Source organism: Dinghuibacter sp., from assembly GCF_035492835.1.
Taxonomy (GTDB): domain Bacteria; phylum Bacteroidota; class Bacteroidia; order Chitinophagales; family Chitinophagaceae; genus Dinghuibacter.
Window position 1 is genome coordinate 1 of record NZ_DATJIY010000003.1, and the last position, 43,907, is coordinate 43,907.

46 protein-coding genes and 1 pseudogene are annotated in these 43,907 nt (G+C 58.8%); 20 read left to right on the forward strand and 27 right to left on the reverse strand.

Annotated elements, in window-relative coordinates; genetic code table 11:
* The 3 genes from VL547_RS00130 to VL547_RS00140 form a co-directional block, all read left to right on the forward strand.
* The coding region (locus VL547_RS00130) for an MFS transporter (protein WP_325573871.1) at window positions 1-903 on the forward strand (903 nt) is incomplete at its 5' end.
* 94 nt (window positions 904-997) lie between these two features.
* Complete coding sequence (locus VL547_RS00135) at window positions 998-1,306, forward strand: hypothetical protein (protein ID WP_325573873.1); 309 nt, start codon at window positions 998-1,000, stop codon at window positions 1,304-1,306.
* 78 nt (window positions 1,307-1,384) lie between these two features.
* Complete coding sequence (locus tag VL547_RS00140) at window positions 1,385-3,841, forward strand: TonB-dependent receptor (RefSeq protein ID WP_325573875.1); 2,457 nt, start codon at window positions 1,385-1,387, stop codon at window positions 3,839-3,841.
* Window positions 3,842-3,854: 13 nt separating this feature from the next.
* On the opposite strand, the gene VL547_RS00145 is transcribed toward VL547_RS00140, so the two are convergent.
* Window positions 3,855-4,760, reverse strand: coding sequence for an alpha/beta hydrolase (locus tag VL547_RS00145; protein ID WP_325573877.1), 906 nt, complete (start codon window positions 4,758-4,760; stop codon window positions 3,855-3,857).
* A 41-nt stretch (window positions 4,761-4,801) separates the two neighbouring features.
* On the opposite strand from VL547_RS00145, the gene VL547_RS00150 reads away from it, so the two are divergent.
* Entirely contained in the window at window positions 4,802-6,457 is a 1,656-nt protein-coding gene (locus tag VL547_RS00150; RefSeq protein WP_325573879.1) for a glycosyltransferase family 39 protein, read from the forward strand.
* On the opposite strand, the gene VL547_RS00155 is transcribed toward VL547_RS00150, so the two are convergent.
* A complete protein-coding gene (locus tag VL547_RS00155) occupies window positions 6,414-7,070 on the reverse strand; it encodes a phosphatase PAP2 family protein (RefSeq protein WP_325573881.1) in 657 nt (218 codons plus the stop codon). The genes VL547_RS00150 and VL547_RS00155 overlap by 44 nt on opposite strands.
* Window positions 7,071-7,205: 135 nt before the next feature.
* Between VL547_RS00155 and VL547_RS00160 the strand changes: the two genes are divergently transcribed.
* The 4 genes from VL547_RS00160 (at window position 7,206) to VL547_RS00175 (ending at window position 9,741) form a co-directional block, all read left to right on the forward strand.
* The gene (locus tag VL547_RS00160; protein ID WP_325573883.1) at window positions 7,206-7,646 is read left to right on the forward strand and encodes a hypothetical protein; all 441 of its coding nucleotides are present in this window, start codon (window positions 7,206-7,208) and stop codon (window positions 7,644-7,646) included.
* 95 nt (window positions 7,647-7,741) lie between these two features.
* Window positions 7,742-8,296 (forward strand): hypothetical protein, encoded by a 555-nt coding sequence (locus tag VL547_RS00165; protein WP_325573885.1) that lies wholly within the window; start codon window positions 7,742-7,744, stop codon window positions 8,294-8,296.
* Window positions 8,281-9,057, forward strand: a complete 777-nt coding sequence (locus tag VL547_RS00170) for a sensor histidine kinase (RefSeq protein WP_325573887.1) — start codon at window positions 8,281-8,283, stop codon at window positions 9,055-9,057. Before VL547_RS00165 ends, VL547_RS00170 begins: the two co-directional genes overlap by 16 nt.
* 15 nt (window positions 9,058-9,072) lie before the next feature.
* Window positions 9,073-9,741, forward strand: coding sequence for a response regulator transcription factor (locus tag VL547_RS00175; protein WP_325573889.1), 669 nt, complete (start codon window positions 9,073-9,075; stop codon window positions 9,739-9,741).
* A 275-nt stretch (window positions 9,742-10,016) separates the two neighbouring features.
* On the opposite strand, the gene VL547_RS00180 is transcribed toward VL547_RS00175, so the two are convergent.
* The 10 genes from VL547_RS00180 to eat form a co-directional block, all read right to left on the reverse strand.
* Window positions 10,017-10,442, reverse strand: a complete 426-nt coding sequence (locus tag VL547_RS00180) for a hypothetical protein (protein WP_325573891.1) — start codon at window positions 10,440-10,442, stop codon at window positions 10,017-10,019.
* A 169-nt stretch (window positions 10,443-10,611) separates the two neighbouring features.
* Complete coding sequence (locus VL547_RS00185) at window positions 10,612-11,619, reverse strand: acetamidase/formamidase family protein (protein WP_325573893.1); 1,008 nt, start codon at window positions 11,617-11,619, stop codon at window positions 10,612-10,614.
* Window positions 11,620-11,663: 44 nt separating this feature from the next.
* Window positions 11,664-14,717 carry an efflux RND transporter permease subunit gene (locus VL547_RS00190; protein ID WP_325573895.1) on the reverse strand — a complete coding sequence of 1,018 codons (3,054 nt, stop codon included), beginning with the start codon at window positions 14,715-14,717 and terminating at the stop codon, window positions 11,664-11,666.
* Entirely contained in the window at window positions 14,714-15,784 is a 1,071-nt protein-coding gene (locus tag VL547_RS00195; RefSeq protein ID WP_325573897.1) for an efflux RND transporter periplasmic adaptor subunit, read from the reverse strand. Before VL547_RS00195 ends, VL547_RS00190 begins: the two co-directional genes overlap by 4 nt.
* 4 nt (window positions 15,785-15,788) lie before the next feature.
* The gene (locus VL547_RS00200) at window positions 15,789-17,117 is read right to left on the reverse strand and encodes a TolC family protein (protein WP_325573899.1); all 1,329 of its coding nucleotides are present in this window, start codon (window positions 17,115-17,117) and stop codon (window positions 15,789-15,791) included.
* Window positions 17,118-17,183: 66 nt separating this feature from the next.
* A complete protein-coding gene (locus VL547_RS00205; RefSeq protein ID WP_325573901.1) occupies window positions 17,184-17,795 on the reverse strand; it encodes a TetR/AcrR family transcriptional regulator in 612 nt (203 codons plus the stop codon).
* 56 nt (window positions 17,796-17,851) lie between these two features.
* Window positions 17,852-18,151, reverse strand: a complete 300-nt coding sequence (locus VL547_RS00210) for a hypothetical protein (protein ID WP_325573903.1) — start codon at window positions 18,149-18,151, stop codon at window positions 17,852-17,854.
* 106 nt (window positions 18,152-18,257) lie between these two features.
* On the reverse strand, window positions 18,258-18,989 hold the full coding sequence (eutC, locus tag VL547_RS00215; RefSeq protein ID WP_325573905.1) for an ethanolamine ammonia-lyase subunit EutC: 732 nt from the start codon (window positions 18,987-18,989) through the stop codon (window positions 18,258-18,260).
* Window positions 18,986-20,362, reverse strand: coding sequence for an ethanolamine ammonia-lyase subunit EutB (locus tag VL547_RS00220; protein WP_325573907.1), 1,377 nt, complete (start codon window positions 20,360-20,362; stop codon window positions 18,986-18,988). Before VL547_RS00220 ends, eutC begins: the two co-directional genes overlap by 4 nt.
* The gene (gene eat, locus VL547_RS00225; protein ID WP_325573909.1) at window positions 20,359-21,645 is read right to left on the reverse strand and encodes an ethanolamine permease; all 1,287 of its coding nucleotides are present in this window, start codon (window positions 21,643-21,645) and stop codon (window positions 20,359-20,361) included. The genes VL547_RS00220 and eat overlap by 4 nt, the downstream gene beginning before the upstream one ends.
* A gap of 75 nt (window positions 21,646-21,720) precedes the next feature.
* Here eat and VL547_RS00230 point away from each other — a divergent pair, with 75 nt between their 5' ends.
* Window positions 21,721-21,924 (forward strand): cold shock domain-containing protein, encoded by a 204-nt coding sequence (locus tag VL547_RS00230; protein WP_325573910.1) that lies wholly within the window; start codon window positions 21,721-21,723, stop codon window positions 21,922-21,924.
* A 75-nt stretch (window positions 21,925-21,999) separates the two neighbouring features.
* On the opposite strand, the gene VL547_RS00235 is transcribed toward VL547_RS00230, so the two are convergent.
* A complete protein-coding gene (locus VL547_RS00235) occupies window positions 22,000-22,515 on the reverse strand; it encodes a hypothetical protein (protein WP_325573912.1) in 516 nt (171 codons plus the stop codon).
* Window positions 22,516-22,525: 10 nt separating this feature from the next.
* On the reverse strand, window positions 22,526-24,460 hold the full coding sequence (locus VL547_RS00240; RefSeq protein ID WP_325573914.1) for an amidohydrolase family protein: 1,935 nt from the start codon (window positions 24,458-24,460) through the stop codon (window positions 22,526-22,528).
* Between the two features lie 26 nt (window positions 24,461-24,486).
* Between VL547_RS00240 and yiaK the strand changes: the two genes are divergently transcribed.
* Both yiaK and VL547_RS00250 read left to right on the forward strand, forming a co-directional pair.
* Window positions 24,487-25,449 (forward strand): 3-dehydro-L-gulonate 2-dehydrogenase, encoded by a 963-nt coding sequence (gene yiaK, locus VL547_RS00245; RefSeq protein ID WP_325573916.1) that lies wholly within the window; start codon window positions 24,487-24,489, stop codon window positions 25,447-25,449.
* A 38-nt stretch (window positions 25,450-25,487) separates the two neighbouring features.
* Window positions 25,488-26,327 carry a CvfB family protein gene (locus VL547_RS00250; protein ID WP_325573918.1) on the forward strand — a complete coding sequence of 280 codons (840 nt, stop codon included), beginning with the start codon at window positions 25,488-25,490 and terminating at the stop codon, window positions 26,325-26,327.
* On the opposite strand, the gene VL547_RS00255 is transcribed toward VL547_RS00250, so the two are convergent.
* The 9 genes from VL547_RS00255 to VL547_RS00295 form a co-directional block, all read right to left on the reverse strand.
* Window positions 26,324-26,725 (reverse strand): hypothetical protein, encoded by a 402-nt coding sequence (locus VL547_RS00255; protein ID WP_325573920.1) that lies wholly within the window; start codon window positions 26,723-26,725, stop codon window positions 26,324-26,326. The genes VL547_RS00250 and VL547_RS00255 overlap by 4 nt on opposite strands.
* Before the next feature lie 220 nt (window positions 26,726-26,945).
* On the reverse strand, window positions 26,946-28,289 hold the full coding sequence (locus VL547_RS00260; protein ID WP_325573922.1) for an APC family permease: 1,344 nt from the start codon (window positions 28,287-28,289) through the stop codon (window positions 26,946-26,948).
* A 28-nt stretch (window positions 28,290-28,317) separates the two neighbouring features.
* Window positions 28,318-29,472, reverse strand: a complete 1,155-nt coding sequence (locus VL547_RS00265; RefSeq protein ID WP_325573924.1) for an ABC transporter permease — start codon at window positions 29,470-29,472, stop codon at window positions 28,318-28,320.
* On the reverse strand, window positions 29,469-30,575 hold the full coding sequence (locus tag VL547_RS00270) for an ABC transporter permease (protein ID WP_325573926.1): 1,107 nt from the start codon (window positions 30,573-30,575) through the stop codon (window positions 29,469-29,471). Before VL547_RS00270 ends, VL547_RS00265 begins: the two co-directional genes overlap by 4 nt.
* A gap of 1 nt (window position 30,576) precedes the next feature.
* Window positions 30,577-31,317, reverse strand: a complete 741-nt coding sequence (locus tag VL547_RS00275) for an ABC transporter ATP-binding protein (protein ID WP_325573928.1) — start codon at window positions 31,315-31,317, stop codon at window positions 30,577-30,579.
* A 4-nt stretch (window positions 31,318-31,321) separates the two neighbouring features.
* Window positions 31,322-32,224 (reverse strand): ABC transporter ATP-binding protein, encoded by a 903-nt coding sequence (locus VL547_RS00280; RefSeq protein WP_325573930.1) that lies wholly within the window; start codon window positions 32,222-32,224, stop codon window positions 31,322-31,324.
* 4 nt (window positions 32,225-32,228) lie between these two features.
* Window positions 32,229-33,161, reverse strand: a complete 933-nt coding sequence (locus tag VL547_RS00285) for an HlyD family secretion protein (RefSeq protein ID WP_325573932.1) — start codon at window positions 33,159-33,161, stop codon at window positions 32,229-32,231.
* Between the two features lie 10 nt (window positions 33,162-33,171).
* Window positions 33,172-34,446: a TolC family protein gene (locus VL547_RS00290; protein WP_325573935.1), complete on the reverse strand. Its 1,275-nt coding sequence runs from the start codon at window positions 34,444-34,446 to the stop codon at window positions 33,172-33,174.
* Between the two features lie 110 nt (window positions 34,447-34,556).
* Window positions 34,557-35,285, reverse strand: coding sequence for a TetR/AcrR family transcriptional regulator (locus VL547_RS00295; RefSeq protein WP_325573937.1), 729 nt, complete (start codon window positions 35,283-35,285; stop codon window positions 34,557-34,559).
* 166 nt (window positions 35,286-35,451) lie between these two features.
* Here VL547_RS00295 and VL547_RS00300 point away from each other — a divergent pair, with 166 nt between their 5' ends.
* The gene (locus VL547_RS00300; RefSeq protein ID WP_325573939.1) at window positions 35,452-35,877 is read left to right on the forward strand and encodes a hypothetical protein; all 426 of its coding nucleotides are present in this window, start codon (window positions 35,452-35,454) and stop codon (window positions 35,875-35,877) included.
* Between the two features lie 22 nt (window positions 35,878-35,899).
* Here the strand turns inward: VL547_RS00300 and VL547_RS00305 are convergent, their stop codons facing one another.
* Complete coding sequence (locus VL547_RS00305) at window positions 35,900-36,133, reverse strand: CBU_0592 family membrane protein (RefSeq protein ID WP_325573941.1); 234 nt, start codon at window positions 36,131-36,133, stop codon at window positions 35,900-35,902.
* A gap of 6 nt (window positions 36,134-36,139) precedes the next feature.
* Window positions 36,140-36,577, reverse strand: coding sequence for a VOC family protein (locus tag VL547_RS00310; protein ID WP_325573943.1), 438 nt, complete (start codon window positions 36,575-36,577; stop codon window positions 36,140-36,142).
* 36 nt (window positions 36,578-36,613) lie between these two features.
* On the opposite strand from VL547_RS00310, the gene VL547_RS00315 reads away from it, so the two are divergent.
* On the forward strand, window positions 36,614-37,510 hold the full coding sequence (locus tag VL547_RS00315; protein WP_325573945.1) for a helix-turn-helix transcriptional regulator: 897 nt from the start codon (window positions 36,614-36,616) through the stop codon (window positions 37,508-37,510).
* Between the two features lie 149 nt (window positions 37,511-37,659).
* The gene (locus VL547_RS00320; RefSeq protein WP_325573947.1) at window positions 37,660-38,502 is read left to right on the forward strand and encodes an oxidoreductase; all 843 of its coding nucleotides are present in this window, start codon (window positions 37,660-37,662) and stop codon (window positions 38,500-38,502) included.
* Here the strand turns inward: VL547_RS00320 and VL547_RS00325 are convergent.
* Entirely contained in the window at window positions 38,499-39,683 is a 1,185-nt protein-coding gene (locus VL547_RS00325) for an MFS transporter (protein ID WP_325573949.1), read from the reverse strand. The two genes, VL547_RS00320 and VL547_RS00325, sit on opposite strands and share 4 nt — an antisense overlap.
* A 60-nt stretch (window positions 39,684-39,743) precedes the next feature.
* On the opposite strand from VL547_RS00325, the gene VL547_RS00330 reads away from it, so the two are divergent.
* From VL547_RS00330 to VL547_RS24085, 3 genes and pseudogenes are all read left to right on the forward strand, one after another.
* The gene (locus VL547_RS00330; protein ID WP_325573951.1) at window positions 39,744-40,532 is read left to right on the forward strand and encodes a hypothetical protein; all 789 of its coding nucleotides are present in this window, start codon (window positions 39,744-39,746) and stop codon (window positions 40,530-40,532) included.
* Window positions 40,533-40,563: 31 nt separating this feature from the next.
* On the forward strand, window positions 40,564-41,349 hold the full coding sequence (locus tag VL547_RS00335) for an outer membrane beta-barrel protein (protein ID WP_325573953.1): 786 nt from the start codon (window positions 40,564-40,566) through the stop codon (window positions 41,347-41,349).
* A gap of 95 nt (window positions 41,350-41,444) precedes the next feature.
* Window positions 41,445-41,705, forward strand: a pseudogene (locus VL547_RS24085) (class I SAM-dependent methyltransferase); the annotation flags it as partial.
* On the opposite strand, the gene VL547_RS00345 reads toward VL547_RS24085, so the two are convergent.
* Window positions 41,667-41,840: a hypothetical protein gene (locus VL547_RS00345; protein WP_325573957.1), complete on the reverse strand. Its 174-nt coding sequence runs from the start codon at window positions 41,838-41,840 to the stop codon at window positions 41,667-41,669. The pseudogene VL547_RS24085 and the gene VL547_RS00345 overlap by 39 nt on opposite strands.
* A gap of 4 nt (window positions 41,841-41,844) precedes the next feature.
* Between VL547_RS00345 and VL547_RS00350 the strand changes: the two genes are divergently transcribed.
* The 3 genes from VL547_RS00350 to VL547_RS00360 all read left to right on the forward strand — a co-directional run.
* Entirely contained in the window at window positions 41,845-42,066 is a 222-nt protein-coding gene (locus tag VL547_RS00350; protein ID WP_325573959.1) for a hypothetical protein, read from the forward strand.
* A 4-nt stretch (window positions 42,067-42,070) separates the two neighbouring features.
* On the forward strand, window positions 42,071-43,456 hold the full coding sequence (locus tag VL547_RS00355; RefSeq protein WP_325573961.1) for a glycoside hydrolase family 30 protein: 1,386 nt from the start codon (window positions 42,071-42,073) through the stop codon (window positions 43,454-43,456).
* On the forward strand, window positions 43,453-43,907 hold a 455-nt coding region (locus tag VL547_RS00360; protein WP_325573963.1), incomplete at its 3' end, for a TMEM175 family protein. The genes VL547_RS00355 and VL547_RS00360, both read left to right, overlap by 4 nt.

Below are 43,907 nucleotides of genomic sequence, written 5' to 3' on the forward strand. Positions count from 1 at the left end.
CCGGATAACAAGACGACCAAGCTCAACCACTTCCATTTGTGGTTTCCGGCGGGCATCGTGATTGGTACGCTGGTGGTCTTCCTCCTGAACAAGGTAGGCGTCAACTGGCAGGTCGAGGTGGGTGTGATGCTGATCCCGACCCTGATCTACGGTTACCTGTTCTCCAGGTTGGAGTTCCCCGTGACCGAACGGGTGGCGGCGGGCGTGTCGACCGGCGATATGTACGCCGCGTTGTTCAACCCGTTGTTCCTTTTCATGATCATCTGTATGTTCGCCACGGGTATCACGGAGCTGTATACCAACCAGTGGATGGACGTAATTTTCCGTACGGTCACGGACAACGCGTTGCTCATCCTGACCTTTGTCGCGTCGGTCCAGGTTCTGGGCCGCGCGTTTGCCGGTCCGATCGTGCACCGGCTGGCGCCCCAGGGTGTCCTGCTGATCTCCGCCATCCTCTCCGCCGTAGGCATCTACCTGCTGATCCATTTACAGGGCGCGGGCATCTTTGCCGGGGCGATCATCTTTGGTTTGGGGGTTGCCTTCTTCTGGCCGTGTATGATCGGCTTTGTATCGGAGAACCTTCCCAAGACGGGCGCAGTCGGGCTCAACCTCATGGGTGGGGCGGGCATGTTCGGGGTATCGATCTATATGATGTTCATGGGTGGCTATTATGACCGGATCGTGGCCAGCAACCTGCCGGCGGGCGCCAACATCGACCTGTACCGGTCGGCCCCGGCGGGATCCGATATGGCCAGGGCGTTGACCGCCGCGCAGTCGGCGGCGGGCCCTGAGATGCTGCACGTCACCATGTTCCTGCCGATGGCCCTAATTGTGGCTTTTGGCGGTTTGGTCATTTATATGCGGGGCAGAAAAAAGGAGGGCGCTTTAAAGCCGGCCTTGTAAGATATTCACCGATTTGGACCGGCGGCGCCCTCCGTACAGGAGCGGCGCCGCCGGCTTTTGATATAGAGTTGCAAATAGCCTAGCTTTGTGGATTATGCGTCGGCGCAGGCACCCCACCAGGATACTGGCTTTTTTGCTCCTACTGGCCTTTTGTCAAAGGCTGGGGGCGAGCCTTTGGGTGCACCATTTCTACCACGAGGCCCGGACGCATGAAGCGGGCGCCACGTGGGAAACGCACTGTGATTGTTTCGACGACGCCTTTATGCCTATGGACGCGGCTACGCCGATCGTATTCGACAGTCCCGTCAGCGCCGAACGGTTGCTGGCGGAGCCCGCGCTCCCGCCCATCCCCGCACAACCGGCCATCCATTCCAGCCTGAGAGGACCTCCCGCCCTGGCGTAAGCGGTCCGCGTGCCGCTGGATTCCGCCATGCGCTCGCCGACCCGGCGAGCCGCCGTAGTCATTTGAACCAATCCGGACATGAAGTATTTCGTTTTCTCCTTTCTCATAATTTGTTCTGTTGCCGCCGAAGCCCAGCGCTCCCCCGGGAGCTCGCTCACCGGCGTGATCACCGATAAAAAAACGGGCAAGCCCCTGCCCAACGCCACCATTTCTATTCCCGACCTGAAGCTGGGGACGGTGGCGGATTCCCTGGGGCACTACGCTTTCCTCAACCTGCCCAACGGGTCTTTCCTGGTGGAAGCCCACGTGGTGGGATATACGAGCACCACCCGGACGATCCGGTTCGCGCCGGGCGCATCGGCGGATTTTCAACTCGCCGATGAGACCATCGAGGAAAGCCCGATCGTGATCACGGGTACCTCCAAGGCCATCCAGATCGTGCGGAACCCCGTGCCCATCGTGGCGATCAGTCATGACTTCCTGACCAATAACCTGAGCACGAACGTGATCGATGCGATCGCCAAGGTGCCGGGGGTCAACGCGCTGACCACGGGCCCCAACGTCTCCAAACCCTTTATCCGCGGGCTGGGATACAACCGCATCCTGACCCTGTTCGACGGCGTCCGGCAAGAGGGTCAGCAGTGGGGCGACGAGCACGGCATCGAGGTCGACCAGAACGGGGTCGACCGGGTGGAAGTGATCAAGGGGCCCGCCAGCCTGACCTATGGTTCGGACGCGCTCGCGGGCGTGGTCAACCTGATCCCGACGCCCCCCGCGCCGGAGGGCAAAATGGTGGGAGACGTAGCGGCGAACTTCGAGTCCAACAACGGCGAATATGGGGGCACCGCCATGCTGGGGGCGACCAAGCACGGTTTCGAATGGATGGGCCGCGTTTCCTATAAACGCGCCAAAAACTACCAGGACCCGGTCGATGGACGGGTATACAACACCGCTTTTGAAGAAAAGGACGCCAACCTGTCGCTCGGGCTGCATAAAAAATGGGGGTATTCGCACCTGAACCTGTCGATCTATGACGACCTCCAGGAGATACCCGACGGCAGCCGGGACTCGGCCACGCGCCAGTTCACCAAACAGATCACGGACGCGGATACCGTCCGCCCGATCGTGACGCCCCAGGAGCTGAACAGCTACGCCATCACGCCCCTCCACCAACACGTACAGCACTACCGCGGATACATCGCCAACAACTTCACCATCGGCGGCGGCCGGTTGACGGTCAACATCGGCGCCCAGCGCAGCGTGCGCCGGGAATACAACCGGCCCCAGCAACCCGATACGGCTGGTTTGTTCCTGGAATTAAACACCTACTCCTACGACATCAAATATTTCTTTCCCGAGTACGGCGGCTGGAACATCACCGCCGGTCTCAATGGGATGTACCAGGACAATAAGGTTACCCGCGGCACCGATTTTATCATCCCCAACTACACCCAGTTCGATATCGGTCCCTTTGCGATGATCAAAAAAACCTTCAACAAGCTGGACATCGCCGGCGGCGTCCGTTTTGACAGCCGTTCCTTCCACAACCAGGGGATGTATACCTGGACGAGCCCGACGACTTATGGCACATATCCCGTCAATGGCGCGGATACTGTCGGCGCAGATCATACCTTTTCCAACTACAGCCATGTGTTTACGGGCGTGTCGGGAAGCCTGGGGGCTACCTATAATTTTTCGCAGCAGTTTTCGATCAAATTCAACCTCGCCCGCGGTTACCGCGCGCCAAACATCTCGGAGATATCCGCCAACGGCGTACACCCCGGCACCAACATCTACCAGATCGGCAACCCCGGCTTCAAACCGGAGTTCAGCTTCCAGGAAGACCTGGGTCTGACCTATATGTCGCACTACGTCGTGGTGACCTTCAGCGTCTTTAACAACGTGATCTCGAACTACATCTTCAACCAGCGGGTATTGAATGCCGAAGGCCAGGACTCGGTGATCGTCCCGGGTAACCAGACGTTCAAATTCCAACAAGGCAAAGCCGACCTTTTTGGCGGAGAGCTGAGCGTGGATATCCATCCCTTCAAACGGCTGCACTTCGAGAACAGCCTCTCCACCGTCTACGGGCTCAACGTCGGCCTCGATCCCAAGCTGCGCAACGACAGCAACAAATACCTGCCCCAGATTCCGCCCATGCACGGGACCTCCGAGCTGCGGTACGACATCAACGTACCGTCCGCTCGCCTCCGCGACGGTTTCGTGAAAGTGCAGCTGGCCTATTACGCTTCGCAAAACGAGGTGTATCTCCAAGACAACACCGAGACTCGCACGCCTGGCTACGCGCTCTTGAATGCGGGTCTCGGCACGGGTGTAACCAACTCCCGCGGGAGGGTGCTTTTCAACGTCTACGTGATGGGGAACAACCTGCTGAACAAGGCGTACCAGGACCACCTGAGCCGGCTGAAGTACTTCGAATTCTATCCCACCGACCCGCGGCCGTATCACGGGATTTATAACATGGGGCGGAACATCGAGTTCAAGATCGACGTCCCGCTGAACTGGTCGATTTAGCCGGCTGGCGTTATTAAAACCCCTGGCCGTGCAGCCATTGCAAAGCAAGCGCAAGCCAATCGAAGTCGCTGGTCTTGTTGTGCATCCCGAACCCATGCCCGCCCGCGTCGTAGTAATATACCTCGACGGGGACGTTATGCGCCTGCATGGCCTCCACGAAGTGGATGCTGTTGGCGACCGGTACGACCTTGTCGTCCTTGGCATGCACCAGGAAGGCCGGCGGGGTGTTGGACGTCACCTGTAGCTCGTTTGAATATTTGAGGATCGAATCGGCGGGCGCGTTTTTACCCAGGAGATTGTCCCGCGAGCCATGATGGCCGATCGAATCGCTGAAGCTGATGACTGGATAGCCCAGCACCATGAAGTCGGGGCGCAGGCTGATATGGCGGGGGTTAGCGATATAGCTTTGGTCGAAGTGGGTGCCGGCGGTGGAAGCCAGGTGGCCGCCCGCGGAAAAGCCCATGATGCCCACCTTATGCGGGTCCACGCCCCATTCCTTGGCGTGCTCGCGTACGTATTGGATGGCGCGCTGCGCGTCCTGGAGGGGACCGATGGTTTTGTCCTCCATGGTGGAATCGTTCGGAAGCCTGTATTTCAGCACCACGCCGACGATACCCGAGTCCGCGAGCCGCGCGGCCACGTCGAGGCCTTCGTGACCCATGGCCAAGGCTGAATAGCCGCCGCCCGGACAAATCACGATGGCGGTCCCGGTCGGTTTACCCGTGGGTTTGAAAATGGTAAGGGTCGGCCGGCTCACATGGGTGTAGCGCATGTTGTTCACCATCTCGTAGTCCGGGTAGGTTTTGGAATTGGGAACGTCGCCCGGATACAAGGGCACGGGTTTGGGTTGTTGAGCGCAGCTGACCATGGTGACGGCGAAAAGTAGCAGGGTTAAGAATTGTTCTTTTCTTATCGGCATGCGGGTCGTTTTAGCTGCGGAAGATACGTATTTTGCGCAGCATGCAAACCAACCACCGGGGTTTCGCCCTCTTGTGTACCGCCCTGATCGCGCTTTGTCCTATCGTATACCTGTTGGGCTGGCATGTGCCGCTGATGGAGATCGACGCCGTGCAATACGCCAACATCAGCCGGGAAATGTTGAAGAACGGTTCCTGGCTGGAAATATACGACAGGGGCCGGGACTACCTCGACAAACCGCCGATGCTGTTCTGGTTGAGCGCGCTGAGCATGCGCGTCTTTGGTATCCACGACTGGGCCTACCGGCTGCCGAGCTTTTTCTTCGCGCTGCTATCGATCTACAGCACCTACCGGTTGGCGCTGATCTTCTATAAAAGGGACATCGCCGTATTGAGCGCGCTGGTCCTGGCCAGCTGCCAGGCGTTGTTCCTGATCACCCACGACGTACGGACCGACACCATGTTGATGGGCTGGGTGGCCCTGGCGCTCTGGCAGCTGGCGGCCTGGTATGGGACGCGCTCATGGGGCAACCTGCTCCTGGCGTCGGTGGCCCTTGCGGGCGGCATGATGACCAAGGGGCCGATCGCGCTCATGGTGCCGGTGTTTTGTTTTGCGCCGCATTTCCTGCTGAAGCGCGATTTCCGCAGTCTCTTCCGTTGGGAATATCTCGTCATGCTCGTCATCATCGGCGTTCTGCTGATCCCGATGTGTATCGGGCTCTACCGTCAATACGACCTCCATCCCGGGAAGGTTATCGATGGCAAGACGATCGACTCGGGGCTGCGCTTTTTCTTTTGGACACAAAGTTTCGGGCGTATCACGGGGGAAAGCCAGTGGCACGAGAACGACTCGTTTTTCTTCCTGTTCCAGAACATGCTCTGGAGTTTTTTACCCTGGATCGTATTTTTCGTGGTGGGATTGGTGCGGGACATCCGCCAGCTGTGGCAGTGGCGGTTCCGGGTACCGGAAGGGGAGGAGTGGATGACGACCGGCGGTTTTTTGCTGACCTATATCGCCCTGGCGCGTAGTCACTACCAGCTGCCGCATTACATTTTTGTTGTATATCCATTGGCCGCCATAATCGTAGGAAAGGTTTTGTACGCATTTGCGTGCGTATCTATGCGTGGGAAGAAGGCGTTGTTTTGGGGCCACGTCGTGCTCTTCTGCCTGTTGTGGATTGCGTTGATCCTGCTGATATTCGTGCCGTTTCACCTGGTGGCGCTGGGCGTTGTGGCGGTCGCGGCTCTGGTGGTATGGATCGTCCTGCTGGCCGGCTGGAAGGGGCGCCCGGCGCGGCTGGTGCTGCTGGCGGTATATACCATCCTTTGCGTCAACGTCTTCGTGGACCTCGGGTTTTATCCGCACCTGCTGGACTACCAATTGAATGCGGTGGTAGAGCGGGGGATGGATGTCTGCGGCGCGACGCCCCGGACATTATACGTCTATAAAATGGATGAAGAGCGGGCGCTGGACTTTTATACCGATCACTTATATGTCCACACCGATCGCCCCGATACGCTGGCGCCGGGGTCGTTCGTTCTTACCCGCGACACCACCCTGAGCAGCGGCTGGTTTCCCGTATACAAGGGCGGTTACTTCCACGTGTCGACGCTTGACATCGGCTTCCTGAATCCCGCCACGCGGCCCTCCGAGCTTACGCCGGTTTATATTCTGCGGGCCGGGGCGCCGTCTCGGTGATACCGGGTTCACGCGCCTCACGCGCCGTTTTTTGCCAGCGGAAGTGTATGAGCTGTGGCCATTTGCGGAAAACCCAGGCCCCGCCGGAACCGATGGCCGTCCCATACATCGCCCCACAGAGCACGTCCAGGGGGAAATGTTTTCCTACGTATATCTGCGCAAAACAAATCAGTCCCGCCCAGGCCCAGAGCCAATACCAGCTCTTGCCTTTGATCGTCCGGACGGCCCCGAACCAGAGCGCGGCCAGACAAAAATGGTTCGTGGCGTGGTTGGAAGGGAATGAATATAGACCGCCGCAGTTGATCAGCCCCCTCAACAGGCCCATGACGTCCGGGTCGTAGCACGGCCGGGCCCGGTGGAACAAGGGCTTCAGGAAGGTAGAAGCCGTGTAATCGGTCAGGCCGACGGCGATCAGCGACAGGAGAATAAAACGGATGGCTGCCTTACGATCGTTCCTCAGGATCCAATACAACAGGAAGGCATACAATGGTATCCAGGTCAATGGATTCCTGATGAGCAACATGACGGGGTCCAGCCACGCGGCGGTAAGATGTGTTTGAATAAATGTAAAACACTGCTTATCTGCACGTACTATCCAGTCCGCAACAGTCATAATGGTATGGGTTTGTGGCCAAAATAGGGAATCCATCCAAGGACGGGCGGGAAGGCAGTGTTATTTTGTTATTAAAATAATGCGGAAACCTTCATCGATTGTATATATTTGGCTGACCTCTAAAACTATATCTAAATGAAAGACGAACAACCCCCGGTTTTCCTCCAAAGAAGCGTTCCCGTAGACGAAGCTGTTGTCAGAACGACCAACTGGCGTGCGCTCTACAAAGAAGTTACGAAGTGCGAAGAGTGCGACATCCTCAGGGCTTTCTTTATCCCCATCGAGGACATCATCGAGCTCTATCACTTTTACAAAAAACACAAGGTGGACATCAAAGGCGTACGCGGTTACTTCGGCCACGATCCCCTGGAGCCGATCAGCCCCACCGTCTATGACACCGAATTGATGCTTTGTCCCGTCGACCTCGCCGGGAACGACATCCTGACGCCCCCTCCGGGTCTGCAAGGCGTACTGGGTACCGATGGCAGTACCATTTATGATTTTACTACTCCTTGTCCGACCGATTGCGACACAAACAGTGTTTTGTACTCTGACACGAATGTGAAAAAAAAGTAATCCGGTAGATGTCCCCTCTCTTTTTTTACAGTGGGGTGGTCGCGCCTTCGTTCGAATTACTCCCGCTGGGTATGGGCGTATTTCGTTATAAGAAAATGCGACCCCCTCACCGTTTCCTTTTCTACTACCTCATCTTCGCCGGGGTTTCCGAGATCGTCGGTATCTATACTGCAGAGCACCGTATCAACAACCTTTGGTTGTTGCACATCTATACGGCTGTCGAGACCGTTATGCTGCTGTGGTTTTACCGGCTCATTTTGCAGTCCCGGATCATCCGGCGGGTGATCCCCTTTTTGATGGTCTTTTTTCCGTTGCTGTGCCTGGCGAACGGTCTTTGGTGGCAGAGCATGTGGAAATTCAACACCTATACGCGGCCGCTGGAAGCGTTGTTGCTCATATTTATGGGCCTGGCGTATTTCCTGGAGAACAGCCATGAACCCGATCAACAAGAGGGGGCGCGCGTACCGACGACGTGGATGAATGTAGGCCTCCTCATGTATTTCTCGCTTTCGTTCTTTATTTTTATTTTTTCCAACTATCTGAAACAAGGGCAGGCATTCAACACGGTTATTGTCGTTCTGCATGCTACCTTTGCCCTCATCATGTACATTTTGTTCACGGTGGGATTTTACAAATGCAAACGGTCGTAGTCAGCACGGATAATATCTATGTGCTGCTCCTGATCGGTATGGCGGGCATGTGTCTCCTGGCCTCGGCCGTCGTGATCTTCTACATCCGAAACCAGAAACGGCTGCAACGCCAACGGGAAGCGGAAATCCGGTATCAGAAAGAGCTTACCTATGCGGTGATCCAGTCACAGGAGGCCGAGCGCAAACGCATCGGACGCGACCTCCACGATGACGTGGGGAGCGCTTTGTCCAACTTGAAATTGTTTACGGTCCAGCTGCAGAGCCATCGGCCGGAGGCGATCGTGTTGTATAAGGATTTTCGTTCGCAGGTGGACGTGATCCTCGACAAGGTGCGGTCGATATCGCATATCCTTTCACCGGCCGAGCTGGAGATGTTCGGGTTGGAAGAGTCGATTGAAGAGCTTTGCCTGACGATCCATCGGATGAGCGCGATGGAGGTGACCTTCGACAACCAGGTCCCTGAAGCGCTGAAAAAGCTTTCCTATGACCGTGGGCTGGCCCTGTACCGGGTGCTCCAGGAGCTGTTCACCAATACGGTGAAACACGCGGGGGCTACCGGCGTGAGTGTGTCGATCACCCGTGTGGACGGGCTGCTTCGCTGTACCTACCGCGATAACGGCCGGGGCCTGGGGAAGGTCCGGCCCGGTAACGGCATTGGGATGCGCAACATCGAAAGCCGGCTGTCCATGATCGGGGCGCGGTATCACCTCCAGGACCCTGCGGAAGGGGGGTTTGGGATTTGGATCGATATCCTGGAATGACCTTAAATAGACGATATGAGAAAGATTCGATTGGTTATTGCTGACGACCAGGTGCTATTCCGTAAGGGCCTGGCCGCATTGATCGAAAAAGAAGACGACCTGGAGCTGGTGGCGGAGGGCGACAACGGCCAGGAACTGCTGGACAAGTTACGCGTCATGCCCGTCGCTCCCGACGTTGCGATCGTGGATATGCACATGCCCGTGATGAATGGCGTCGAGCTCAACGACATCCTGCACCAGGAATTCCCCGACATAAAGGTCGTCGTCCTGTCGGTCTACGACCAGGAGCGTTTTATCAGCAAAATGATCGAGGCCGGCGCCAGCGGCTACCTCATCAAGAACACCGAGGTCGAAGAGTTGCTAACGGCCGTTCGGAAAGTCCACGATACCGGCTTTTACTTCAACCAGGCCAGCCTGGCGGCCATGAAGAACGCCTGGCAGTACCGCAACCAGAATATCCGCAACCTCAGCCGCATCCCCATCGACCTCACCGACCGCGAACGCGAGGTCCTGCGCCTGATCTGCAAGGAATACACCAACAACGAGATGGCGGACGCGCTCAATATCAGCGTGCGCACCGTCGAGGGACACCGCAACAACCTCCTGGCCAAGACGGGGTGTAAGAATACGGCAGGGCTCGTAGTTTTCGCGATCCGTTACGAGGTGTTCAACCTGATGGACTGACGGTCGTTCGCGGTTCGCGGTGTCGCCAAAACCCGTATTAATACGTAGTTTTTATTCGCCCCTGAAATTTATCTTGCGGCAGTATATGTGATTACTGGGGTAATGTAATGGGATTTCAAATAAGACAGTAAACACCTATCACTCGTTGAAACAAAAGTACCGGTGGACAGAATTTGCTTACCTCTGTTCATCGGGCTTTTGTCTTTTAGGGGGGCGAAGGCCCCCTTTGTAATTCCCCCTGGGCGGGCGCATCGGGCGCCCGGTGTGCCGGGTAATTATTGGACGTTGTCGTTGTTTATATCGGTCAGCGTGTCATAAATGCGATACCCGTTGATGGAGGTGGGGTTGGTGGACATCCAGAATCCGTTCACCAAGGGTATCGGGGAATAGATGGCGCCAATGTGATAAATGATGGAGTCCTGGGGGAAAGTAAACGACATGTTCGTCCCCATATAGTTGACCGTGACGCTGATGGGGAACGGCGCGGCGTAGCCGGACCAGTAATCGGGGCCGATGTTCACCTGGAGCAACCAGATGGCGACACTGTAATAATTGTTGCCGATGGGGGTGGGTTGGTACGCAAAAGCGTACTCGTAGATCTGTTTTTTTGCGTGGGTTGTTTTAGGGGCTACGAAGCCAAAGGACACGAATAAGGGGGCTACAAAAAGCAGTGCCAGGGCGGAACGAATGGGCTTTTTCATATGCAAGAATGTTTCCCTAAAGTAATAGTACATTCTTGTTAATTGCAAGACAATTCGGGCTATAATAGTGCCGATCATAAGGGGTGCTAAAGATAAAAAAGTGCCGACGCCCCGGGGGCTTACGGGTATAAAAGTGCCAGCGCCGGAGGCCGGTGAGCCGGTGCGGCGGCTACCTGGTAAAGATGCCCTTCGGCAGCATCACGTGCACGCCCACGTTCCCATCCACCAGCTGTGTAATATCCACATCGGCTGCGACGCTACAGAGCGCGTAGGCGTCGGCCTGTGATAGGCCCCGGTGCGTCATCAGGTATTGGATCATATTACGTACCGCGATGTGGGTCGCGGCGTTGAGGTCGCGGTCCATCCCCATGGCGATGATGTGGGTGGGGGTCTCCGCCCATGGCCAGTGGGCGGGGGTATTTTTGTGGACGATGAGCTGGAGCTTGCCGATCAGGGAGGTTTCGATGGCGGTGATGTCTACTTCCCCGTTGCCCTGGGCGGCGTGGCCGTCGCCGATTTCCAACAGGGCACCGGGGACGTGGACGGGCAGGAAGAGGCTGGTGCCCTGGACGAGCTCCTTGTTGTCGAGGTTGCCGCCGTGGATCCAGGGCGGTGCGCTGTTCCAGCGGCCCACCGCCGCCGGAGGCGCTACACCTACGCTGCCAAAGAACGGCCGCAAGGGAATGTCGATGCCGTCGGCAAAGTGACCGGTCATCTTATCCCTGTCCAGCGGAATGATCCGCGTTTTCCGTTCGAAGATTTCGTCGGACAGGAAACCCGACTGCCCGATGCCGTTATATGCATATGGGATGGCCAATTGTATCGAATCGAAACGGACTTCGAGCACGTCACCCGGTTCGGCGCCCTCGACAAAGATCGGCCCCGTGAGGACGTGACCGCCCGGCCCGCGGTTCTTGACGCTTTGCACGTCACGGAGCTCCTGTTCGACCTGCGCCGGCGCCACGCCGGCCCTTTCGAGGCTTTCAGGGTTCGAGGTAATCAACGTGTGTACGCGCACGTAGTCACCCGACTTCACCTTCAACGCGGGTGTCGCCTCGGACCAGTAGTAGCCGTAGGCGACTGTAGTCGGCGTGGCGTTTAAGACATAAGGATTTTCGGCGGTTTGGGCGGTGGCCGTGGAAGCGGCCAGGAGCAGCAGGATGGTGAAAAGACGCATGTGCTAAATATAAAAAAACCGGTCGATTGACCGGTTCTTATTTTTTAGGAAGCCTCTACCTTGGGCGGGATTAACTTGTACACCACCGGCGTCACTACCCGTGAGAGCAGCGTCGAGCTGATCAGCCCCCCGATGAGCACGATCGCCAGCGGCGAAATCAAAGGGTTCGTGGAGATGGCGATCGGGATCAACCCCCCGATGGCGGTCAGCGTCGTCAGCACGATCGGGAGGAACCGGATTTCGCCGGCCTCGCGGATGGCGTCCTCGAGGGACTTGCCCTGGGCGCGGAGCTGGTTGGTGAAGTCGACCAGGAGGATGGTGTTCTTGACTTCGATACCGGCCAGGGCGATCAGACCGATGATGGCCACGAAAGAGAGGGTGTTGCCGGTGACCCACAGGGCGAGCGCGGCGCCGACGACGCCCAGCGGGATGACGCTGAGGACGATGAGGGTGCTTTTGAAGGTCTTGAACTCCAGGATCAACACGCCGATGAACAGGAACACGGTGACGATGATGATGCTGCCCAACCCGCCGAAGGAGTTGTTACGGCTTTCGATTTCACCGCCCATTTCATATGAATAGCCGGGGGAGAAGTGGATGGCGTCCATCTGGTGGACGACGTCGCCTAGGACGCGGTCGACGAGGAAGCCCTTGGCGACATAGGCCTGGACGGAAACGACGCGGCGTTTTTCCTGGTGGCGGATGACGGCCTGCGAGGTTTCCAGGCGGAGGTCGGCGACCTGGGCCAGGGGGACGGCGGTGCCCTGGGTGTTATTGACGTACAGGTCCTTGAACGCGTCCATGGTCGGCCTGCCGGCGCGGTCGCGGGTGACGAGGACGTCATAATTGTCCTTGGAGTCGGTGTAGAACTTACCCACGGTCAGACCGGTAACGGCCATGCGGACGGCCTGGTCGATGGTCGCGGACGAGATGCCCAGCAGCTGGGCTTTTTCCTTGTTGATGTCGACGCGGAGGTCGCTCTTCAGCAGGCTGACAGGGTTGGTGACATAGAAGGTGCCGGGCGTGTTTTTCAGGAGCGTTTCCACGCGCGCGGCCATAAACCGCAGGGAATCCAGGTTGTCGCCAAAGAGCCGGACTTCCACCGGCGCCACGACGGGCGGGCCTTGCTCGAAGTTCTTGACTTCGACCTTGGCGCCGGGGTAAGGGGTCCAGCGGCTGCGGAGGTTTTGGATAAAATCCAGCTTGGCGGCGGGGGTAGTGTTGGGGTCGAGCTCGACAAATATCTGGGCGAAGTCACGGCGTTCGTTTTCCTGGACTTCGTTGTAATACACGCGCGGGTTCCCCTTGCCGATGTTGCCGGCGTAGTAGCGAACCAGCGGCTCGTGCGCCAGCTCCGTCTCGATGCGGCGGGTGATGCTGTCGGTGTACGCCAGGTTCGACTGGGAGGGCGCGGTGATGTTGATCATAAACTGGGGCTTTTCGCTGGACGGGAACAGGCTGAACCCGATGGTTTGGAAGACGCCGATGGCGCCCGCGAAAATGAGCACTGCGGCGGTGACGGTCAGCCAGGGGCGTTTCAGCGCCGCGTTCAACAACGGGCCATAGCTGGAGTGGATACCCTTCTTGAGCCCGCGCATAAAGATGTTACCCTCGGGGTTACCCGCATGCGGCTTGAGTAACCGGCTCGACAGGAACGGGATGATCGTCAGGGATACGAACATGGACGCCACGACGCAGAACATCACGGCCAGCGGCAGGCTGCGGATGAAGTCTCCGGCGCCCTCCGGCAGGAATGCCAGCGGCATAAACGCAATGACGAGGGTGACGGTGCAGCCCAGCACAGCCATGCCGATCTGGCCGGTGGCCTTGAGGGTTGCCTCCAGCCGGCTATGGCCTTCGAGGATCCAGCGGTCTATGTTTTCCACCACCACGATGCTGTCGTCCACGAGCAAGCCGAGCGCGACGACCAGGCCCACGATCGACAGCTGGTTGAGGTTGTAGCCAAACAGCTGGAGCAGAACGATCCCGATCGCCAGCGACAGCGGGATGGAGATCATCACGATCAGCGCGGACCGGCCGCCGAGCGGCAGCAGGGTGATGGCCACCAGCAGGATCGCGATCAGGAAGTCGCGGCCCAGCCCGGATAACCGGTGGTTGACGTTGGTGCCCTGGTCGAAGGGGACGACCATGTCAACGCTGGCGGGAAGGGTGCGTTTGAACGCGGTGAGCACGGGGAGGTATTGCTCCTGGGCTTTGCTGATGTTTTCCTTGTCCTTTAAACAGGCGCCGACGAAGATACAGCGGTGACCGTTGAGCCTGGTGAGGTAGGTGTCGTCGGCATAGCCAAAGTAGACGCGGCCGATGTCTTTTAATAATATATTCTTGCCGCCGGCGGAGTAGACGACGGTATTGGATACCTCGTCCAGGTGGTGGTAGTTGTTGGTCTTGACGTTGAAGGTCTCGTGACCGGCGTCGATCGACCCGCCCGGTATGTCGGTGATCTCGCTTCGGAGACTACCGGTCACGGTGGATAGCGGGAGGTGCATCTGCGCCATTTTTTCCAGGTCCAATTCCACCCTGACCTGTTGCTGGGGCAGGCCGAATATATCGACCTTTTTGAGGGGCGGGAGTTTTTCGAGCTCGTCCTGTAGCCGCTCGGCGTAATACTGGAGCGTCGACCGCGGGGCGTTTTCCGAAACCAGCGCGACCTGGAGGATGTTGGTATCGGAGGGTTGGAATTTGTTCACCTCGATCGAGGTGATGTCGGCAGGGAGCTCGCCCCGCTGACTGTTCACCTCCCGCACGATCTCCTGGTACTTGGCTTCGACGTTGGAGTTGTATTTGTATTCGACCTGGAGGACGGCAACGCCATTGGAGATGGTGGTGCGGATGCGTTTGATGTCGTCCAGGGCGGAGATGGCCTTTTCCAGGGGATTGACCACACGGTCTTCTATATCCCGGGGCGTCGTGCCGGGATACACGACGACGATGGAAAAGGTGGGGGCGTGGACCTCGGGGTCCTCGGACCGCGGCATGTTCAGGATGGTGGTCAGCCCCAGGGCGATGATCATAATAAAGATCACCGTCGTGAACGCGCTGTTCCGGACCGCGAAGTTGGATATGTTAAGCTTCCTCATTGCACAGGAGTTGAAGGCGTGATGCGGATGGGGCTGCTGTCGTTGAGGTAAGCGGAGCCGGAAACGATCAGGTCCCGCGAGCCGGTAAGTCCGTCGCTGATGAGCACCTGGTCCTTTTCCATACCGGACAGACGCACGTGGACTTTATGCGCGGTGTGCCCGTCGTTGGTGACGAAGACGTAGCCGCTGCTGCCGTCGCCGTCGAGGAGGGCCTGGTAAGGGATGGCCCAGGCGCCGGCCTTAACAACGGCAGCGCCGGCCGCCGGCTGTATGACGCCCTTGCCAAAGAGCCCGGCAGCCAGCGGGGCGGACCCCTGAACGCGGATATCCACGGTAAACGTCCCCGTCTGGGGATCGACCCCCTCCGACCTCCGGCTAACGGTTCCGCTCAGGGTCTTGCCCGGCAGGGCGGCGGTTTCCAGCGAGGCCTTGTCGCCGAGCTTGATCGTCGCCCATTGGCGGTCACTCAGTCCCACGCGCAAAAGCCATCCCTTGTCGCCGTTGGTTTCGAGGACAGGCGCGCCGGGACTTACGACCTGGCCGGGGTTGGCGATCTTGCGGAGGACAAAGCCGTCCTGGCCCGCGCGGATCTCGCTATAATTTTGGTTAAAACGTACGGCGCTGACCTGCTGGTTCGCGATGTCGAGCGCGGTTTGTGCGTTCTGCAGCTGCTCGAGGGTGGCGACGCTGTCGCGGTAAAGGTTTTGGACGCGCTGGAAGTCGCGTTTGGCCTTCTCCAGGCCCAGTTGCGCCTGGGAGACCTGGGTGTTGATCTCGGTGAGGTCGAGGGTGGCGAGCAGCTGACCCGCGTGGATGCGGTCGCCTTCCTTGACGAGTATCGAGCGGATCACGCCCCCGGTTTTAAAACCCAGCTGGGTTTCGTCGTCGGTGGTGAACTGGCCGGAAACGGCGATGGGCGAAAGGCCGCTGCGATTCCCGTCCAACGGCATTACCTGGACGGGGATGGTGTCGGCCTGGCTGCGGGCCGTGGCATTTTTGCCCGAGGCCGGGGTGCCGCAGGAATGCAGTATAAAAGCGGCAGGGACTAGCAGGAGTAGGATGCGCATATGTTTAGTTTTTTGACGTGAGGGGATAGGTGGCCTGGTCGCGTTCCAGCTGCGTAAGAGCGATCTGGACGCCGGCGAAGGCCTGGTCTTCTTCGAGCCGGGCTTCGGTGAGCTGGTTCTGCGCGTCGAGGAGCTCGACGTACAGCAGCTGCCCTTCACGGTAGGCCCTGGTTTGATCGGTCAGGTATTTTTCGGCGAAGCGCAATTGAGCTCCGGCGCTGCGGTAGGTTTCCACCGCGCTATGGTAGTTGTTGAAGCTTTGCGTGAGCTGGAGCTGGAGCGCCTGGACCGTCTGGTCGTACCCGGCCGCCGCAGTTTTGCGGTCGGCCTCGGCCTGACGGGCGCGGGCCGTGTGTTGTCCGCCCGCGAAGAGGTTCCACTGCAGGCTGACGCCCCAGAAGTAGTAGCGCGAGTCGCTGTTGAATTCCCCCATGCCCTGCGAACCCAGGTCCAGGAAGGTGGAGAGCTGCGGGATCAGGTAGGAGCGCTCCAGCGCCAACCCAAGGGTGCTGGTTTCTTTGGCGACAGCCCACTGTTGCAATTCTTCGCGGTGCGCCACCCCGGTGGTATCGAGCGGATAAGGCTTCGCAAAAACGGCGGTATCCATCACGATCGTATCGCCCGCGGGCCGGTTGAGGAGGAAGTTGAAATAAGCCTGGGCATTGCGCGCGGCGTTGTCCGCCTGGTTGCGCTGGGACAGCGTGTGCTGTTGTTCCGCCAGCGCGCGGGTAAGCGGCGTGCTGTTACGGGTCCCGTTGTTCAGGAGGCTTTGGTTGACCCGGATGTTTTCCGCCACGAGCGTCAGCGCCGCGTTATAGATGTCGACCGCCCGGACGGCCTGGTAGTATTGGAAATAAGCGGTCTTGATGTTCTTCACCAGCTCCCGTTTGTAGACGTTCACCGCGGCCTGCTGACCCGTGATCTGCTGCTGCCGGATACGTTTGTTGTACCAAAGCTCCACGTCCACCAGCGGGAGGGTGGTGTGCAGGTGCGCGTCGTAGTAGTTGTCGGGGTTGAAGGTGATCTTCTCGTTTTGCAGCTGCGGGAAGCTGTGCGAACCCGTTAGCTGGTTGAGGGTATTGTATACCCCGTTGAGCATATCCCCCAGGGGAACGTCGATCGACCGGCCGCCGGAGGCTTTGAAATAGCTGCCTTGCAGGCTGACGTTCGGCAGGAAGAGGGATCGCGCCTCGTCCAGGGCGTACAGGGATTTGTCCAGCTGGAATTGTTGCTGGCGCAGTCCGTCATTGCTTTCAAAGGCCTGGCGTATGTAGCCGTCGAGCAGGGTTTGCGCGTCGGAGGCCATGCTAATCACCATTCCGATGATGAACAAACTCGATAATTTTAATGCCGTTGACATAATGAACAGTGTTTATTGGTTTGGCCAAAAAAAAAGCGATTATCGCTTTATCTGGCGCAGGTATTCGCTGATAGCATTGTTTAGCATATTATCCACGTCACCGTCGGACAGGTCTAGGACCTTGAGCCTACACCGGACCTGCAGGGATACCAGGCCGTGACCCATCGCCCAGACTGAAAGCATTCCGAGCTGGGGGTTCTCGAACCGCACAAGCCCTTTCCGTATACATTCCGCAAGGCACTCGAAGACATATCCAAAACAGTCCTTCCCATTGGTCTCGTGTATCTTCTCGTCTACGTTCATGGGCGCACGGATGATAAACATCAGGTCATACAGCTCCTCATTGGCGAGGCCGAAGCGGACGTAGGAAATACATATCTGCTCCAGCCGCTTCCAGGGATCGGGGTCGGTCGCTTCGTGTAAAAAAGCCTCGTTCAGCTTGTCGAAAGCCTGACGCTGAACCTCGTACAACAGCTCGTCCTTGTCCTTAAAGTACAGGTAGACGGTGGCCGGGCTATACTCTATCTTCTCCGCTATGTTCCGGATGGACGTCTTGTTGTAGCCGTCCTCGAGGAACATATACATCGCCGCATCGATGATACGCTGGCGCATTTCCTGTTTTTCCCGTTCCTTACGCTCTGTGATTCCCATACAGTGCAAAGTAACTGAACGGTGTTCAGAAAATAAAATTTTTGTCGGGATTTTTTTTAGAGTTTGCCCCCGTTGTCCTTGAATCGCTTGTAAATCATATCGAAAAGCGGCTCCTTGAGGGGGCGGTCCCCCGGCAACATGGCCCGTTTGTCCCAGATTTCGATCAGGATTTCAGCCGTCGTGGCCTTGACCTGGTCGTCGCTGCCCGAATCGTCCAGGGCGGAAACGATCAAAAATACCATGTCGTAATATTTTCCCAGTAGCCGGGAGTAAGCAGTGCGGTCACCTTCTTTGAGCCCCTGTAGTAAGGTAACGTCGGGATTCCCGGATTTGTCCCTCCGAATTTTCTTGAACATGTTCAGTCTTGTGGTTTAAATGTGTGCAGAGAACGGAATAACGCACAACGAAAGCGGGAGATAGGTCGGACAAATATCGGGAAATTTATTAAACGAAATAAACTATTTATGCAATCAGCTGTTCATTTCCGCTTTGGTCTTTCAGACCTACACCCGACAGACCCAACCGCATCGAGGCGCCTATGAGGTGGAGCAGGCGGTCGGCCGCCGCGGCGTAATCCAGGCCTTCGGGTCGTATGTTCGAGATACAGTTACGGGATTCGTCGGTAAGCCCGGGTCGTGGCCCGAAGGTGAGGTAGGCGCCCATGCTGTCGGCAGCGCTGAGTCCGGGTCGTTCGCCGATGAGGAGGACCGTCATTTTTGTGCGGAGCCGGTACCCGATCGGGTCGCCGGCAGCGACGCGTCCCTGTTCCAACAGGCAAATGGGGGCGACGGTTATACCCGCTTCTTGCAGCGACGGCGTTAGCAGGTGCAAGAGCGGCGCGGCATGGCGATTGACGGCAGTCGCGGAGAGACCGTCGGCGACGATGACGGCGAGATCGGCGTTGGCCGGCGTAAGCAGGGTTTCATCCTCCAGCTGCCGTCCCAGGTCGGGACGTTGCAGGTAGGTATGACGGTCAACGGCCTTGCTACGAAGGCGGTGGCACGTGAGCGGAGCCAGTGCGGTTTCTATGGCGTCCATATCGAGGACGGAGTACACCGCGTCCCGCGCGTGGGCGTGCGCCATCCGGAAGTCGAGCACTTCCCTGAGCGGCGGCGCCACACCCGTCCGGCCCAGCGCGATCCGCGCGGGCGTAAAGGCGCGGAGCGCGCTCCATGTATCGGGCTGTATAATCATGACACGGCTTGTAGTAGTTTATGTGTGGATTGCACCGGGAGGAGCACGCCCGACTCGTCGGTAATGCCCTGTCGCAGCAACCAGTCCTCGAACTCAGGCGCGGCGCGGAGGCCAAGCGCCTTACGTACATACCGGGCGTCGTGGAACGAGGTCGACTGGTAGTTGAGCATCACGTCGTCCGCGCCGGGCACGCCCATGATAAACGTGCAACCGGCGACGCCCAGCAGGGTGAGCAGGTTGTCCATGTCATCCTGGTCGGCTTCGGCGTGGTTCGTATAACAGACGTCCACGCCCATCGGCAGCCCCAGCAGTTTTCCGCAGCAGTGGTCTTCCAGGGCGGCCCGGGTGATCTGTTTGCCGTCATAGAGGTATTCGGGCCCGATAAAGCCCACGACCGTATTCACCAGTAGTGGGTGGAAAGCCCTGGCGACGCCGTATGCCCGGGCTTCGCAGGTTTGCTGGTCCAGCCCTTCGTGGGCGCCGGCGGAGAGGGCACTGCCCTGGCCGGTCTCGAAGTACATCAGGTTGCGCCCCAGCGTGCCTCGGTTAAGGGACAATCCCGCTTCATATCCTTCCCTGAGCAGGGCCAGGTCGATCCCAAAGCTGCGGTTGGTCTTTTCGGTGCCTCCGATCGACTGGAAGACCAGGTCCACGGGGGCGCCCCCTTGGATGAAATCCAGGGTATTAGAGATATGACTCAACACGCAGGTCTGCGTGGGTATGTCAAAGCGCTCGCGGAGCTCGTCCAGGAGATGGAGAAGCTTCAGTCCCGCGGCGATATTATCGGTCGCCGGATTGATGCCGATCACCGCGTCCCCGCTGCCGTACAACAGCCCGTCGATGATAGAGGCCGCGATGCCCCGGGGATCGTCGGTGGGATGGTTGGGTTGCAACCGCACCGACAGCCGCCCCTTTAACCCGATGGTGTTGCGGAAACGCGTTTCCACCGAGCACTTTTGCGCCACGAGGATGAGGTCCTGGTTGCGCATCAGCTTGCTCACCGCGGCAGTCATCTCCGGGGTGAGGCCGGGAGCCAACGTTCGTAGCGCCCCGGTATCGGCCTGGTCGCCCAACAGCCAGTCCCGCAGGTCGCCCACGGTAAAACCGCTCACGGGCGCAAACGCACCCGCGTCGTGGGTGTCCTGTATCAGGCGGGTGACCTCGTCGGTCTCGTAGGGGACCAGCGGGTCGTTCAAAAATGCTTTCAGCGGTACGTCCGCGAGGGCCATCTGCGCGGCCACGCGTTCTTCATAGCTGCCCGCGCACAAACCCGCCAGCGCGTCCCCCGAACGGTAGGGCGAAGCGCGCGCCAGGAGCGTTTTTAGGTCCTGCCAGGTATAGGTTTGTTGGGCTATGGCGTACCGGTAGGTCATGTGACGGTGAAGGCGTGACGCCCCGATAGGACGAAGATAAGACCCAATCCCACAAGGCCGGCCAGGAAAAGGAAGCTCAGCCAGGGATAGTAGTATACGATGGCCGCTCCCGCCAGCAGGGAGAGAACCAGCGCGATCCAGGGAAACCACGGATAACAGGGCGCCTTGAACGGACGCGGCAGGTCCGGTTGTTTTTTGCGGAGGACCAGCAGGCTGACCATGCTGAGAACGTACAACACGACGGCCCCCAATGTGGACAGGATTACCAGCTTGCTCGTATCGAAGTACTTCAGCGCCACGAGCCCGAACAAACCGCCCGCCGCGAGCGCCCATTGGGGCGTCTTGAAACGCGGACTGAGCCTGGAGAGGAACGGCGGCAGGTAGCGGCTGCGGGCCAGCGCGAACACTTGCCGGGAATAGCCGATGATGATCCCGTGAAAAGAAGCCACGAGCCCGAACAGACCGATCCCCGCGAACAACCGCGTGAACGGGCTGCGGTCGCCGAGCACCCGCGCGATGGTGGCCGGGAGCGGGTAGTCCATGGCCGCCAGCGGCCGCCAGTCGCCGACACCGCCCGTAAGGATCATGACGGCCAGGGCCAGGACCATCAGCGTAAGGATACCTGAGATATATCCTTTGGGGATGTCTTTTTTTACGTCGCGGGTTTCCTCGGCCACCATCGCGACGCCTTCGATACAGACATACAGCCATATCGCAAAGGGCAGCGCGGCAAAGATCCCGCCCGCTCCCTGTGGAAGCGGGTGGGCCAGGAAATCGGCCGTCCGGAAGGACGGACCCACGATACAGCAGTATACGACCAGCTCGGCCACGGCCAGGATGGTGACCACCAACGTAAACCGGGCTGATTCACGGATGCCCAGCAAATTGATGCCGGTGAACAGCACATAGGCGGATACCGCCGTACCCATGACCGGTATCGGCGGATACAGGAAGTGGGCGTAGTTCCCCAAAGCCAGCGCGATGGCCGGCGCCGCGAAAAGGAACTCGATCAGGGTAGCGTAGCCCGCGCAAAACGCACCTGGCGGGCCCAACGCCTTGTACGCGTACGCAAAAGGGCCGCCCGCGTGCGGGATGGCGGTCGTCAGCTCGGTGAAACTGAAGATGAAGGTGATATAGAGGAGGGTGACGACGAGTGTGGCCACCAACATACCCACCGTGCCCGCGACACCCCAGCCGTAATTCCAACCGAAATATTCTCCTGAAATGACCAGCCCGACGGCAATCGCCCATAAATGGGCCGGGCGCAATACTTTCTGCAACATCCTGATGAATATACATATTATTTGGCAGGAGGCTCGAAATGGCGTACCTTTGCGAACATTCAATTTTTTATTTTAATGAGCAACACTTTCACAGGAACTGTAAAGTTCTTCAATGAGGAAAAAGGGTATGGCTTCATCAAGCATGATGAGTCCAGCCAAGAAACTTTCGTCCATGCAAACGGGCTGATCCACGAAATCCAGGCGCACGACCGCGTCGAGTTCGAGCTGCAGGAAGGAAGAAAAGGCCAGAACGCCGTCAACGTAAAGCGTATCGACTAGTTATTCAATACCTTTTGCATGAAAGCCGCCTCTTAACGGGCGGCTTTTGTGTTTTTGTGCCTCCCGCGGCCGGTTCTATTTCCAGGTTATCGGTACGTTGAGCAGCAGGATATTGTCCTCGCCTTGCGGCACGTCGTCGAGCCGCAGACGGGCAAAGAGCACCGCCTTCCGGATAAACCGCGCATTCAGGGGCACCCCGGTGATATAAAAACCGCAATGGAGCGCCTGGTCTGGGCGGAGCTCGACGGTGACGATTTCGGTGGAGTCGCGCCTGGTCGCGCCAAAGCGGAGCTGGCTAAAATGATAGACGGTGTCAAAGTCGTCGGACGCTTTGGAGAGGGCCGGATCGATCGAGAAGGCCAGCGAGGCGATCTGGGGGGATTGGTTGCTGGCCGTGAAAATGATATCGACGACCCCCGACTCCTTATGGCCATTGGCCGCCAGGCGGTCGAGGTTGAGGGTCTTGAAAGGGGAACGCGCCATGGGGCTGCCTCCGGACACCACGGGCCCGCCGGAAGAATCTCCGGTTTGCGCCCGCACCTGGAACAGGAGTACGGAAAAGATCATGGACATAAAACAGAGGCGGTGCATGGGTGATGTTTTATAGATTAAATCCAACGAGCCGGTGTACGGCCACGGGATCGTAAACGACGCCATCCTTGATCACGAGGCTGACCTTTCGCAACTGGCTGATGTCCTGGAGCGGATCGCCGTCCACCACGATCAGGTCCGCCGTCTTGCCGGCGGTCACGGAGCCGGTTTGATCCTCCAGCTGCATCACGCGGGCCGGTACGATGGTGGCGGCGCGGATCGCTTCCAGGGGTGTCAGTCCGGCCTGGACGTACAATTCCAGCTCGCGGTAAAGGCTATAGCCGGGAATGGTCTCATCCGTTCCTGCAACAATGGGTATGCCATTTTCCTGGAGGGCCTTGACGATACTCAGCCAGGACAGGAACAGGGGCCGGTAGAAGGCGGCCCTTTTGGCGGGCAGGCCGCTGTTGACATACAAGGCCTGGATGACCGGCGGCAGCGTATGATAATTAGGCTCGATGCGGGTGATACTGTCGTCCAGGGAACGATAGGCGATCTCGTACACGGCCAGCGTGGGATCGACCACCGTGTGGTGTTCCTTCAGGAAGCCGATCACCTCCACGTTCTTCGGGTCGGAGAAGTCGATGGAGAAGTCCTTGTTGCGGTGCAGGACGGCGGCGACAAAGGGGATATGGTTGACCATGTTCATCCCCGAATCCACGCCCGCAAGCAACGTCATGCCCTCGGGTATGTGACCGGTAACGGTCAGCCCGACGCGGTGCGCCTCGTCGCAGATGGCCTTGACCACGGCCGGCTTGACGGAGCTGTATATCTTGATCTGTACAAATCCGTTTGCCTTGTAGCGGTCCACGGCCGCTACCGCTTCCGCCGGGTCCCCGGCCTGTATGACGCCCAGCGCCATGGGACCGTGACCGTCGATGATCCCGGCCTTCAGGATGTGGGGGCCTATGCCCTCGCCCGCGTCGATGGATTGCTTGACGGCGTTGATAAAATCGAATTCGTTGCCGCAGTCGCGTACGGTGGTGATCCCGGCCCCGATATAGGCGGGACCCCATTCCACTTGTTCGAAGTGGGCGTGCATGTCCCAAAGACCGGGCAGGATGGTTTTGCCCGTGACGTCCTTTTTCGTATAGCCCGCGGGTATGGCGACGCCCGTCCCCGCGAAGACGACGCGGCCGTTGCTGACCAGGATGGTGGCGTTGGGTATGGAGTGGCCCCCGACCACATCGATCAGCGTGCCCCCCGTCAGGGCCAGGTTCCCGGACTGGCCATGCAGCTGCGGGAAGAGACGCATGCCATAGATGGCCGCCCGTTTGAGCAGCTGGGGGAGGATGTTTTCATAGGCGGGCAGCGTGGCTTCGAATTTGTCAAATTCGGCGTCGATGCTCACCAGGCAGAACAGCCGTCCGTCCAGACCCGTCCAGACAAACTCGTTGCCCCAGATAAGACCGCCGACCACATAGCGCCGGAGCACCAGTGGCTTATCCCCGGAAAGGGTGTCGAATCCGTCCTGGCGGATCGTCACGCTGCCCGAAGGGAGGAGGGGCAGGGTGGAAGGCTCGCCGTTCCTCCGCCAGTATTCCAGCAGGAGCATCTGGAAAGTAACGGGGGCGTACCCTGTCACCGGGAATGCCAGACGCGGCAGTGCCGCGGAGTACGCGGAATCGTTTACCTTTATGCGGGCGTTGGACCCGGTGATGGAGATGGAGTCGTTGATGGTCGTCATCCGGGACGTTTGTCCCTTGATCGTCAGGGACAGCGGATGAAGATCGTTCGTTATCCTGAGCGACGCCTTTAGCGGCACCTTGCTGGAACGGTCCGTAAACAAAAAATCCACGTTCCAGGCATCGCCCTGGCGGGCGTACGTTTCCCGGCCGATGGCCTGGGCGAATTTGTGCAAAATGAAAGAACCGGTATCTGGAATCTGGGCGTGCAGCCCTATGGCCGGGCAGGTGAAGAGGATAGCGAAAAGGTATTTTCTCATATCAGTAAAATACAAAAAAACGGCGCATGAGGGTTTCTTTTGCGGAAATGGAAGCGCAATTCCTGAGGGTACTGGGCAAGTTGGGATTCGAGGACGGCAAGGCGGCGCACTGCGCGGGTATCTTCGCGCGGAACAGCGAAGACGGCGTTTACTCCCATGGGCTCAACCGCTTCCCGGCCTTCGTGCGATCGGTACAGGAGGGCCTGGTGAACGCAGGGGCGGAGCCCGAAATCGTCCGAACCAGCGGTTGCATCGAATACTGGGACGGACAACAGGGCCCGGGTATGTACATCGCGTCGCTGGCCATGGGCCGCGCGATCTCGCTGGCCAAAAAAGGCGGCCTGGGCGCCGTTTCGGTCCGCAACACCAACCACTGGATGCGTGGGGGGACTTATGGATGGCAGGCCGCCGGGGCGGGCTGTATCGGGATATGCGCCACCAATACCATCGCCAACATGCCCGCGTGGGGCAGCACGGAGCCGCGGCTGGGCAACAACCCGCTGGTGATCGGCGTACCCCGGGAGAAGGGCCACATCGTGCTCGACATGGCGCTGTCGCAGTTTTCTTACGGCAAGCTCCAGGAATACGCCTGGGAGGAGCGCCCGCTGCCGGTCCCCGGCGGCTACGACGGGCAAGGCGCGCTGACGACCGACGCGGCGGCCATCCGCTCTTCCCGGCGGGTACTCCCCATCGGTTACTGGAAGGGCTCCGGTCTCTCCCTGGTGCTCGACGTGCTCACCGCGGCGCTCAGCAGCGGTTGGTCCGTGGGGGACATCACGGCCGCGGGAGGGGGGTCCAGGTTATCCCAGTTTTTCCTGGCCATCAATGCCGCGTACATGGACGACGCGGTGGTCGAATCCATCATAGGATATACCTGTTCGGACGCCGTGAACTACCCGGGGGAGCGCACGCTCGCGACCCGGGTGCGGAACCAACGGGAAGGGATACCCGTAAATGAGCAGGCATGGGAGGCGCTTCTTGCGCTATAAACGCCCCGGCAGCCCCCGGCGCTTTAAAACATTATAACATGATCAACGTAGGAGAATACAACACGCTCAAAGTAATCCGCAAATCCACCCCCGGCGTCTATCTCGACGACGGCGCCGAAGGCATCCTGCTGCCCAACCGGGCGGTACCCGAGAATACCCGGGTCGGGGACGAGATCAAGGTTTTTGTCTACCACGATTCCGACAACCGCCTCATTGCCACCACCGAGACCCCCAGGGCTGTGGTGGGTGACAACGTCCGCCTCAAGGTCGTGTCGGTTACGCCCCAGGGCGCCTTTCTCGACTGGGGGCTGATGAAGGACCTGTTTGTCCCGAAATCCCAGCAGCTCTCGTTTATGCGGCTCGGGGGCGAATACCTGGTGCACCTCTATATCGACCGCCAGACCGGCCGTGTGGCCGCCACGGAAAAGATCGAGTCCTTTCTCAGCAACGACCCCCTCACCGTCAAGGAGAACGATGAAGTCTCGCTGACCGTTTACCGGCCCAGCGACATGGGATACGTCGTCATCATCAACGGCATCCATACGGGGCTGCTCTACAACGACGAGGTTTTCCAGACGCTTTCCCCCGGCGACAAGCTCGACGGGTTTGTCCGCAAGATCCGTGAAGACGGCAAGCTCGACGTGGTCGCCGGCAAACGCGGCTACGAAAAGGTGGGGGGCGAAGCGGGGCGCATCCTACGGATGCTTGAAGACAACGGCGGCTACCTCCCGCTCAACGACAAGTCCGACCCCGAAGACATCTACCGGATGCTCGGGATGAGTAAAAAAACCTTCAAGATGACCACCGGCGCTCTTTATAAGCAACAGAAGATCATCTTCACCCAAACGGGGATACAGATCCTCGGGGAAGGGGACTAGGCGGCCGCGGGCTTTTTCCCCGCAATGGCCCCCACCAGGAGCGTGATCAACCCGATGACCACCCCGCTAATAGCGCCGATGAAGGGGCCGACGATCAGCTGCATCGTCCGGAGGTCGATCGGCGAGTTTTTCATCATGTCGGCCATCTGCGGATGGTTGGCCATGTACGTGTCGTACCAGATATAGTGCGCGGCGGTCACCCAAACGCAATTGAGCAGACCCAGCACGAACCCGTGCAGGAACAACCTCCCCGGCGCCCGGCGGACGATCATCCACGCGCAGAAGACAAAGTCGATGAGCCAGAACAGGGGCTCGATCCGCGGACCGATCCAGTAGAGGGTGGCGACGGCCATCACGAGACCCAGCAGGGAGAGAGAGAAAAGCAGTTTCCAGTTCATATGCGGCGTTTGCATCAAGGTATCCAGAATCCGCCGCATTTCAAAACGCCAGGCGGCACTTATCCCTTGATGTGCTTGTTGAAATTTATGATCTTAAAGGCCACAAAAAGGATAATCGCGACCGATGTAACAATGCCTGCGGCCACTTCCAGGACGATACTGTTTGTCATACTACTCCGGTTTTGTTATCCGTATGACGGCCGGCGGTGGCAAAAGTGAACTAGCGAAATGTTAAAAAGCGGGCTCGCTTGAGAAAAAACAGGAGCACCCCCAGACTGATGATCCCCAAGGCGGCTTCGATGTTGTTAATGGGGCTCGTCAGGAAGATAAAGAGCCAGATGCTTATGGATACCAGGGCCGGCACCGGGAACAGCGGCATCCGGTAGGGGCGGAGGTCCCTGGGCTGTACAATGTGCCAGCGGATCAAACCGATGGACTGGCCGAGGAATTGCACCAGGATGCGGGTGACGACGATGGCCGTGATGGCCTTTTCCATTTTGAACGTCAGGCTGAAGACAAAACCCAGGACGCCCATTACGAGCAGCGATACGTGGGGGAAGTGGTGTTTGGGGTGCAACCGGGCGAAGACAGGGAAGAAGTCCCCCTTTGTCGCAGCGGCATAAGGCACCCGCGAATAGCCCAGCGTGAGTGAAAACAGGGACGAAGACGCGATGATCAATATCAAGAGCGTGGCGACATTGGCTACGGCGGGACTGTATATCTTTTCGATATAGGTGCTGATGACGAAGTTCGACCGCGCTATCGTCTCCCAGGGCAGGTTGCCCAGCAACGCCCATTGCATCCCGATATAGAGCAAGGCGATCACCGTCACGGACAGGAAGATGCTGCGCGGGATATTCCTTTCCGGGTTTTTGATCTCGCCGCCGAGGTTGACGACGTTATAATACCCCAGGTAGGAATAGACCGTCTTGAGCGTCGCGTGGCCCAGGGCGCCATACAACAGGGCGCAGGTGCTGAACCCCGAAAGGTCCCAGTGGAACGCCTGCGCCCTGTTGAAGTGGGGCGCCCCCGAGGCGATGATCCAAACGATGGTGCCGATGGTGATGACTCCCAGGATCATCGAAATCTTTCCGATGGTCTGGATGTTCCGGTAGAGGACGGCGACGACCAGGATGACGAGGCCGCCGCTCACGGCTTTTTGCGCCAGCGGGCTCAGCGGTATGAGGTAATTGAGGTATCCGGAAAAGCCGATCGCCGCGGAGGCCATCGTCAGGGGCGCGATGATAACGGTCTGCCATACCAGCAAAAAGGGCATCAGCTGGCCAAACCAGCCGTCGCCATATAATTTCCGCAGAAAAACATAGCTCCCTCCCGCCTCGGGCCAGCGGGCGCCCAGCTCCGACCAGATCATCCCGTCCAGGTAGGCCAGGAGCGCGCCCAGCAGCCACGCGAGTATCGCCGCGCCGCCCTGCATCGCGCCGGCCACCATCGACACCGTCAGGAACGGGCCGATCCCGACCATGTCGATCATGTTGATGGCGGTGCCCTGCGCCAGTGAAAGCGACCGGTGCAGGGCGGGCTTGGGGGAGGAAGCGTCGGGCATATCCTGTAAAAATACAACAACCTCCGGCTCAAACCGTTTTCCGGTAATTCAGCACCGCCCACGTATTCAGAAAGAGGCCGATGACCGCCATCGCGCCCAGGTGGTACCCGATGTCGGACCACCCGCTGCCCTTTAGCACCACCATGCGCATGATCTTGATAAAGTGTGACGGCGGAAACGTCTCGACGATGTACTGCGCCCACGCGGGCATGCTGTCGACGGCGGTGAAAACGCCGCTCATGAGGTTGAAGATGTTGATAAAAAAGAACGACAGGCTCATCGCCTGCTGCTGTGTCGCCGAGTAGGTCGAGATCAGCAGCCCCATGCCCAGCATGGCGAACAAATAGACCACGAGCGCCCCATACAGCACGACAAAGCTCCCCAGCGGCCAGATGCCGTAAAAGGCCCAGCCGGCGATGATCCCAAGGGTAAATACCACTACGCCCAACACGAGGAAGGGGATCAGTTTTCCGAGGATGAACCAGTGCTTGCGGATCGGTGTGACGTTGATTTGCTCGATGGTCCCGCTTTCTTTTTCCTGGACGATGTTGAAGGCCGACTGCATCGCGGCCATGGCCGTGACCAGGGTCACCAGGATGGCGGGGACCATGTATAGCTTGTAGTTCAGCAGCGGGTTATACCAGTTGGAGGACGCCACGCTGATCTGCGGCGTCGCGTCCGGATCGGCGGCGGCGCTGGAGCCGGAGGAGGCCGCCCCCGCCACGGGGCCCAGCCATTGCAGGCGGATGTCGCTGTTGAAGTCGGCGATGATGCTCGACAGGTAGGCCCCGCCCAGGTTGGCCTTCGTACCCTCTATCGCGTTGATCGCGACATACAGGTCGCGGGCATTTTCCTTGACGAGGTCCCGCTCGAAGTGCGGCGGGATCTGTAACAGCAGGTCCGCCTTGTCCTGTTGCACCTTGGCCAGCCCGTCGGCATAGGATGTCGTATAACCCGCCAGCTTGAAGTACCCGGAAGCCGTGATCTTGTCGACCAGTTTCCGGCTGAAGGTGGAGTGGTCGTTGTCCACGACGGTCATGGCGATGTCTTTCACCGTATAGTCGGCCGCCAGCGGCAGCAGGATGAGCTGTATCAGCGGGGCTATCAGCAGCGTCGAGAGCAGCTGGCGGTTGCGGAGCATTTGCCGGAATTCTTTGTCCAGCAGGAATAGCAGCGTTCTCATTGCAATCGGGTTTTAAATCTGCGGATGCTGACCGCAAACAGGAAGAAGGACATGCCGGCCAGGATCAATGTTTCCTTCCAGACGGAAGAAAACCCGAGTCCTTTGAGCATGACGCGTTTGACGACGATAAAATACCAGCGGGACGGCACGGCGTTGGACAGCCACTGTAACGGCAGGGGCATGTTTTCGATGGGGAACAGGAAGCCGGTGAGGAGCATGGTGGGGAGCATCATGCCCATCAGGCTGGACATCATCGCGGCCTGCTGGGTCTTGGCGTTGATGGACAAGAGCAGGCCGATCGACAGGGAGGTCAGGATAAAGAGGATGCTGTCGAAGAAGAGCAGCAAGATACTGCCCTTGACGGGCAGGTCCAGGAAGACGTCGCTCAGGACCAGGATCACGCACAGGTTGACGATAGAGATCAGCAGGTTGGGCGCCAGTTTGGAGATGATGATATAGATGGTCTTGAAGGGCGATACCAGGAGGATCTCCATGGTCCCGAGCTCTTTTTCCCGGACGATGGCCACCGAGGTCATCATGGTGCAGACGAGCATGAGCACCAGCGCCATGACCCCGGGCACGAAGTTGGGCGCGCCGCGGAGCTCGGGGTTATAGAGCATGCGGTTCTGGACGCCGATCTGGAGCGGTTGGCCCGAGGCCTGCGCCAGCCGGGCATTGTACGTACCCACGATCTGGGTCAGGTAGTTGGTGACGGTCGTCGCCTGGTTGGGATCGGAGGCGTCGGCGATGACCTGTATCGTCGCCTTCCCGGTGCGGATCAGGTCGTCGGAAAAGTGTTCGGGGAAGATGACCGCCATCTTGATGTCACCGCGTTTGAAGGCAGCGTCGATCCCGGTGGCCGAAGGCAGGCCGCGGGTGACGTTGAAGTATTGGCTGGAGGTGATTTCCTGGATGAGCTGGGTGGTCACCGGGTCCTTGGAATAGTCGACGACGACAATCTTTGAGTTCTTGATCTCGTTGGACAAGGCGAAGCCGAACAGCACGATCTGTGCGATCGGCAGGCCAAAGAGCATCAGGAGCGTTTTCCGGTCCCGGAAGACGTGCAGGAATTCTTTTTGGATAAAAACGATTAATTGCTTCATACTAGTCCGCTTTTCGTTTGGCATTCCTCGCCAGTTGATAAAATACGTCCTCCATATTGCCACAGTCGTATCGTCGCTTGAGGCCATCGGGGCTGTCGAGGGCGGCGATGACGCCATCGACCATGATGGAGACGCGGTTGCAGTATTCGGCTTCGTCCATGTAGTGGGTGGTCACAAAGACGGTAACCCCCTTGTCCGCGGCGTGGTAGATCAGGTCCCAGAACTGGCGGCGGGTAACGGGGTCCACGCCGCCCGTGGGTTCGTCCAGGAAAACAATATCCGGATCGTGGACGATGGATACCGAAAAGGCGAGCTTTTGCTTCCAGCCGAGCGGCAGTTCCCGGACGAGCGTCCTGGCCTCACCCTGTAGCTGCAGCTCGTCGAGGAGGCTCTTGGTCTTGGCGCGGATGCTGTCGCCGGTCATGCCGTAGATCCCGGCATAGAAGCGGATATTCTCCGTGACGGTCAGGTCGTCGTAGAGGGAGAACTTCTGGCTCATATACCCGATGCGGCGTTTGATCTTCTCGGTTTGCGTATACACGTCGAAACCGGCGACGGCCGCGTCGCCGGAAGAGGGCGCCAGTAACCCGCAAAGCATGCGCATGGCGGTGGTTTTGCCCGCGCCGTTGGCGCCCAGGAAACCAAATATCTCCCCCTTGTATACCTCGAAGGTGAGCGCATTACAGGCGATGAAACCGCCAAAGCGCTTGGTCAGCTTGTCTGTCTTTATAACGGTCTCCATGTCGTCAGTCTTTTAGCAGGTGGATGAAGCAGTCTTCGATGGAGGGCTCGATGGGTTCGATATGCACGTCCTGGTATCCCTTGCCGGCCAGGTAACCGGACAAGCCCTGTATGTTATCGGTTGCCAGGGTAACGTGTAGCGCTTCCCCGAAAGCAAAGCAGGTCTGGGTGCCGTTGTAGGCGCGGACGTCCTGGAGGACCTTGAAGGGCTGCCCGGAACGGACGGCGTAGAGCTTGCCCGGGAACGCCTCCACGATCCCTTGCGGCGTGTCGATGGACAGGATGGCGCCCTTTTGGATCAGCGCGATCCGGTCGCAGCGCGTGGCCTCGTCCATATACGGTGTGGAGACGAGGATGGTGATGCCCCTCTCCTTGAGTTTTCCCAGCATGTCCCAGAATTCTTTCCGGGAAACGACGTCGACACCCGTGGTGGGTTCGTCCAGGAAGAGTACCCGGGGCTGGTGGATGAGCGCGCAGCACAGCGCGAGCTTTTGTTTCATGCCTCCCGAGAGCTTCCCCGCCCGCCGGTCCTTGAAGGGCTCGATCTGTTGATAAATGTCCTTGATCTGGTCATAGTTCGCTTCGAGCGTGGTCCCAAATACGGTGGCGAAGAAGCGGATGTTTTCGGCGATCGTCAGGTCCTGGTAGAGACTGAACCGGCCGGGCATGTACCCCACGCGTTCGCGGATGCGGGTATAGTCCTTGACGATATCCAGCCCGTCGACGGTGGCCCGGCCGGCGTCGGGGAGCAGCAGGGTGGTGAGGACGCGGAAGATCGTGGTTTTGCCGGCGCCGTCGGGTCCGATGAGACCAAAAAGCGCGCCCTCGCCCACCTGGAAGGAGACGTCTTTTACCGCCTGTACCGAGCCCTTGCTAAAGGTTTTGGTTATATGTTCCAGGGTGATCATGGCGTTAGAATTTTACTTCCCCGTACATGCCCAGCTTGAGCAGCCCGTCGTTTTTGACGCGGATCTTCACGGCATACACCAGGTTGGCGCGCTCGTCCCGGGTTTGGATGGTCTTGGGGGTAAATTCCGCCTTGTCCGAAATCCAGGATACGAGGCCACTGTAGGTCTGGTATTCGCCCGTGCCCTTGTCGGCGTAGACCTGTACGGTTTGACCTAGCCGCACGCCGGTCAGCTGGGCGCCGGTGATGTACGCGCGGAGCGTAATGGTATCCAGGTTGGCGATCTTATAGAGGGCCTTGCCCGTCGTGGCCATTTCACCGGCCATGGCGTACTTGGTCAACACGGTCCCGCTAAGGGGGTTGACGATTTGACCCTTGTCGATCTGGTCCTGGTACTGGGCCGCGGATTTTTCCAACGGGTTCTTTTCTGCGTAGACCGTACGGTTCTGGGTGGCGATGTTGGACTGGTCGAGCCTGAGCTGTTGCTCGTAGACGCCTGCCTGTTTTTCCAGCTGGTCGATCTGGGCGTTGATGTCGTCGAGCTGTTTTTGCGTGGCGGCGTCCGCCTTGAGCAGGTTTTGCGTACGGGTCCGTTCACGGTATTGCTGGGCCAGCTGCGACTTGGTGACGTCCAGCTGGCGTTGTACGAATTCAGATTGGGGGACGGGGTTGGTCGTTTTTTGCGCCAGCGCGGTGATGGTGGCCTGGACCTGCTCCTTTTGGAGCACCAGGCCCTTGACGTCGATCTGCCCAATGACCTGACCCATGGCGAGGGAGTCGCCTTCCTGTATGCCGAGGTTCAGGATCTTTCCGTTCTGCTCGGCGGAGACGATGACCTCGTCGGATTCGAATACGCCGGAGGCGTCGGTTTGGAGCTTGTGGGTGTTACAGGCGGTGAATAGGATGGCCGTAAGAAGTATATATTTTTTGTGTCGCATTTTATGTCGTTTAATTACCGGAAGTGGTTTTGTGATCGTATTGGGAGATGAGGCGCTGTACCTGGTGGACGACCCGGTCCTGCCGGGCCTGGGCCTCCGCGTTTACGTCCAGGAGGTAGTCGTTGGCGCTGAGCACGCCGTTCGACAGCTGCGCCGCCGAGGTTTTCGTCACCGATTGCCGGAGCCGGATGATTTCGTCGTCGGAAGCGATGAGGGCCTCATAACGGCGGATGTCGGCATTTTGCTGGCGCAGGCTGAGGCGGGTGTTGAACAGGAACGTCTCGCGTTCCGCTCCCACCATGGCCTCGTTGTTGCGGCTGGTCAACCGGTCCTTCCGGAAGGTATAGAGGCCGCCTATGTTCCAGCTCAGCCTTATGCCGGTGATGTAGTAGGTCTCCCCATCGGTGGACAGGAAGTTGACGGGGCTCGGTTTCCCAAACCCTCCCTGGAAGAAGGCGCTCAGCGACGGAAAGAGGTTTAGTTTGGTCAGCCGTTGCTGGTCGCGGTAGGACTTCGCCTGCAAATCATAGGAGCGCAGCTCGGGGCGGTCGATCGAGTCGCTTAGGGCCGGCGGCGTCGGCGTTATGAAGCTCGTGCTGTCATCCAGCGTCGTATTGAGGAATAACCCCAACATGTCTGTATACGCCCTCCGCGACGCGCGCAGCTCGATGGCCTGTTGCGCCGTGGTGAGCAGCTGGGCCTGGAGCTTGTTCAGGCTGCTGTGAAAATCGGTCCCGTTGGCGATCGCCGCCTGGACCTTGTCGATACCGGTTTGGATGTTTGCCCTGGAGAGGTCGTTTTGCTCCAGCTGGCCGTCGATCAACAGCACGCCAAAGAAGAGCTGGTTGACCCGGTCTTTTAAAGCATACAACTGTGTGTTCAGGTTTTCCTCCTGTATCGCCGCGTCCGTCCGGCTGATCTGTTTTTTCTGGTGGTTAATCCCGAAATCGGTCAGGGTCTGGGATACTTCCCCATAGATCTTGTACTGGTCCTTGCTGGCCGTGGGGATGTTGAAACCGGGGACGGCAATGCTCGTCACGTCCGATTGATACGTGGCCGAACCGCTGACCGCCAACTGCGGATAAATCCCCTTCGACAGGTTGTCGATGGTGTAGTTTTCGGTTTTGGCGATCAGGTCACGCTGCCGCGTAAGGGGGTAGTTCTGCTCGGCCAGGGCGTAGCAGCGGTCGAGGGTGAGGGCGTTTGCCGGCGTTTTTGCATCCGCCGGTTGCTGCGCAGCGGACGCCACCGGGAGGATCATAAGAAAGGCGATGATTCTTACCATAAGCCTATGTTTTGATATTCTGATTTAATCATTTGATTAACATATGGGCCGGAAAAAGGCGCTTGTCGTGCGCCTTCCGCTTAACGCGTGCTGCTCGCGCCCGTTCCCGCCTATTGCGCGCCCATTATCCGTATCATCCAGCCCGGGATCAGCTCCTTGCGCTCCTCCATGAGTTTTTTGAACTCTTGCTGCGACAGGTCGAACCGGTTCATCAGCAGCCGGCTGGCCACAAAGGGGAAAATGATCATACCCATGAAATTGGCCAGGAAGTGCAGGGGGTGGATGTCCGGGACGTGCCCCTTGCGGATTTCCTCCGCAAAACGGTTGAAAAAGGTATGACGTAGGTTGTCGATACGTTCCAGGAATACGCCGCTTTTCGCCGTGTCCAGAGCCGCGCCCGACTGTAGATTGCTCAGGACGAAAAAGGGCAGGTCCGGGTTCTTCAGCAGCATGTCGATATAGGCGCTGGCCACATACTCCAGCATCTGCTCCAGGCTCATGTCCTTCCCCTCCAGGTTTTGCATGATCACGCCGATGAAGAGCTGGATATTTTCCCACATGATGATCTCGAAGAGCTTTTCCTTGTTCCGGAAATAGTAGTTCAGCAACGCCAGGTTGATGCCCGCTTCCTCCGCGATGTCCCTCGTGCGCGTAGCCGCGAAGCCCTTTTGCGTAAAGAGCTTGCGGGCCGCTTCCTTGATCCGCTCTTCGGTGGAAACGTCCTTGCTTTTCGGCGCCCGCGGCTTTTTGGCCGCGGACTTCTTCGCCGTCTTCCTGGCCGGGGCAGCGGCCTTCCGCTCCACCGCCTTCCGCTCCGCCTGATGTCGTGCTTTCGCCACAGTTAATTGATTTACCGGGTCAAAGGTAGTGAGGATTTTGATTTAAACAAATTTTTTAATCAAATGATTAATTCCTGCACAACCCGCACCGCCGCGGCATAAATCCGTTTAAAGACGGATACCGCGGGTCGTAAAAAGTCCGTACATTTTTGAAAACACCAATCTCATGAACCTACTTCTTGTTATGGGCGTGCACCTCGGCCTCTTCCTGGGTGGCGCGGAAAAGAAATTCGGCTATATTCAAACCACCATCTACAACACCGCTACCCTGAAAGTGCATGGGGAATACAAAGTGGTCGATGTAACGACCGGCACCGTCCTGGATGATGAAAACTACGTCGTCGTCGAAAACACCTCCTACGTGACCGGCCCGGCAGACGCCGACCAGGGCGACCCGCGGATCACAGTTACCTGGATCACCGGACCGAACTATGTCTCCATGGGTTTCTCCACCGTCACGGGCGACGGGCATACGCTGCCCTGTCAATCCCTGGTGGGTTACAACGGCACCATCGGGCCCATCGACGCGGCGCCCTATAATAATGACGCGTATCCCCAGTGGACGATGACCTTCAAGCCCAGCTGTCCGTAGAAGGGCGCGCCCCCGGCGCCGGTCAGCGCCTGCGCCGCCCCATCGCCCACATGGCCAGCGCCACCCATATCATATTGACCACCGCCGAGGGGACCGCATGGTGGTAGAGGGTGTTGACGATCAGGCAGATGCTTCCGGCTATGTTCAACAGGTAATAGGTGAGGCTGTCCGCCCGCATCCGGTTGAACATGTTCATGGCGTAGGCATAAACCACACAAGCGGAGCCCAGCCAGCCGATGACGTCGACGAGCGGCAAGGGTGGTTAGAACTTATCGTTATTGACTTCGATCCAATACCCGTCCGGGTCCTGGAAATAGATCTGCAGTACGCCGTCGGGGCGGACGGTCGGTTTTTTGTCGGTGGCGTTCCAGCCGCCATACGCGACGCCCGCCTTGTCGAGGCGTTTGCAAAAGGCCGGCACATCGGGTACGCTAAAGGCCATATGCACATCCACGTGGTGGGGCTCGTCGGCTTTGGCGCCGGAAACGACGTGGAGCTCCTGGTGGGGGCCGACCTTGAACCAGGTATGCCGGCCGTCGTGGAAAGGCTCGGGAATGGTGTCAAAACCCATGACGTCGTGGTAAAAGGCGGATGCCCGCTGGAGGTCGGTTCCATAAACGGTCAGGTGATTCAGGTGGGCCTGTTGGGCGCTGGCGCCAGCGGCCAGACCAAGGAGGGATATGGCAAGGAGTATTCGCATGAACCAAATATAGTTTGATTTTTGTAATTTTGGTCCATGCCTACAGTAGAAACACTCGAAGCCTTCTATCAAAAAAAGCTCGCCTGGGTCCCCGCCAACCTGCAGAGCGAGCTAGGCCACTTCAATATTTTCAAACGGGAAGAGATTTGCTCCACTTCCAAACCGGCTCCTTACAGCCGGCGGGACTATTATAAGATCAGCCTGATGATCGGCGACAACCGTTTTCACTACGCCGATAAGAGCCTGGAGATAAGGGGCAGCGCGTTGCTGTTCGCCAACCCGCAGGTGCCTTACCAGGTAGAATCGCTGAGCGATCAGAGCGGTTTTTTCTGCATCTTCACCGAGTCCTTCATGAACCGTTCATGGGGTACGCGGTTGACCGACTTGCCGGTATTCCGGCCCGGAGGGCACCCCATCTTCCTGCTCGACGAGGAGCGGACCCGGATCGTAACGGAGGTGTTTATGAGGATGCAGACCGAGATCGCTTCCGAATATGCCTATAAATACGATGCGCTTCGGAACTATGTGCTGGAGCTGATACATTTTGCCCAAAAGGCGGAGCCGGTCACCACCCACTACCAGCATGCCAACGCGTCGGTGCGCATATCCACGATGTTCGTGGAGCTGCTCGAACGACAGTTCCCTATCGAGTCCCCCCAGCAACAGGTCCGTTTGCGCAAGGCGTCGGACTTCGCGGGCCAGCTCTCCGTGCACGTCAACCACCTGAACCGGGCGCTAAAGGAAGTGACCGGCAAGACGACCACGATCCTGATCGCCGAGCGCCTGGTGCAGGAAGCCAAAGCCCTCTTGCGGCACACCGACTGGAACGTGTCCGAAGTAGCCTACGGGCTTGGGTTCGAGGAGCCGGCCCACTTCAACAACTTTTTCCGCAAACACACGAAGATGCGGCCGACGGAGTTCCGCGTGGTCTGACGAGCGCGGCGCAGCCGCCCGCGAGCCCGCTGTACCACTCGCGAGCCCGCGGCAGCGCCCGCGTTGTTTGATTTTCGCAATTATTGGTTTGCCCCGCGTAACCCGCCCCCGGCGGCCCGCTCGTACCTTCGTGTCCAAAATTCAGCTATATGGATACACCGGTTTGGTTTATTACGGGCTGCTCGACGGGTTTTGGACGCGAGCTGGCCAAATTGGTTCTCGAGCGGGGTTGGAGGGCGGTCGTGACGGCGCGTCAGGTAAAATCGGTCCAGGACATCATAAAAGGTCACGAGGAGCGGGCGCTCGCCCTGTCGGTGGATGTGACGGATAAAGCAGGCGTACAGTCAGCCATCGCACAGGCGGAAAAACACTTCGGACACATCGACGTCCTGGTCAACAATGCCGGCTACGGTTACCTGTCATCGATCGAGGAAGGCGAAGACGACAAGATCCGCCAGCAGATGGAGACCAACTTTTTTGGCACCCTGCACACCATACAGGCGGCGTTGCCAAAGATGCGGATGAGGCGTAAGGGACATATCGTTAACTATACGTCCATTGGCGGCCTGGTCAGTTTTGCCGCCACCGGGTTCTATCATGCCTCGAAGTACGCGGTGGAAGGGTTATCCGAGTCGTTGGCGATCGAGGTCGCGCCCTTTGGCATCAAGGTGCTGATCGTGGAGCCGGGGCCCTTCCGTACGGACTGGGCGGGACGTTCGATCATCGCGACGCCGGTGGCGATCGACGACTACCAGGAAGTCGTGGGCGGCCGCATGGAAGCCACCGCCGCCCGCAGCGGGCGGCAACCCGGCGATCCGGTGCGCGCGGGAGAATGCGTCATCACCGCGGTGGAGGCGGCGCAACCCTATTTGCGGTTATTGCTCGGCAAACCGGCGTTCGAGCTGGCGGAGCAAAAGCTGGATAGTTTAAAGACGAACTTCGAGGGGTGGAAAGACCTCACCTTCAGCGCCGACTATCCGGAGTCCCGCTAGGCGCCGGGCGCCACCTGGATCGGCGTCAGCGCCACCGGCTTTTCTCGCTCGATACGCGACACCAGGTACACGATCAACGCCGCCAGCAACCCTATGATCCCAAATGACCAGCGCAGCGACAGCGCCTGGGCCACAAAACCCACCAGGGGCGGTACGATGAGGAAACCGAGGTACCCCACGGTGGATATCGCGGCCAGGGCGCTGCCGCTGCTCATTTTTGTGGACTTCCCGGCCATGCTGAAGACCAGCGGCACAATACAGGATACCCCAAGACCGACGGCGACAAAGCCCAGCCCCGCCACCAGGGGGTAAGGGATCAACGCCGCCAGCAACATACCCGAACAAATCAGCATGCCGCTTACCCTAAGAAGCGGTTTGATGCCAAAGCGCCCGACGATCTTATCACCGCTAAAACGGCCGGTGGTCATAGCGATCATGTATACCGCAAAAGCCGCGGTGGCACCGGCTTTGGAGGACCCCACCGCTTTTTGGAAAAATATCCCGCTCCAGTCGTACATCGTATTCTCGCAAGCCATGGAAGCGAAACAGATAAAACTGAAATTCAGGAGGTGCTTGTCGGGCAATGAAAACAACGGTTTCTTTTCGTTGGAAGGCGTGGGTTTGTCGTGGAGCAGGTAGGGATAGGACAGCAGCGTCGTTATGATCATGCCTATGCTGACCGCGAGCAAATGCCACGAGGTATAAATGTTATGGCTGACCATGATATACCCTAAACCGGCCCCCGCAAAACCCGCGAGGCTCCATATCCCGTGGAATGTGGTCATGATGGACCGAGGGTAAAGTTTTTGGACGCTCACCGCCTGGGCGTTCAGCGAGATATTGAAGAGATTGCGGGCGGACCCGAAACAAAGCAGGATCAAAACCAGCTGCCAGGTATGCGTGGAGAACCCCGCAAATCCTAACATTACGTTAAAAATCATCACGCCAATCAACAAAATACTCCGGCTATTGAAGCGGCCAAGCAGCCTTCCGGTCAAAGGCATTGTCAACATGAGGCCGATGGGTAACGCGAAAAGGACGGCGCCCAGCTGCGCCTCGTTCAGATGGAGCTTGTTCTGCATCGAGGGTATACGGGATGCCCAGGAAGAATATCCAAAACCGGACAGGAAAAAAAAGACGGCGTTGGCGAGTCTGATGCGGCGTAAGGAATGATCGTCCATCGGTAAAAAGAACAAATTTATGATCAAACCCCCTAATTTGCACCCTCTAAACAACCTTACATGAATAAACGCACCGTTATCACGCTCTGCTGCTTTGTGGGTATACTCCAGGCAGCAAGGGCGCAACAGGACACGTTGCCGCGCTGGCAGATTTCCCTCCATTACGGGGCTTCCATCCCGTTGCAGAAGTTTGGCTCCATGGATGTATTCGACGCCCAGTCCGGCTTTGCCAAAACGGGATCCTCCCGGGGCCTGGAGGCAGGCTACCGCCTCGGTCGCGTTTGGGGTTTATCCTTGATGCTGGACAATGAAACCCACAAGGTGGAGAATCATACCGTCAGCAATTCCCTCAACAGCATCAATCAGAACACCGCTTATTTCTACGGCAGTTCGCCCTGGCGCATGGGTAAGGCCCTGCTCGGCGTTTTCGGCGAATTCCCGATGGGATCCGGCGGCCACTGGGAATGGACCATCGGCGCCAACGCGGGCGCGCTCGTGACGTCTATCCCGTCCGTATGGATACTGGAAGGCTCGCCCAGCACCGGCGCCCCGACGCCCAACGGCAGCGGCGGTTACGACGGCACCTACGCCACGGACAACGGTAAGACGCGGATGACCTTCGCTTATGACGGGCACCTCGGGCTGCGCTTTGTCATCGAGAAGGTGTTCTTCGACCTCCGGGGCGACTACACCGGGGCCAGCCTGAACATCCCATACGCCAAGACCAGCCTCGGCTCGCAAGTCGCCGCAGGCCAGCAGCCCATTGCATACGGAACAACGGGGTCGGGTAGCAGCACTCAATCCATTAACTCGGTTAACGTGACGCTGGGACTTGGGCTTATGTTTTAAAGTTCTTATCTTCAAGAGATAAGAACCCCGTATGAAAGCTTTTGTTGCAATCGCTTGTTTCCTTTTTGTCTCCTTCACTCACGCCACCGCACAACGCTGGACATTTTCGGCCGGCCTGGGCCCCGCCATCCCGGTGGGGAAATACGGCTCTAAAAGCCTGTCTGACTCACTATCCGCTTTTGCAAAGACGGGCCCCGTCCTGCAACTGACGGCCGCTTACCGCATCGGGCGCAACTGGGGCGTGTCGGTGCTGACGAGCGGCGGGTGGAACCGCGTGGATACGAAGAAGATGGATGATGAACTGGCATCGGACGACCCTGGCAGCCGGTTCAACGTGACGAGCGACCCCTGGGTTTTTGTCACGCTGATGGGCGGCCCGTACGGCGAATGGTCGTTGAATAAACGCTGGTCCGTGACGGTCCAGGGATATGCGGGGGTGTGGGAAACAAAACGGCCGAAGTACACAGCGACAGCCATGCAGGCATTAACCGGCGGTGGTTCGCTGGGTATCGGCAGCTCGGAAGAGGATTGGATGTTGGACATGAACACGGTGCATACCGGCTTTGCCTTCCAGGTGGGGGCGGGCGTTCGCTACGCTTTGGGCAGGCACTGGTTCCTCAGTGGAAAACTCGAATACGCGTCGGCCTGGTACAGGGCAAAAGGCCCGTCGTCCAACACCGGTCCCGTCAATCCGAACGGTGGATCGGTAACCACGGGTTCGGGCGCGCCGCCCATCATCTCCCCGACAAGCACGCCCACGTACGTTCAGCCGATCTCCACCCTCCAACCAACCGTTGGGGTCGGCGTCCATATATGAACAACCAAGGCTACCTCCTTACCGCCGGTCCGGAACTCGAACGCCTGCGCTTACAGGCGAAGATGTGGGAACCTGAAGCCGAACGCTGCCTAGACATGATAGGCATCCGCGAAGGATGGCACTGTATCGACCTGGGCTGCGGCGCCCAGGGAGTACTGGAACCCCTGAGCCGTCGCGTCGGCGCGGAAGGAAAGGTGATTGGCGTGGACCGGGACCCGCTCCAGCTGGAGTCGGCCCACGCGCTGGTCCGCGGCAAAGCCCTGGCCAATGTCGTGATAAAGGACGCGGACGCTTACGCCACTGGTTTTGCCCCGGGCTTATTCGATCTGGCCCATGTCCGCTTCCTGTTTGCGCCGGTGGGACGCGATGCGGAGTTGATCCGGCACATGCTGGACCTCGTCCGGCCCGGAGGCGTTCCGGCGGGGTGGGGGAGACTTCAACGCGGGGCGTCGGTTACACGCGATGTGGCGGCTGGCGGGGCTGAAAGACATCCAAATGCGCAGCGCCGTCCTGACCCTTCCGGGGTCCCATCCCTACGCGGCGTTGCCCATGCAGTTCGCGGCCTCCCTCCGGCCAAGGATACTGGACGCCGGTATCCTGTCGGAAAAAACCCTGGACGAAGCCGTCGCCGCCTGTAAAACCGGTTTAGCCGAAGAAGGCAGGGTCGTGACCACCTTTATCGTCCACCAGGTATGGGGCAGGAAAGCCTTATCTTAGGGATATGAGACCTGTTCACCTGATCTTTTGTCTTGTCTTTCTCTCTCCTTCGCTGTACGCGCAACGCCTCCAGTGGGTGTCCACCACCGCTTCGGCGCCCTGGGCGGTCGAACCGTCGCCGACGGCTATCCTTACGGGCAAACCCACGCTTAAGGTGGATACGCTGTCGAAGATGCAAGCCATGGAAGGTTTCGGTGGATGCTTCAACGAGCTCGGCTGGAAGGCGCTCGGGCGCTTGTCCCCGGCGGATCGGGCTGCCGTGCTCCGGGAATGGTTTGCGCCGGGCGTGGGCGCGAACTTTACGATATGCCGCATGCCCGTCGGCGCCAATGATTTTTCGGACGGTTGGTATTCCTACGACGAAACGCCGGGCGACTTTTCCCTTACCCACTTCAGCATCGCCCGCGACCGGATGACGCTGGTACCTTTCATTCACGCGGCTCAGCGCTATAACGCGCGGCTGCGGTTGTGGGCCTCGCCCTGGAGCCCGCCGGCGTGGATGAAGGTCAATAACAACTACGCCTGCGCGGGCACCGCTTCGGGCGGCGAGGGGTTCGATTTGTTCAAGACAGACGAGCCCTACCTCAGGACCTACGCGCAGTATTTCGTAAAGTTCCTGAAAGCTTATAAGGCCGAAGGCATTACTATCGGTATGGTCATGCCCCAGAACGAATTCAATTCCTGCCAGGTCTTCCCCAGCTGCACCTGGACCGCGGCTTCCCTGAACCGGTTCGTCGGTAGGTACCTCGGTCCCGCCCTGCAGCCGCTCGGCGTAAAACTGTTTTTTGGCACCATGGAACGCGCCAACACCCTGTTGGTGGACACCTTGCTGCGGGACCCGGCCAGCGCCCGGTACATCCGGGGCGTCGGTTTTCAATGGGCCGGCAAGGGCGCCATCGCGGGCATCCACCGCCTTTATCCCGACCTGGACCTTTACCAGAGCGAACAGGAATGCGGCGACGGTCATAACGACTGGACCTATGCCGCCTATACCTGGACGCTCATGAAACACTATATCGCCAGCGGAGCCCGCGCGTATATGTACTGGAACCTCGCCCTGGATGAAGGCGGCATAAGCCATTGGGGCTGGAGACAAAACTCGCTGGTCACGGTGGATACCGTCCGCCATACGTTCCGGTACACCCCGGACTACTATGTCTTCAAACACCTGGCCCACTTTGTCCGCCCGGGCGCCCGGCTGGTGGAATGTAGCGGACCGTCGGCCGACGACGCCCTTTGCTTTGTCAACCCGGACGGCTCGGTGGTCGTCGTTCTGGCCAGCCGCGGGGATACTCCGCGGGTCGAGTATATTTCCGTCGGCGGTCACCTCTTCAGCGCAACGCTCCCGCCCCATTCCTTCCACACCTTCATCCTCAAAAAAAGCGTATGAAAAAAGGACGTCTCGAAGCCTTTAGCGACGGCGTCTTCGCCATCATCATCACCATCATGGTCCTGGAGCTCCATGTGCCCCACGGCAACGATCTCCGCGACCTGGGGGGCGTGCTTCCGCAGCTCCTCGGCTATGTCCTGAGCTTTATCTACGTCGGCATCTATTGGAACAACCACCACCATATGCTCTACCTGGTGGAAAAGATCGACGGCGCCGTCCTGTGGGCTAACCTCAACCTGTTGTTCTGGCTGTCGCTCGTACCCTTCGTCACCGAATGGATGGGCGAGAGCCACCTGACCACCGGCCCCGTGGCGCTCTTCGGCCTCGTCCTGCTGATGTGCGGCGTCTCCTACATCATCCTCTACCGGATGCTCATCCGCTGCCAGGGCAAGAACGAAGCCCTGTCGGACGCGATGGGCCACGACTGGAAAGGCCTGATCTCGATCGGCAT

What these genes read in the sequence shown, in the direction of transcription:
- VL547_RS00135 (WP_325573873.1), top strand. Translation starts at nt 998, where the DNA reads ATGCGTCGGCGCAGGCACCCCACCAGGATACTGGCTTTTTTGCTCCTA.
- VL547_RS00140 (WP_325573875.1), top strand. Translation starts at nt 1,385, where the DNA reads ATGAAGTATTTCGTTTTCTCCTTTCTCATAATTTGTTCTGTTGCCGCC.
- VL547_RS00145 (WP_325573877.1), bottom strand. Translation starts at nt 4,760, where the DNA reads ATGCCGATAAGAAAAGAACAATTCTTAACCCTGCTACTTTTCGCCGTC.
- VL547_RS00150 (WP_325573879.1), top strand. Translation starts at nt 4,802, where the DNA reads ATGCAAACCAACCACCGGGGTTTCGCCCTCTTGTGTACCGCCCTGATC.
- VL547_RS00155 (WP_325573881.1), bottom strand. Translation starts at nt 7,070, where the DNA reads ATGACTGTTGCGGACTGGATAGTACGTGCAGATAAGCAGTGTTTTACA.
- VL547_RS00160 (WP_325573883.1), top strand. Translation starts at nt 7,206, where the DNA reads ATGAAAGACGAACAACCCCCGGTTTTCCTCCAAAGAAGCGTTCCCGTA.
- VL547_RS00165 (WP_325573885.1), top strand. Translation starts at nt 7,742, where the DNA reads ATGCGACCCCCTCACCGTTTCCTTTTCTACTACCTCATCTTCGCCGGG.
- VL547_RS00170 (WP_325573887.1), top strand. Translation starts at nt 8,281, where the DNA reads ATGCAAACGGTCGTAGTCAGCACGGATAATATCTATGTGCTGCTCCTG.
- VL547_RS00175 (WP_325573889.1), top strand. Translation starts at nt 9,073, where the DNA reads ATGAGAAAGATTCGATTGGTTATTGCTGACGACCAGGTGCTATTCCGT.
- VL547_RS00180 (WP_325573891.1), bottom strand. Translation starts at nt 10,442, where the DNA reads ATGAAAAAGCCCATTCGTTCCGCCCTGGCACTGCTTTTTGTAGCCCCC.
- VL547_RS00185 (WP_325573893.1), bottom strand. Translation starts at nt 11,619, where the DNA reads ATGCGTCTTTTCACCATCCTGCTGCTCCTGGCCGCTTCCACGGCCACC.
- VL547_RS00190 (WP_325573895.1), bottom strand. Translation starts at nt 14,717, where the DNA reads ATGAGGAAGCTTAACATATCCAACTTCGCGGTCCGGAACAGCGCGTTC.
- VL547_RS00195 (WP_325573897.1), bottom strand. Translation starts at nt 15,784, where the DNA reads ATGCGCATCCTACTCCTGCTAGTCCCTGCCGCTTTTATACTGCATTCC.
- VL547_RS00205 (WP_325573901.1), bottom strand. Translation starts at nt 17,795, where the DNA reads ATGGGAATCACAGAGCGTAAGGAACGGGAAAAACAGGAAATGCGCCAG.
- VL547_RS00210 (WP_325573903.1), bottom strand. Translation starts at nt 18,151, where the DNA reads ATGTTCAAGAAAATTCGGAGGGACAAATCCGGGAATCCCGACGTTACC.
- eutC (WP_325573905.1), bottom strand. Translation starts at nt 18,989, where the DNA reads ATGATTATACAGCCCGATACATGGAGCGCGCTCCGCGCCTTTACGCCC.
- VL547_RS00220 (WP_325573907.1), bottom strand. Translation starts at nt 20,362, where the DNA reads ATGACCTACCGGTACGCCATAGCCCAACAAACCTATACCTGGCAGGAC.
- eat (WP_325573909.1), bottom strand. Translation starts at nt 21,645, where the DNA reads ATGTTGCAGAAAGTATTGCGCCCGGCCCATTTATGGGCGATTGCCGTC.
- VL547_RS00230 (WP_325573910.1), top strand. Translation starts at nt 21,721, where the DNA reads ATGAGCAACACTTTCACAGGAACTGTAAAGTTCTTCAATGAGGAAAAA.
- VL547_RS00235 (WP_325573912.1), bottom strand. Translation starts at nt 22,515, where the DNA reads ATGCACCGCCTCTGTTTTATGTCCATGATCTTTTCCGTACTCCTGTTC.
- VL547_RS00240 (WP_325573914.1), bottom strand. Translation starts at nt 24,460, where the DNA reads ATGAGAAAATACCTTTTCGCTATCCTCTTCACCTGCCCGGCCATAGGG.
- yiaK (WP_325573916.1), top strand. Translation starts at nt 24,487, where the DNA reads ATGAGGGTTTCTTTTGCGGAAATGGAAGCGCAATTCCTGAGGGTACTG.
- VL547_RS00250 (WP_325573918.1), top strand. Translation starts at nt 25,488, where the DNA reads ATGATCAACGTAGGAGAATACAACACGCTCAAAGTAATCCGCAAATCC.
- VL547_RS00255 (WP_325573920.1), bottom strand. Translation starts at nt 26,725, where the DNA reads ATGAACTGGAAACTGCTTTTCTCTCTCTCCCTGCTGGGTCTCGTGATG.
- VL547_RS00260 (WP_325573922.1), bottom strand. Translation starts at nt 28,289, where the DNA reads ATGCCCGACGCTTCCTCCCCCAAGCCCGCCCTGCACCGGTCGCTTTCA.
- VL547_RS00265 (WP_325573924.1), bottom strand. Translation starts at nt 29,472, where the DNA reads ATGAGAACGCTGCTATTCCTGCTGGACAAAGAATTCCGGCAAATGCTC.
- VL547_RS00270 (WP_325573926.1), bottom strand. Translation starts at nt 30,575, where the DNA reads ATGAAGCAATTAATCGTTTTTATCCAAAAAGAATTCCTGCACGTCTTC.
- VL547_RS00275 (WP_325573928.1), bottom strand. Translation starts at nt 31,317, where the DNA reads ATGGAGACCGTTATAAAGACAGACAAGCTGACCAAGCGCTTTGGCGGT.
- VL547_RS00280 (WP_325573930.1), bottom strand. Translation starts at nt 32,224, where the DNA reads ATGATCACCCTGGAACATATAACCAAAACCTTTAGCAAGGGCTCGGTA.
- VL547_RS00285 (WP_325573932.1), bottom strand. Translation starts at nt 33,161, where the DNA reads ATGCGACACAAAAAATATATACTTCTTACGGCCATCCTATTCACCGCC.
- VL547_RS00290 (WP_325573935.1), bottom strand. Translation starts at nt 34,446, where the DNA reads ATGGTAAGAATCATCGCCTTTCTTATGATCCTCCCGGTGGCGTCCGCT.
- VL547_RS00300 (WP_325573939.1), top strand. Translation starts at nt 35,452, where the DNA reads ATGAACCTACTTCTTGTTATGGGCGTGCACCTCGGCCTCTTCCTGGGT.
- VL547_RS00310 (WP_325573943.1), bottom strand. Translation starts at nt 36,577, where the DNA reads ATGCGAATACTCCTTGCCATATCCCTCCTTGGTCTGGCCGCTGGCGCC.
- VL547_RS00315 (WP_325573945.1), top strand. Translation starts at nt 36,614, where the DNA reads ATGCCTACAGTAGAAACACTCGAAGCCTTCTATCAAAAAAAGCTCGCC.
- VL547_RS00320 (WP_325573947.1), top strand. Translation starts at nt 37,660, where the DNA reads ATGGATACACCGGTTTGGTTTATTACGGGCTGCTCGACGGGTTTTGGA.
- VL547_RS00325 (WP_325573949.1), bottom strand. Translation starts at nt 39,683, where the DNA reads ATGGACGATCATTCCTTACGCCGCATCAGACTCGCCAACGCCGTCTTT.
- VL547_RS00330 (WP_325573951.1), top strand. Translation starts at nt 39,744, where the DNA reads ATGAATAAACGCACCGTTATCACGCTCTGCTGCTTTGTGGGTATACTC.
- VL547_RS00335 (WP_325573953.1), top strand. Translation starts at nt 40,564, where the DNA reads ATGAAAGCTTTTGTTGCAATCGCTTGTTTCCTTTTTGTCTCCTTCACT.
- VL547_RS00345 (WP_325573957.1), bottom strand. Translation starts at nt 41,840, where the DNA reads ATGTCTTTCAGCCCCGCCAGCCGCCACATCGCGTGTAACCGACGCCCC.
- VL547_RS00350 (WP_325573959.1), top strand. Translation starts at nt 41,845, where the DNA reads ATGCGCAGCGCCGTCCTGACCCTTCCGGGGTCCCATCCCTACGCGGCG.
- VL547_RS00355 (WP_325573961.1), top strand. Translation starts at nt 42,071, where the DNA reads ATGAGACCTGTTCACCTGATCTTTTGTCTTGTCTTTCTCTCTCCTTCG.